At 48.1% G+C, this 57,671-nt stretch carries 52 protein-coding genes (1 of these 52 running past the window's edge); 29 read left to right on the top strand and 23 right to left on the bottom strand.

The genetic code is table 11. The annotated features are described in order from the left end of the window. Positions 1-484, bottom strand: the beginning of a protein-coding gene (locus Q1B47_RS18275) for a CDP-glycerol glycerophosphotransferase family protein (protein WP_299796910.1). The gene continues 593 nt to the left of window position 1, outside the view; 484 of the gene's 1,077 nt are visible here — the first part of the coding sequence; its start codon is at positions 482-484; the stop codon falls past the left edge of the window. A gap of 187 nt (positions 485-671) precedes the next feature. On the opposite strand from Q1B47_RS18275, the gene Q1B47_RS18270 reads away from it, so the two are divergent. After that, complete coding sequence (locus tag Q1B47_RS18270; protein ID WP_299796907.1) at positions 672-1,433, top strand: glycosyltransferase family 25 protein; 762 nt, start codon at positions 672-674, stop codon at positions 1,431-1,433. A 118-nt stretch (positions 1,434-1,551) separates the two neighbouring features. On the opposite strand, the gene Q1B47_RS18265 is transcribed toward Q1B47_RS18270, so the two are convergent. Next, on the bottom strand, positions 1,552-2,397 hold the full coding sequence (locus Q1B47_RS18265) for a glycosyltransferase (protein ID WP_299796903.1): 846 nt from the start codon (positions 2,395-2,397) through the stop codon (positions 1,552-1,554). 104 nt (positions 2,398-2,501) lie between these two features. Further along, positions 2,502-3,629, bottom strand: a complete 1,128-nt coding sequence (locus Q1B47_RS18260) for a glycosyltransferase family 9 protein (protein ID WP_299796900.1) — start codon at positions 3,627-3,629, stop codon at positions 2,502-2,504. A 354-nt stretch (positions 3,630-3,983) separates the two neighbouring features. Between Q1B47_RS18260 and coaD the strand changes: the two genes are divergently transcribed. Further along, a complete protein-coding gene (gene coaD / locus Q1B47_RS18255) occupies positions 3,984-4,460 on the top strand; it encodes a pantetheine-phosphate adenylyltransferase (protein ID WP_299796897.1) in 477 nt (158 codons plus the stop codon). Positions 4,461-4,474: 14 nt separating this feature from the next. Then, positions 4,475-5,968, top strand: coding sequence for a capsule assembly Wzi family protein (locus Q1B47_RS18250; protein ID WP_299796894.1), 1,494 nt, complete (start codon positions 4,475-4,477; stop codon positions 5,966-5,968). 81 nt (positions 5,969-6,049) lie between these two features. Here Q1B47_RS18250 and mutM read toward each other — a convergent pair whose 3' ends face one another. The 8 genes from mutM to Q1B47_RS18210 form a co-directional block, all read right to left on the bottom strand. Then, complete coding sequence (mutM, locus tag Q1B47_RS18245) at positions 6,050-6,865, bottom strand: bifunctional DNA-formamidopyrimidine glycosylase/DNA-(apurinic or apyrimidinic site) lyase (RefSeq protein ID WP_299796891.1); 816 nt, start codon at positions 6,863-6,865, stop codon at positions 6,050-6,052. 37 nt (positions 6,866-6,902) lie between these two features. After that, entirely contained in the window at positions 6,903-7,385 is a 483-nt protein-coding gene (locus Q1B47_RS18240) for a hypothetical protein (protein WP_299796888.1), read from the bottom strand. Positions 7,386-7,551: 166 nt separating this feature from the next. Continuing rightward, positions 7,552-8,538, bottom strand: a complete 987-nt coding sequence (moaA, locus tag Q1B47_RS18235; protein ID WP_299796885.1) for a GTP 3',8-cyclase MoaA — start codon at positions 8,536-8,538, stop codon at positions 7,552-7,554. A gap of 77 nt (positions 8,539-8,615) precedes the next feature. Further along, a complete protein-coding gene (locus Q1B47_RS18230) occupies positions 8,616-10,421 on the bottom strand; it encodes a bifunctional molybdopterin-guanine dinucleotide biosynthesis adaptor protein MobB/molybdopterin molybdotransferase MoeA (protein WP_299796882.1) in 1,806 nt (601 codons plus the stop codon). A 14-nt stretch (positions 10,422-10,435) separates the two neighbouring features. After that, positions 10,436-11,026 carry a molybdenum cofactor guanylyltransferase MobA gene (gene mobA, locus Q1B47_RS18225; protein ID WP_299796879.1) on the bottom strand — a complete coding sequence of 197 codons (591 nt, stop codon included), beginning with the start codon at positions 11,024-11,026 and terminating at the stop codon, positions 10,436-10,438. Continuing rightward, entirely contained in the window at positions 11,010-11,729 is a 720-nt protein-coding gene (locus Q1B47_RS18220; RefSeq protein WP_299796876.1) for an energy-coupling factor ABC transporter ATP-binding protein, read from the bottom strand. Before Q1B47_RS18220 ends, mobA begins: the two co-directional genes overlap by 17 nt. A 3-nt stretch (positions 11,730-11,732) precedes the next feature. Then, positions 11,733-12,440, bottom strand: a complete 708-nt coding sequence (locus tag Q1B47_RS18215) for an ABC transporter permease (RefSeq protein WP_299796873.1) — start codon at positions 12,438-12,440, stop codon at positions 11,733-11,735. A 94-nt stretch (positions 12,441-12,534) separates the two neighbouring features. After that, positions 12,535-13,347: a substrate-binding domain-containing protein gene (locus Q1B47_RS18210; RefSeq protein WP_299796870.1), complete on the bottom strand. Its 813-nt coding sequence runs from the start codon at positions 13,345-13,347 to the stop codon at positions 12,535-12,537. A 226-nt stretch (positions 13,348-13,573) separates the two neighbouring features. Between Q1B47_RS18210 and Q1B47_RS18205 the strand changes: the two genes are divergently transcribed. Beyond that, a complete protein-coding gene (locus Q1B47_RS18205) occupies positions 13,574-15,004 on the top strand; it encodes a sigma-54 dependent transcriptional regulator (protein WP_299796867.1) in 1,431 nt (476 codons plus the stop codon). A 1-nt stretch (position 15,005) separates the two neighbouring features. Next, a complete protein-coding gene (locus Q1B47_RS18200) occupies positions 15,006-17,123 on the top strand; it encodes an ATP-binding protein (protein WP_299796864.1) in 2,118 nt (705 codons plus the stop codon). Between the two features lie 671 nt (positions 17,124-17,794). Here the strand turns inward: Q1B47_RS18200 and Q1B47_RS18195 are convergent. Continuing rightward, complete coding sequence (locus tag Q1B47_RS18195; protein ID WP_299796861.1) at positions 17,795-18,262, bottom strand: GNAT family N-acetyltransferase; 468 nt, start codon at positions 18,260-18,262, stop codon at positions 17,795-17,797. 125 nt (positions 18,263-18,387) lie between these two features. After that, on the bottom strand, positions 18,388-19,062 hold the full coding sequence (locus tag Q1B47_RS18190) for a 7-cyano-7-deazaguanine/7-aminomethyl-7-deazaguanine transporter (RefSeq protein ID WP_299796858.1): 675 nt from the start codon (positions 19,060-19,062) through the stop codon (positions 18,388-18,390). Positions 19,063-19,355: 293 nt separating this feature from the next. Here Q1B47_RS18190 and Q1B47_RS18185 point away from each other — a divergent pair, with 293 nt between their 5' ends. Then, on the top strand, positions 19,356-20,129 hold the full coding sequence (locus tag Q1B47_RS18185; RefSeq protein WP_299796855.1) for a transporter substrate-binding domain-containing protein: 774 nt from the start codon (positions 19,356-19,358) through the stop codon (positions 20,127-20,129). Positions 20,130-20,216: 87 nt separating this feature from the next. Here Q1B47_RS18185 and Q1B47_RS18180 read toward each other — a convergent pair whose 3' ends face one another. After that, positions 20,217-21,575, bottom strand: coding sequence for an isochorismate synthase (locus Q1B47_RS18180; protein WP_299796852.1), 1,359 nt, complete (start codon positions 21,573-21,575; stop codon positions 20,217-20,219). A 418-nt stretch (positions 21,576-21,993) separates the two neighbouring features. On the opposite strand from Q1B47_RS18180, the gene Q1B47_RS18175 reads away from it, so the two are divergent. The 10 genes from Q1B47_RS18175 (at position 21,994) to Q1B47_RS18130 (ending at position 31,463) form a co-directional block, all read left to right on the top strand. Next, positions 21,994-24,060, top strand: a complete 2,067-nt coding sequence (locus Q1B47_RS18175; RefSeq protein WP_299796849.1) for a TonB-dependent receptor — start codon at positions 21,994-21,996, stop codon at positions 24,058-24,060. A gap of 175 nt (positions 24,061-24,235) precedes the next feature. Beyond that, entirely contained in the window at positions 24,236-25,603 is a 1,368-nt protein-coding gene (locus Q1B47_RS18170; RefSeq protein ID WP_299796845.1) for an ATP-binding cassette domain-containing protein, read from the top strand. Between the two features lie 56 nt (positions 25,604-25,659). Beyond that, on the top strand, positions 25,660-26,334 hold the full coding sequence (locus tag Q1B47_RS18165; RefSeq protein ID WP_299796842.1) for an energy-coupling factor transporter transmembrane component T: 675 nt from the start codon (positions 25,660-25,662) through the stop codon (positions 26,332-26,334). 69 nt (positions 26,335-26,403) lie between these two features. Beyond that, positions 26,404-26,949, top strand: a complete 546-nt coding sequence (locus tag Q1B47_RS18160; RefSeq protein WP_299796840.1) for a core component of ECF transporter — start codon at positions 26,404-26,406, stop codon at positions 26,947-26,949. 89 nt (positions 26,950-27,038) lie between these two features. Next, entirely contained in the window at positions 27,039-27,779 is a 741-nt protein-coding gene (locus Q1B47_RS18155) for a DNA-binding protein (protein ID WP_299796999.1), read from the top strand. 2 nt (positions 27,780-27,781) lie between these two features. Then, positions 27,782-28,003 (top strand): hypothetical protein, encoded by a 222-nt coding sequence (locus tag Q1B47_RS18150; RefSeq protein WP_299796837.1) that lies wholly within the window; start codon positions 27,782-27,784, stop codon positions 28,001-28,003. A 261-nt stretch (positions 28,004-28,264) separates the two neighbouring features. Then, entirely contained in the window at positions 28,265-29,443 is a 1,179-nt protein-coding gene (locus tag Q1B47_RS18145) for an HD-GYP domain-containing protein (protein ID WP_299796835.1), read from the top strand. Positions 29,444-29,608: 165 nt separating this feature from the next. Further along, the gene (locus tag Q1B47_RS18140; RefSeq protein ID WP_299796832.1) at positions 29,609-30,277 is read left to right on the top strand and encodes a paraquat-inducible protein A; all 669 of its coding nucleotides are present in this window, start codon (positions 29,609-29,611) and stop codon (positions 30,275-30,277) included. Positions 30,278-30,524: 247 nt separating this feature from the next. Then, a complete protein-coding gene (locus tag Q1B47_RS18135) occupies positions 30,525-31,205 on the top strand; it encodes a DJ-1/PfpI family protein (protein WP_299796828.1) in 681 nt (226 codons plus the stop codon). A gap of 105 nt (positions 31,206-31,310) precedes the next feature. Beyond that, the gene (locus Q1B47_RS18130) at positions 31,311-31,463 is read left to right on the top strand and encodes a hypothetical protein (RefSeq protein ID WP_299796824.1); all 153 of its coding nucleotides are present in this window, start codon (positions 31,311-31,313) and stop codon (positions 31,461-31,463) included. Between the two features lie 17 nt (positions 31,464-31,480). On the opposite strand, the gene Q1B47_RS18125 is transcribed toward Q1B47_RS18130, so the two are convergent. From Q1B47_RS18125 to Q1B47_RS18110, 4 genes are all read right to left on the bottom strand, one after another. After that, positions 31,481-32,425, bottom strand: coding sequence for a putative sulfate exporter family transporter (locus Q1B47_RS18125; protein ID WP_299796821.1), 945 nt, complete (start codon positions 32,423-32,425; stop codon positions 31,481-31,483). Between the two features lie 171 nt (positions 32,426-32,596). Next, complete coding sequence (gene gorA / locus Q1B47_RS18120) at positions 32,597-33,952, bottom strand: glutathione-disulfide reductase (protein WP_299796818.1); 1,356 nt, start codon at positions 33,950-33,952, stop codon at positions 32,597-32,599. A 121-nt stretch (positions 33,953-34,073) separates the two neighbouring features. Then, the gene (locus tag Q1B47_RS18115) at positions 34,074-34,577 is read right to left on the bottom strand and encodes a hypothetical protein (protein WP_299796815.1); all 504 of its coding nucleotides are present in this window, start codon (positions 34,575-34,577) and stop codon (positions 34,074-34,076) included. Between the two features lie 141 nt (positions 34,578-34,718). Beyond that, a complete protein-coding gene (locus Q1B47_RS18110; RefSeq protein WP_299796812.1) occupies positions 34,719-35,495 on the bottom strand; it encodes a hypothetical protein in 777 nt (258 codons plus the stop codon). A gap of 303 nt (positions 35,496-35,798) precedes the next feature. On the opposite strand from Q1B47_RS18110, the gene prlC reads away from it, so the two are divergent. Further along, positions 35,799-37,838, top strand: coding sequence for an oligopeptidase A (gene prlC / locus Q1B47_RS18105; RefSeq protein WP_299796809.1), 2,040 nt, complete (start codon positions 35,799-35,801; stop codon positions 37,836-37,838). Positions 37,839-37,899: 61 nt separating this feature from the next. Here the strand turns inward: prlC and Q1B47_RS18100 are convergent, their stop codons facing one another. Beyond that, the gene (locus Q1B47_RS18100; RefSeq protein WP_299796806.1) at positions 37,900-38,334 is read right to left on the bottom strand and encodes a hypothetical protein; all 435 of its coding nucleotides are present in this window, start codon (positions 38,332-38,334) and stop codon (positions 37,900-37,902) included. Positions 38,335-38,577: 243 nt separating this feature from the next. Here Q1B47_RS18100 and Q1B47_RS18095 point away from each other — a divergent pair, with 243 nt between their 5' ends. The 6 genes from Q1B47_RS18095 to Q1B47_RS18070 all read left to right on the top strand — a co-directional run bounded on the left by Q1B47_RS18095 (position 38,578) and on the right by Q1B47_RS18070 (position 44,020). Further along, positions 38,578-39,108 carry a thioesterase family protein gene (locus Q1B47_RS18095; RefSeq protein WP_299796997.1) on the top strand — a complete coding sequence of 177 codons (531 nt, stop codon included), beginning with the start codon at positions 38,578-38,580 and terminating at the stop codon, positions 39,106-39,108. Between the two features lie 245 nt (positions 39,109-39,353). Continuing rightward, on the top strand, positions 39,354-40,397 hold the full coding sequence (locus Q1B47_RS18090; RefSeq protein ID WP_299796804.1) for a LysR family transcriptional regulator: 1,044 nt from the start codon (positions 39,354-39,356) through the stop codon (positions 40,395-40,397). A 61-nt stretch (positions 40,398-40,458) separates the two neighbouring features. Further along, positions 40,459-41,874: a reductive dehalogenase gene (locus tag Q1B47_RS18085; RefSeq protein ID WP_299796801.1), complete on the top strand. Its 1,416-nt coding sequence runs from the start codon at positions 40,459-40,461 to the stop codon at positions 41,872-41,874. Then, a complete protein-coding gene (locus Q1B47_RS18080; RefSeq protein ID WP_299796798.1) occupies positions 41,871-42,155 on the top strand; it encodes a tetrachloroethene dehalogenase in 285 nt (94 codons plus the stop codon). The genes Q1B47_RS18085 and Q1B47_RS18080 overlap by 4 nt, the downstream gene beginning before the upstream one ends. Positions 42,156-42,330: 175 nt before the next feature. Continuing rightward, positions 42,331-43,038, top strand: coding sequence for a LuxR C-terminal-related transcriptional regulator (locus tag Q1B47_RS18075; protein ID WP_299796795.1), 708 nt, complete (start codon positions 42,331-42,333; stop codon positions 43,036-43,038). 196 nt (positions 43,039-43,234) lie between these two features. Next, entirely contained in the window at positions 43,235-44,020 is a 786-nt protein-coding gene (locus tag Q1B47_RS18070) for an outer membrane protein OmpK (protein ID WP_299796792.1), read from the top strand. Positions 44,021-44,112: 92 nt separating this feature from the next. Here the strand turns inward: Q1B47_RS18070 and Q1B47_RS18065 are convergent, their stop codons facing one another. Then, entirely contained in the window at positions 44,113-44,763 is a 651-nt protein-coding gene (locus Q1B47_RS18065; RefSeq protein WP_299796789.1) for a glutathione S-transferase family protein, read from the bottom strand. A gap of 126 nt (positions 44,764-44,889) precedes the next feature. Beyond that, positions 44,890-45,798 carry a LysR family transcriptional regulator gene (locus Q1B47_RS18060; RefSeq protein WP_299796785.1) on the bottom strand — a complete coding sequence of 303 codons (909 nt, stop codon included), beginning with the start codon at positions 45,796-45,798 and terminating at the stop codon, positions 44,890-44,892. Between the two features lie 215 nt (positions 45,799-46,013). Between Q1B47_RS18060 and Q1B47_RS18055 the strand changes: the two genes are divergently transcribed. Continuing rightward, positions 46,014-46,703 carry a DNA-3-methyladenine glycosylase I gene (locus Q1B47_RS18055; protein ID WP_299796782.1) on the top strand — a complete coding sequence of 230 codons (690 nt, stop codon included), beginning with the start codon at positions 46,014-46,016 and terminating at the stop codon, positions 46,701-46,703. A gap of 150 nt (positions 46,704-46,853) precedes the next feature. On the opposite strand, the gene Q1B47_RS18050 is transcribed toward Q1B47_RS18055, so the two are convergent. Continuing rightward, positions 46,854-47,591: a TorF family putative porin gene (locus Q1B47_RS18050; RefSeq protein WP_299796779.1), complete on the bottom strand. Its 738-nt coding sequence runs from the start codon at positions 47,589-47,591 to the stop codon at positions 46,854-46,856. A 457-nt stretch (positions 47,592-48,048) separates the two neighbouring features. On the opposite strand from Q1B47_RS18050, the gene Q1B47_RS18045 reads away from it, so the two are divergent. Continuing rightward, positions 48,049-49,203, top strand: a complete 1,155-nt coding sequence (locus Q1B47_RS18045) for an efflux RND transporter periplasmic adaptor subunit (RefSeq protein ID WP_299796776.1) — start codon at positions 48,049-48,051, stop codon at positions 49,201-49,203. Between the two features lie 9 nt (positions 49,204-49,212). Continuing rightward, positions 49,213-52,362 carry an efflux RND transporter permease subunit gene (locus tag Q1B47_RS18040; protein ID WP_299796773.1) on the top strand — a complete coding sequence of 1,050 codons (3,150 nt, stop codon included), beginning with the start codon at positions 49,213-49,215 and terminating at the stop codon, positions 52,360-52,362. 109 nt (positions 52,363-52,471) lie between these two features. Here the strand turns inward: Q1B47_RS18040 and Q1B47_RS18035 are convergent, their stop codons facing one another. Further along, on the bottom strand, positions 52,472-54,088 hold the full coding sequence (locus Q1B47_RS18035; protein WP_299796770.1) for an AbgT family transporter: 1,617 nt from the start codon (positions 54,086-54,088) through the stop codon (positions 52,472-52,474). 1,047 nt (positions 54,089-55,135) lie between these two features. Here Q1B47_RS18035 and Q1B47_RS18030 point away from each other — a divergent pair. From Q1B47_RS18030 to Q1B47_RS18020, 3 genes are read left to right on the top strand one after another with little or no spacing between them, the layout of a single operon-like run. Beyond that, positions 55,136-55,705, top strand: coding sequence for a LemA family protein (locus Q1B47_RS18030; protein WP_299796995.1), 570 nt, complete (start codon positions 55,136-55,138; stop codon positions 55,703-55,705). Positions 55,706-55,760: 55 nt separating this feature from the next. After that, positions 55,761-56,771: a DUF3137 domain-containing protein gene (locus Q1B47_RS18025; RefSeq protein ID WP_299796767.1), complete on the top strand. Its 1,011-nt coding sequence runs from the start codon at positions 55,761-55,763 to the stop codon at positions 56,769-56,771. Next, on the top strand, positions 56,771-57,523 hold the full coding sequence (locus tag Q1B47_RS18020) for a lytic transglycosylase domain-containing protein (RefSeq protein WP_299796993.1): 753 nt from the start codon (positions 56,771-56,773) through the stop codon (positions 57,521-57,523). The genes Q1B47_RS18025 and Q1B47_RS18020 overlap by 1 nt, the downstream gene beginning before the upstream one ends. Positions 57,524-57,671 lie beyond the last annotated feature (148 nt).

Here is a 57,671-nt window from a genome sequence, read left to right as displayed (position 1 = left end):
GGGCGGAGCTCTGCTCCTGTTTCCCCTTGGCCACAGGATCTAACTTGGTGAAACCGACACATTTTATCTTATCCCGATGCTGCGGAAGTTCGGCTTCCAGCATCGCCTGACGATAGCTGCCCTCGATAAGGACATAATCAAACTGTTCACAGGCGAGGGGATAGTTACAATACTTTGTGCCGACACCATGATCGAGAAATACAGTTTTGCCTTTTATCCCATCTAATGGTGACTCTTCATTGGCAAAGAAGAACACCTTCGCACAAACCTGGCTCAGAACCTGGCTGCCAATCTGGTAATTCAGTGAGTTATCTCTGGCGATGGTTTCCATTAACTCCGGATTCTGTTTTTCCGACAGAACAAACAGCGTCTGCTTGCCTTGTGAAACCCAGTAATCGTGGATGGGGAGGAAGTGAGGAAAATAATAAGGGTACGCAACGTAGAATACAGCATCGTATTGCCTATCCTTAACATTGTTCGTCATATGTCGTTTCCGAAGAGTTTACTTTATGATGGGTATTCTAATCGAAAACGTATTGCTAACATAGCGCTCTTAGCCAGAAAGGGGGCTGCCTAAGTTCTGCATGCGTACATTTGTGTCTTGGGCTGGATAAAAGTAAAATGCCCCCCCTTAACTTTATGTTTTCCGGTCGGGCTCCAAGGTCTCAGTAATGAAGTTCAAAGTTTTTATTATCAATCTAGACACAAGTACCGAACGATGGCAGCAGGTGTCGACTCAATGTGATCGGCTCGGCATAGCATATGAGCGGGTCTCGGCCGTGAGAGGCAGTGAGCTGATACCGGAAGAGAGAGCCAAGGTCTATGACCTGCCAACTAACCTGAAAAAGTATGATAAGCGACTCAACGATGGTGAAATTGGTTGCTACCTGAGCCATGTTCACTGCTGGAATAAGATTATTGACCAGGAGTTGGATTTTGCACTTATCCTTGAAGATGATGTTCAACTCGAGGAGCAGATCCGCGATTGCATCTCTCTATTTGAGAAAATGGATACCTGTGACTGGGACTATATCAAGCTGTTTAGCAGTAAGCGATTGAAATTGAATATGGAAACCATGGAGCTGGGAAAGGGCATGCAGTTGCATAGGGTGTCAAAACTATCTGCGGGGACCTGTTCACAGTTTGTATCTGCATCGGGGGCCAGAAAACTGCTCAAGCATGCTTTTCCCATCGCCCGTCCGGTCGATGCCGATATTCAGCACTGGTATGAAAGAGATCTGCGTTGTTTCGTTGTCACTCCCTCGGTAGGTGCCCCGGCAGGCTTTGAGAGTGAGATCGATATGCTCGATGGCCAGCACAGGGATTATGTAAAACGCAGGCCACTGAAGCGAATCATATTGCTGGTTATATACGAGTTTAATTTGCTGGTTAATTCGTTTAAGCTGGCGCCGTTTCCAAAAGTGAAAGGCTGAGCCTTAATTCAACATGGATTACAGACACCTTAACTGCTGAGCCTGGGTGTCTGAGGTACCATTCACTGTTATCGATTTAAATATCCTGTCATCCTTTACTATCGAACAGTATTAATCTCTAAGGTTTCGAGGAAAAGTTAGAAAAGTACCAATTAAGCAGTGGCTTAGGTAATTTATACTTTTTCTTAAGTTTATCAAGATATAGTTCCCAAACCGAGCTCTTCAGTGACTCCAGCTCATTCGAGTCGACGATGTCGGCAAATATTTGGCAGTAATCGGCGATATACTTAATTTCACGTTGCCTGGATTTTGGACTGAAACCTCGTCCTGCATAGTGGATAAAATCAGCCTTCTGATAATCTTCGCTGCCGAGTAGGTCCATGCGATTAAAGCAGGGATCGGCTTCAACATATTTGATTTTATGCTTTTGAATTATGTAGTTGGTATAAGTCTGTTCATAAAACTTTATTGAGTTACAAAGAGATTGAAGATCGCTGAGTTTCATTAAATTGAACAGGGGGGACTGCTTAGATACCAAGAGCATTCCCATGTTGAAATAGGTCAGCTTGCCTTCGCTTTGCTGCCAATCCTCAACAGCCTCTAGTTGCTGGCATATCTCGTTTATCACTGGGGTACGGTCACGGTATAGTCCTTCGTTGAACATGTAAACCGTGTCCGGATCCGGGCAGACCTCAAAGATATCTCTTGCCGACGGAGTGATAATAAAGTCGGCATCCAGATAGAGAACTCGATCATACTCTTTCAGGAGCTCTCCAATATACAGTTTTTCTGACCAAGCCGGATTCGCATCATATTTGGGTTTGCAGATATCGATCTTGTAGTGAAGGTGGTCAGAAACGATTAAGTCTGCACCGACTCTATCTGCATATAGTTTAAAGCTATTCAGTGCGGCCTTATACATAGGGTTGTCACCTATGGCGAGCGTGAATATGGCTTTTTTCATTGCGGAACCTTTGTTAAAAACGCGATTGAGGTAAAAAGTACTGGTGAATATCGGCGGGCTATTTGGCGCCAATAACTATTGCTGCCGAATATTCGCCAGTACAGTTAAATACTGTTTTTCATCTGAGCGTAGCATTTCAGGACATCCTCTACATCGATGTCGCTGACATGTCCTCTGCCTTTCTCTGCATATAAAACCTGCGCCGTAGGAGTCACAGGTGGTGCCCAGTATGGCTTTTTCTGTCTCATCATCGCAATGAGAGGGCGCTTCATGGCCGTTGCAAAATGCATGATCGCCGTTTCTACCGTTATAACGATATCCGATGCAGCAATTAATGCGGGAAGTTCGAAGAAATGGTCACCAACGGTAAACACGGCTATATTCATGGCGGCAAGTTTAGGGTCGTCGGCTATCTTTGAGCGTATGCTGTCTACATGATCGGGGGTGACGTTGATGACAAAGCGACTCTCTGATGCCTGAGCGTGTAGCTGTTCGATGAGGCCGAAAAGTTGTTCCAGCCGCCAGTCTCTCTTGCTGTTAGTCGATAGGTGGTTGAGGAAAATCAGCTTTCCCTGGCTATCATTGGCTTTGAAATTGTTTGCTATCCAGCTGGCGGTTGCTTGATTGAATGCCTGTGGGATCGTCATATCCGGCATAAACTGAGCCTTGTCTATGTCGATGCCGAACAGGCTGTCTATGAGCAGGTGATAGCGATCGGTAATATGATGCTGGGCTTTCAGCTTACCGACATCGAGTGAGTATGTTTTATCTGCACCACGATAGAACCAGTTATTGAGCAGGCCTGCAAACCTCTTCTTCTCCACACCACAAACCAGATAGCCATCCGAGTTAATCTGACGTGCGATAGAGGCAAACCTTTCACTCTTTGAGGTGGGTTCGGTGACTATGATGTCATAGTTACGTTCTTTTGCACTCGCTATCAGTTTCTCCTGCTCCTCCTTTGAGGAACAGCAGCCATAAGTATGATTGAAAGCCGGCTCACTCTCGATCCACTGCTTCATGATCTTGCTGCGGGAGAGTCTCCAACTATCCTGATTGTTGCGATTATCGTCCAGCCACAGGTCGATCTCCAGGCCTGGCTGTTTAGCTTTAAGGGCTATGAGAAAGGTCTTTATGTAGAGAAAGTCCCCTAATGCCAGCGGAGATATAAACAGAAGACGCTTAGCTTGCTGAAGTATTGGCTGAGGGATTATCGGTATAGTCGTTGACATGAGTGGCTATCAGAGATTTCTTTGATTGCAATATAATTCATTTGGCATTGAGAATAAACAGTATAGTGTGTGGGGCAGTGGCTATATGTGACCTTTAATGGTGGCTGATGTTGCGCTTAAGTTGAGTTGTGGCTGATTATTTGATCTGAACCGCTGGCCTGCTTCGGAACAACAAACTTCCAAATATGAGTGTGATACAATTCTGCTGAGATTGAAGAATGTCAGTTCGGCTGGTTTATTCCTGTGATCTCGATGAAAAAATAGCTAAAATGTTCGCCGCTGTACATATCGAAATAATTTCAATACCGGATAAATTCTGAGCTTAGACTCTGATTATCTTAGGATTAAATACAAATGCACACTAGAGCCATCTATCCCGGAACTTTCGACCCTGTCACCAATGGTCACGCCGATCTCATCGAGCGGGCGGCCAAGCTATTTAAGCATGTGGTGATTGGAATTGCTGCCAACCCCTCCAAGCAGCCCAGATTCACTTTGGAGGAGCGTGTCAAGTTGCTTCAAATTGTTACATCTCACTTAGATAACGTCGAAGTCGTGGGATTCAGTGGTTTGCTGGTGGATTTTGCAAAGGAGCAGAATGCCAGTGTGCTGGTTCGCGGCCTGAGAGCCGTTTCTGATTTTGAGTATGAGTTTCAACTGGCGAATATGAATCGCCGTTTAAGCTCAGAGCTTGAGAGCGTGTTTTTGACACCGGCAGAAGAGAACTCCTTTATCTCATCGACTCTGGTGAAAGAGGTCGCACATCACGGTGGTGATGTCAGCCAGTTTGTTCACCCGGAAGTCGCGAAAGCACTGATGGCAAACGTTTGAGAGTGATAGACATAATGATGGAAAAGGGAAAGTCATCTGTGCGGGCTTTTGCAATACTCTGCTTATTTACCTCCTTTATCTCTGTATCCGCCCCCTGGGTGGATACCTCGGATATCTACTTGAGGGCCGATATTCAGGCTCTGGCCGATGAAGGTGTGATCACGGTTCCCGTCAATACCTATCCGCTGATGTGGTCAGGCATCGGTGCGGACTTGAGCAGGGTCGAGCCTTCGGTTTTAACCCCCTCCATAGCGCAAGCTTTTGCCCGGGTGAACTACTATTACCGAAATGCGGTCGAGAATCGCGGCAATACCAGAATAAAAGCGGCGGCGGCAACCGATGCGGCTCGCTTTCAGCATTTTGGTTCCGACTACAGCGAGCAGGGGGAGCTGCAAGCGTCCTATGAGTATATGGGGGATCGCTTTGCCTTTAGGGCCTCGGCCTCCGCTAATTATGATCCCAGTGATGATAAAGAGTTCAGACTCGATGACTCCTATATAGCAGCCATCTTAGGTAACTGGATCTTCAGCGCTGGCGCAATAGAGCAGTGGTGGGGACCCGGGTTTGACTCGTCACTGCACCGTTCAAACAATGCACGGCCGCTGCCCTCGGTGATGGTCAGCCGCAATAATGCGGCGGCATTTGAAACCCCCTGGTTATCCTGGCTCGGGCCATGGACCCTGACTGCGGGGATCAGTCGGTTAGAGGAGGAGCGTGCGGTCGCCAATCCGCTGCTGTGGAATTTCCGTAGTTCGCTGCGCCCCTTCAGACAGCTCGAGATTGGCTTCTCCTGGAGTACCCAGTTCTGCGGTGAAGGTGAGGAGTGCTCCTGGGAGAGCGCACTTAAGTCTATAACCGGCCAGCGTGATTGTCGCGGCGCGGGCGAGGCTGGCTGTACCAACTATGGCAATCAGATGGCGGGTTACGATATCCGTTTCAGCGATACCTGGTTTAATGTGCCGTTCGGTGTCTATTACGAGAGAACCTGTGAGGATGCCAAGGGCTCCTCTCCCCTGGATATCGTAGATTGTGCCAGTATGGGGGGAATCGACACCCGTTTCAATTTCGACAATCAGCAATATAAACTGTTCTTTGAGATGACAGATACCATGGTATTCTGTGGTGAGGACCCTACCGTGTTCAACTGCATGTATGAGCACCAAACGACCTACAGGAGTGGTTCGCGTTACTACGGTAAGACATATGGCAGCACCTATGAGAGCGATGCTAAAGTCTATGTACTTGGTTTGATTGGCCAGTTTGCAGATAGTCGCGGCATCACTTCGTTGTTACGGTACGCACAGCTGAACAAAGATGGTTCCAGTCCGGCCCATGGCTGGGCTCCGCAGCCCGCCAAAGAGGACCTGCTGATGCTGGAGCTGAGCTACCGTATGCCCATCTGGAAAGGGATGATGAGTGTCGGTGGCACTGTATCTCAGTCTGAATTTGAGGTCGAAGAGAAACAAACCGATGCGACCCTGTTCGGTACTTACGAGTATCGTTTTTAAAGAGGAACCTGGAATCCAGGAGCTGGGTTCCAGGCACGGCTCGCTGCACGCTCGTAGTGAGCCTGTGAACGTCCTTCTTTGTCATTTAGTCTGACATAGGCCACAAAATACCGTGGCCCTCTGCCCCAGTTTGATCTCGCTGAGCAGATTACCGCACTGAGTACAGGCTTCTCCACCGCGGCCATAGACATGAAGCTTCTGGGCAAAGTATCCCGGCTTGCCCTCGGCATTGGTGAAATCCTTCAATGTGGTTCCCCCCTGCCTGATGGCGTTTGCCAGGATCTGTTTCACCTCGGTAACCAGCACGGTCAACCTCTCGATATCGACCTTATCTGCCTCCGTTTCGGGGTGGATACCTGCCGCAAACAGAGCTTCGTTGGCATAGATGTTACCTACTCCCACGACAATATTATTATCCATCAGGCAGAGCTTTATGGCTCTCCTCTTACTCTTTAACACCTGCTCCAGATAGGCCGGATTAAATTCATCTTTAAGGGGTTCCGGTCCGAGCTTTGACAGCAGGGGGTGAGCCTCTTCAGGCAGCTCGCACCATAGCCAGGCACCGAATCGGCGGGGGTCGTTAAACCTCAACACCTTGCCGTTGGCAAGCGCCAAGTCGATATGGTCATGCTTCTCGACGGGGGTACTGCCACACACGACCCTGAGACTCCCCGACATGCCCAGATGTACGATTGTCGTGCCGGCATCGGTGTCGATAAGCAGATACTTGGCCCTTCGGCGGATATTGCGTATGGTCTGTCCGACTATCTGCTGTGCGATATCGGGCACCGGCCACCGAAGGCTGGCGTTACGCACAGTCAAGGCCGTCACCTGTTGATCGATTAGGTGAGGGGTGACTCCCTGACGGGTAACTTCTACTTCGGGCAGTTCAGGCATATCTGTTCTCGGGTAATTGGGTTAAGGCTTTGACCAGTTAAGAGCCGCTGTTTTTTGTGGTACCGATTTTGATGACCGGTGACAGCGCCTCCCTCTGGCTGGGGGGGATAAGATACCAGTTATTTGCCGGGGATTTCAGTAACCCCAGTTTTTCATACCAGCTCCATGGCTGTGCCTGTTCATTGCTGGCGATCACTATGAGCAGCTCTTTGGGGCGCGAGGCAGTGTCACTTTCAATCAACCCCTGCTGATCGGGTAGCGGCGACAGCTGTATCTTGCTCCAGGCCTCGCCCCATGCCTGACAGTTAAGAACCTTTGGGTGACACTGCCAGTTGCTGCTGCCCCTGTTGAGCCAGAGTTCGTTCATCTGTAGTTGGGCCAGAGATGAAACGTCATCGAAGAGCGGATGAGCATCATCGGGCAGCTGGGATGTTTTGTCATCCAGTAGGGTGAGTATGGTGATCATCAGTACTGACGCGATAATGATTACATTGTTCCACTTTCTTCGTGATAGAGCCATGGTATCGGGTTTCAGCGTATTTGAGTGCAGTCTATCATGCAGTATAAGGTAAGAGGAATAAAGCAGCGAGTGGCAGAGGCGTTACTGGAAAGTGAGGCGTTGTAGGGAGTAAAGGTTGAAAACAATATGCTTTCAACCCTTGTGTCTGACAGGAACTTGTTTGAGGCTATCCGCCTGTCGCATTCATGAAGCGCAGGATCTGCACATCGCCCTGGGGCCCGAACTCATGCTCTTTAGGTTTAAGCTTGATGGCCTCCAGAATGGCCGTTTTAAGCTTCTCAATATCGCCGGGAAACTCTCTGACGATGGCCTTGAGATCCACCGAGTGCTCGTTGCCCAGGCAGAGTAGCAAGCGGCCTTCGACGGTAACCCGCACCCGGTTGCACTCATGACAGAAGTTGTTGCTGTGGGGGGAGATGAAGCCTACATGGATAGGGCTACCCGGCATGGTGTAGTAACGTGCCGGCCCGCCGGTACGCTTGCTCGAAACACTAAGCTCATAACGCTCAGAGATAATAGCCTTGACCTCATCGCTGCTGCAGTGGCGACTCTTCTTACGTTCATCGATAACCCCGAGTGGCATCTCTTCGATGAAGGCGATATCCAGCTCTCTGTCACGGCAAAATTCTATCAGATCCAGCACCTCATCATCATTTTGTCCCCTGAGGATCACCGCATTGATCTTGATGCGCTTAAATCCTGCGGCTTTAGCGGCATCGATCCCTTCGATGACACGCTCCAGCTTGCCGTTACGGGTAAGCTCGGTGAAGAGCTCAGGCTTTAGGGTATCCAGGCTGATGTTTAGTCTTGCCAGGCCTGAGGCACGCATCGTTTGGGCAAACTTGGTGAGGCGGGAGCCATTTGTGGTCATGGATAGCTCAGATAAACCGGGCAGATCACCAAGCAGTTTCACCAGCTGGTCGCAGTCAGTACGTACCAAAGGTTCACCGCCTGTGAGGCGTATCTTCTTTACACCCAGCTCGGTGAATGCCTGACCGACCCAGGCCAGCTCCTCTAAGCTGAGTACTTGTTCACGATTTAGAAAGCAGGGATCTTCGCTCATGCAGTAGACACAACGAAAATCACATCTGTCGGTAACGGAAAGGCGTAGATATTCAACCTTACGTCCGAAGGTATCGACGATCAAACTCATACAAGGTACCTATAAAAACACCGTAACGACTCAGCTGTCTGAGCCGTTACAGAAAACAGTTAAACAGAGATTACCAATTACAGTAGATCGGCAAATGGTTGAATATAAACGGTATCACCAGGGCTTAGCTGATCGTCTTTCTCGCTGATGACGATGAGGCAGTTGCCCTTAACCATAGAACTCAACATCCCTGAACCTTGTGCGCCGGTCGATGTGACATGAAGCTTGCCATCGGCGCCTAAGTGATAGATGCCACGGGTAAACTCTGTACGTCCAACGCGGCTACGCAGGTGTGTATCTGTGATAGCAGGTACCATGGTCGGTGCCCACTCGTTTTCTCCGGCAAGTTTTCTCAGTGCCGGCTGTACAAACTGCATAAAGGAGACCATAACGGCAACCGGATTACCGGGTAAGCCGAAGAAGAGGCTATCGCCAATCTGACCGAAGGCCAGCGGTCGTCCCGGTCGCATATTGATGCGCCAGAAGTTAATCTGACCCACTCGTTCCAGTGCCAGCTTGATAAAGTCGGCGTCGCCGACGGATACGCCGCCGGAGCTTATTACGACATCTGCATCGACCGCGGCCTGGCTCAGCGCCTCGGCGAGTGCATCCTCTGAGTCGTGAATGATCCCCAGATCTATCACTTCACAACCCAGCTTTCTGACCATAGATTTTATGGTGAAGCGGTTTGAGTCGTAGATGCAGTTTGGTTGTAGCGGCTCTCCCGGTTGACATACCTCATCACCGGTTGAGAACACGGCGACCCTGGGGCGTTTGAATACCGGTAGTTTGCCAAAACCGAGTGAAGCCAACAGCCCCTGCTCCGGTGCCTGAAGTCGTGTTTTGGCTGCCAGCGCCGTATGGCCTTGTGCGATGTCTTCGCCTGCCAGCCTGATATGTTGCCCAAGAGTGATATCGCCCTGAAAGCTGACCCGGCCCTCCTGCTCCTTGGCCAACTCCTTCATCTGAACTGTGTCGGCACCTGCCGGTACCGTCGCCCCGGTCATGATACGTACCGCTTCGCCCTCCTGTAGCAGTTCCGAGTATTGATGACCCGCCATGACGTCGGCGACGATCTTATAGTCTGATAACATAGGGCTCGAATACTTGAATGCGTATCCGTCCATGGCCGAGTTGGTCTGTTGAGGCACATTGACCGGAGATATCGCATCTTCGGCGAGTACCCGGCTATTGAGCTCATCGAGAGGGAGGGCCTCACTGTCGGTGATTGGGGTCACGTAGGATAAGATCTTATCTATGCCCTGCCTTACCGACAGCGTCTTACTGGTATCGACTTCGCAGCCACACTCGGGGGCAGGTGCGAGCGGCAGGTTAACACTCGAAGGCCGCCAGTTTTCAGCGTATTCAACAACAAAGTCGGCAATTTGCGCGACATCATTGATATCCAGGCGTCTTAAATCGCCCGGAAGTTGGGTATCATCACAGCAGGCGATTGCCTGTATGTTGTCGTCGTGGGTATGGATGAAAGGTTTGTCATGGGCGGCCCGATGAAGTTCAATTTTCGGCAGCTCAAGTTTTTTGAAGCCCTCTACCAATACGATATCGACCTTGTCCTGTTCAATCTGCTGCAGCAGATGAGGCAGCTTAGGATCATCATCAAGGGGATCTTCCGTCATCAATGCCCATCTGACATGCGAGGCTACCAGCATCTGACGAGCACCCGCCTTACGCATTTCGTAACTGTCTTTACCGGGAATATCCACATCGAAGTTATGATGAGCATGCTTTATGACTGCCAGTTTCACCCCCCTGCTATTTAATTCGGGGATCAGCTTCTTTAACAGCGTGGTCTTTCCTGTGCCGCTATAGGCACAAAATCCGAGAACAGGGATAGTTAACGGATTGGTAAAAGGGATGCTCATTTAAACCTCGATTTTTATTTGGCAATTGCCTCAGAAAGTTGTTGTTTTTGTTCTGGTGTATTCACATTAACAAAGGCGTTTGGTTGATCTGAAAAATCAGCCACCGCGCAGTTATGCTTCGCATACCAAAAGTCGATTTTACGTTCTCCGGCATCTAAGAAAGCCTTCATCGAGTCTCTTAGTTCCGGTTTCAAAAGTAGTACTACAGGTTGTTCGCGCACGCCGTCACTTGCCACCGCAAGATCGGCACCTTCTTTCTCTATCTGGGAGAGCATGCGCTCGACAAGGTCTGTCGGTAAAAGTGGACAATCACAGGGAACCACCAGGAGGTAGTTGGCCTGTGTTTGGCCCATCGCTGTTATCATTCCGGCCAATGGCCCCAGATAACCTGAGTCTTCGTCACTGATAACTTTATAACCGAACTCAGCATAACTGGTTTGGTTACGGTTTGCGTTGATCAGGATCTCTCTAACTTGTGGCTTAATGCGATCTATGGCGTGCTTTATCATAGGCTGCGCCTGGAGTTCGACTAAACCTTTGTCATTTCCCCCCATGCGCCTGGCCATGCCTCCGGCTAAAATTACCGCATCAATTTGCAATGACATATCTTGGTTCCTGTAGATTTATTGGGGCAGAGTCGGGAATATTGTCCGCCGTGTAAGATGACATTATATGTTGATTTTCGATCATCCAGGTTTGATTGCACAAGCTTGTGAGTACGCAGGACTGGTGACTGCTGATTAACATCCCCGTTCCGAGCCGCTGCAGATCGGAGATCATGGCCAGCACTAAGTCTTGAGAAAACCTGTCCATATTGGATGTTGGTTCATCTAACATCAATAGCTTTGGCTGCATTATCCAGGCTCTGGCGATAGCGAGTCGTTGTTTCTCTCCCCCGGATAGGCTTGATGCGGCCTGAGTCTTGAGGTGCGTTAATTCTGCCATCTCGATAGCGGCCTGAGTTCGCTCACTCAGTTGCTGTTTTGTCAGATCACAAAACGGGTGTGGATAGCTCAGGTTATATTCGACGCTGCCATCGAACAGATAGGGGTGTTGGTGCAGATAGACGGCTTTGCCCAGCAGTGCATTGGAGCGCCACCAGGGCAGTGGCTCGAAGCCTTCTGTGGTAATCGAACCTCTGGTGGGAGACAAAAGACCGGCAAGCAGTTTCATCAGGGTGGTTTTGCCGCAACCGTTGTCACCCTGAAGGTGTATCGTTTGCCCCTGAGACAGCTGCAGCCTGTCGACGCTGAAAATATGCCTCTCACCAAACTTCATCTCGAGGTTGTTCGCGATTAATTTTACCATCTCTTAATGGCTCCTCGGCTCAGCTCTGCCTCTGAGCGTTCCTAGAGTAAAGTTAAGAACGAGAGATAATATGAGCAGAACAAGACCCAGTGCTATTGCCTGAGCAAAATCACCCTTGCTGGTCTCGAGTGCTATTGCGGTTGGTATGTTTCGGGTCACATCTGCAATGTTTCCACCGACCATCATAGAGCAACCCACCTCAGTAAGAATGCGGCTGAATCCGGCCACGATCGCCATGAGTAGCGGGACTTTCAATTCTCTGCAAACTGTCCAGATGGCCCTGAACCAGGAGGCACCGAGCGTTCGCGATGTCTCCCATGCTCTGCGGTCGACGCTGGTAAAGGCTGCCTGACTCATTGCGATCAACACTGGAGCACAGATCATCATCTGGCCTAAGATCATACCTTTTTGGGTAAATAGCCACCTCAGATCACCCAGCGGGCCCATGCGGGTCAACATCAGATAGACCAGAAGTCCAATGACGACGGTGGGTATCGACTGGAGGGTTTGAATCAGGTTGGTGACAAACCAGCGACCCGGAAAGCGGCCAAAAGCCAGCAGAAATCCCAATACCATAGATGGCAGCAAGGTGATTCCCAGTGCCGCAAAGGATACAGAAAAAGAGACAGACACGATGGACCATACGTCCGGGTCCAAGGAAAACAGCAGGCCTAAGGCCTGCTGTAAAAGGGCTAACCAGCCTTCATTCATCTGTGATAGCCCGATTCAGAAAACAGCATACCCAGACCATTAGATCTGTACGCTGTATAGCATGATAAAAAACTGCCTAACCAGAATCTTAGAGTCATTCGCTATAGGTTGCCTTAAATAGTTGCTCACCCTGAACTTTATAACTATTGATCATGCCCTGAGCCTCGGCACCAATCAACCAGTCACTAAGGGCACGGGCACCCTTGTGGTTAAGTTCCGGGTATTTTGCAGGGTTAATCAGCATGATCTGGTATGGGTTAGCTAATGCCTTGCCACCATCAAAGTCGATAGCCATGTCCAGCTTCGCCTTGTACGCCACGAAGGTACCACGATCAGAAAGCGTGTAAGCTTGAAGTTCGTTTGCCATCAACAGGGTTTTACCCATTCCCTGGCCAACAGACTTATAACCAGCAAAAGAGGTGTCGATCTTAGCCTTGTTCCAGATGATCATCTCTTTCATGTTAGTGCCGGAGTTGTCTCCACGAGAGACAAAGGTGGCACCAGATTCGGCTATTTTAGCAAATGCCTCTTCGACTGTCTTACTGCTACGGATCTTAGCCGGGTCATTTTTAGGGCCTAAGATCACAAAATCGTTTTCCATTATGCCACGAGGTAGCAGGCCATAGCCCTCATCGACAAACTTAGCCTCTGCTGCCGGAGCGTGTGTCATGATGACATCAACATCGCCTTGTCGTGCAAGTTTAAGCGCCTTGCCGGTACCGGTTGCAATGACCTGAACCTTGTAACCGCTTTGGGCTTCAAATTTTGGTAGTAAGTTTTTCAACAGACCCGAGTTTTCAGTGCTCGTTGTTGTGGCTAACTTAATAATCTCTTCGGCTTGTGCCGGCATACCTGTGACTAGAGTCGCGGCTAATGCAAAGCTGAGGATAGATTTAAGGTTTAACATTCTTGCTCCTTGGCGATTAAATTATGAAGATTCTTTGCCAAAACCAATCTTCTACATGTTCTGCCAGTCTATTTAGCAAGTTTGATGCCAAAACCTGTCCGCCTGTGCCGAGGTCTCAAATCACTCCGGAGTGTGATCCTTGTCGCAAGGTTTGATTCCTGCATACAGACATTTTGTCCCATAGCACGCATTCTTTGGCTCACAGTGACCTATTTTCTAGACTATGATGCTAGAATCACCATTAAATGAGTCAAAATGTCCTAAAGAAGACAATATGAGCCAAAATAAAAAAGAGTTAAAGCCCCTTCCTTCCGCCGTTTCAGTGCTTATTGTAGATGATGAGCCCGGTATGCGTAGTTTCCTGAAAAAGGCGCTGTCGAAGAAGTTTGCATTAGTCGAGACCGCCTCAAGTGTTGAAGATGCGGAGCAGCTGCGAAGCCGATGTCATTTCGATCTGCTGGTTGTGGATATTCGTCTGCCCGGTCGCTCAGGTATCGAGTGGCATGAAGCGTTAAATGATCAGGAGAGACGCTCAGACATCATCTTCATGACAGGCTATGCCGATATGGACGTTGCCATTAAGGCCCTGAGAGCCGGCGCTTCAGACTTTATTATGAAGCCTTTTCATCTTGAGCAGATGATGAAGGCGGTGGATCGCTGCATAGAGCGTCGTTTGCTCAAGCGTGAAAACCTGATGCTGCGTCGTGAAGTTTCGATCGGTCAGTCCTCTACCATCATAGGCAGCAGCGATGCGATGCAAGAGGTGAAACATGTCATCGAACGTGTTGCACCTACGAATGCGGTGATCTTAATTGAGGGTGAGTCGGGAACCGGCAAGGAGCTGGTTGCGAGGCAGCTTCACCTGCTCAGCGGTCGGCAGGGGCCCTTTGTTCCGGTCAATTGTGGTGCCATCGCTCCGGAACTGCTCGAGAGTGAACTCTTCGGTCATGCAGCCGGCGCCTTTACCGGTGCTAAGGGGAACCGTGAAGGCCTGTTTAGTTTCGCTTCCGGCGGTACTATCTTCCTCGATGAGATAGGCGAGATGCCCCTTAAGATGCAGACCGCGCTGCTTAGGGTACTCGAACAGAGAACGATTCGTCCTGTAGGTAGTGAGAAGGAGACGAATATTGATGTCCGGGTTTTGGCCGCTACGAACCGAAAACTTGCCGAAGAGGTGGAAGAGGGCAACTTCAGGCGGGATCTCTATTATCGCTTAAATGTATTGGATATCGTCATCCCTCCGCTGAGAGAACGTCCAGAGGATGTCGTTGAATTAACGCACCATTTTACCAGACAGCTGGCTTCAGAACTCGGAGTTAAAGAGGTGGTTTGGAGTCATGAAGATATGTTGAAATTACAGCAGCATGAGTGGCCGGGTAATATTCGTGAACTTAGAAATATGATCGAGCGTTGCATCTTATTGGGTAAGCCTCCAGCCGAATATTGGAAGATGCAACCAAAAACAGAGATGCCTAACGAGTCGGGTTATCCGTTAGACTGGGGGCTGAAAGAAGTTGAAAAACATCATGTTACCCAGGTTGTCGATCTGCATAATGGTAACAAGTCTGCTGCTGCCAGAGATCTGGGGGTTTCGCGGAAAACCTTGGACAGGAAGTATAAAGAGTGGTTCGATACCGATAAACAAGAGGAGAGTTAAGGTGTCTTTTTTTCCTCGGATATTTGGTATCAATTGGCAGCAGATGCAGGCTAAGGTTCGCTATCGAATCTTAATCTTAACCCTGCTGCCGATCCTGCTTACCTTAGTCAGTTTAGTGTTTATTACCATCTATTGGAATATCAGCTATACGGGCAAGCAGTTGTTTATGAAGGTTAAGGCTGACCTTACTGTTGCAAACAATACGCTTATCTCGGTGCAGAAAAGCCAGGAGAAGCAGCTGGAACTCGTGATGGAATCGTGGGAGTTTCAGAATGATTTTCGCCTGTTTGACAGTGCCCAGAATAGCTACAGAAAACAGATCGATCATCTGCTGGACTCTAAGAAGGAGGAGCTTAATTTAGACTTCCTGCGACTTGTGAGTGTTTCCGAGGCTGCCGCCGATCCCGATCTTCGGGTTATGCTTCAGAAAGTTAAAGGTAATTCTGCATACTCGGGGTTGATGGTATTAGAACCGAATCGCTTGGCTCTAATCGATCCGGAGATGGTTAAAACCGCAAGCATTCCTCTGGTAGAAACACCCAGATCCCAAAAGCCTACCAAGACAGTAGAGGATAGAGGTCTACTCAGCCGAAGTCTCTTGCCTGTGCCCGATGCTCAGGGGAAGATCGCCTGGTACTTAGATGGCGGCATATTGTTTAACCGGGATATTCGCATCGTCGATCACATCAGAGATCTGGTCTATGACAAAGGGACGCTGCCGGAACGCTCAATTGGTACGGTAACTATCTTTCTCGACAATACGAGGATCAGCACCAACGTTCCCCTGAACTTTTTCCCTAAGGGGGGAGAAGCCGAGGGACGTGCGCTGGGAAGCCTGGTGTCTGAAGAGGTAAAGCAGAAAGTCTTTTCCCAGGGCCTGCTATGGGTCGATAGGGCATTTGTGTTTAATGATTGGTTTATTTCAGCTTATGCGCCCCTGGAAGATGTTAAGGGGAAGCGAATAGGCATGATCTACACAGGCTTCTCTGAATCTCCTTTTATTCATAACTACCTGCTGAATATTATCGAGTTAGGAACCATTCTTATGTTGGTTCTGCTCGTGTCTGGTTTGTTGGTTTATCGCGGAGCTTATAGCCTGCTTCAGCCTATCGAACGTATTCACCATGTGGTTAAGGCGGTTCAATCGGGACGCAATCTGCGTATCGGCTCTCTGGGCCTGGAGCGTGACAATGAGCTATCTAACTTAGCGGAGCAATTCGACCGTATGTTGGATCTGTTACAGCGACGAAATACGCAGATCCAGGCCGCAGCAGAACAGCTTGAGGTGAAGGTTGAAGAGCGTACGCGAAGTCTGCAGGAGAAAACGGTGGAGCTTCAAAATAACGTTGCTCTGCTTAATGAAACCAGACAGCAGTTGGTGACTAACGAAAAGCTTACCGCACTTGGTGAGCTCACGGCTGGTATCGCTCATGAGATCAATAATCCGACAGCGGTTATCCTGGGCAATATGGAGCTGATGAAGTTTGAGCTGGGTGAACAAGCAGGGGTCGTTGAAGAGGAGATAGATCTCGTTATCAAGCAGGTGGGAAGGATCAGTACCATCATTCGAAGCCTGTTACAGTATAGTCGCCCCGGTGAGTTCAATGCGCCGCTGGAGATGCATCAGTTAACACCGATTATCGAAGAGATGTTGGTACTGGTGCGCCACTCGATTCAGGAGCAAGAGGTTGTCTTGCATCAGGAGTTGAATGCCAGTTATCCGATAGAGGTAAATCGTCCCCAGCTATTGCAGGTCTTGATCAATCTGGTGGTTAACGCGGCTCACGCCATGGATGAAGAGGGGAGGATCTGGATCCGTACCTATGACTGGGTGCAAAGAGGTGAACCCATAGGGGTTAAAATTGAAATTGAAGATGAAGGTAAGGGTATACCACAGGAGCAATTGAGTCGTATCTTCGATCCTTTCTATACTACCAGAGCAGATGGTACCGGCTTAGGCTTGTCTCTGAGCTACGGAATTATCAAGCGTATTGGCGGAACCATAGAGGTCAGCTCAACCGTTGGAAAGGGCACACTGTTTACCATAGGCTTGTATCATAAGGCGAAGGAAGATCAAGTTGATACACCATATGAGGGGCTACACTTTAACGGTCACTGAGCCAGTGAGCTCTCCATTGGTGACGAAACCTTGGCTGTGAATAGCGGATATCTGCCAGCTTGATGGAAAAGGTGAAAATCGGGTAAAAAAATGCCGGGAGATAATCCCGGCAAAAAAAGTGTGTGTGAGCAATGTCGTGCTTTGCAAACCCATTCTACTTTACTCTTAAAGTCAGAGAGTGGGTTAAGCAGAGATGAAGTGCTTAACCCGAAATAGAGTAAGTTCCTTGGAACGCACATAAATAGTAATCATTATCATTTGGGTGCGCAAGCCTTTTTCGTTACTTTCGCAAAACTTTTTTCACCATGCTGATTAAGCATTAATAATCAGCTCGTTACGTTGGTAGCTACACCAGTTATCATAAGCTTTGATCATTTATCCAGAGCTCTCTGCCTTGTAACCATGGGCCAAGTTTGACGTGAATGGGAGGCGCCAGGGGGGAGTGTCCACTGAAAACAGATAAAAAAATGCCGGGAATTAATCCCGGCTAAAAAGTGTGTGTGAGCAATGTCGTGCTTTGCAAACCCATACTGCTTTCCTCTTAAAGACGGAGTGAATTAAACAGAGATGAAGTGTTTAACTCTTGAAGAGTGAGTTTCTTGGAACGCATGCAAATAGTAATCATTATCATTTGGGTGTGCAAGTGATTTTTACACTTTTATTTGGACTTTTCACACCGATAAGATCGATTTTTGTAGCCTTATCTTATTATCTTCAACTTTATCAGTCTTTTGGGTCATGTCGATGATCTGATACCTGCTCGCCGTCAGCATGGCTAACATAGATGAGAAGCGGTTGAGAGTCTTGACTTCGATATATTGATAGTTGTTTTCTCTGGCCCAGGATTCCTGTGCCTGCAACAGGCTTTGAGCTAAGCCTAAATTTCTGTACTCAGGAATTACGCCACCCAGCCAGCTATAGAAGGTGGAGCCATCCAACTCATAGCCCAATTTAAAACCAGCCAACTCCCCCTCTACCCTGATGAACATGATGAGTATGGGTTTATGACTGAGTCTTAATCGATACTCCTCTGCGGGGTATGGTTTATCAAACTCAGGGATCTGTTGATTGAGTTCGAGTAAGCAGTTAAGAAGCTCAGGAGTGAGTTTAGTGGCCGTTTCTATCTCTACACTGTACATGGGGCATCGATCTCTCAGTAAAAAGGCAGCAAATGATTTGCTGCCTTCATTGGAATGGGTTTACCTGTCTGGATTATAAGCCGCCTATATTAATATAGAAGATCTGGTCTGGCCAGTTATGTTGGCTAAGTTGTGGGCTCTGAGGCGAAATCAGGCTGATTCGGTAGCTTGACGATTCTTCGCTCCAGCACTTTCAATAAGACGCCATATGCAGGCAGAAACAGACCTAAGCTCACTATCAGTTTAAAGCCGTAGTCGACGCTGGCAATTTCGGGCCAGTGTGTCGCCATGAAGCTGTCATCAGAGGCATAGAAAGCCAGTGAGAAGAAGACCAGAGTATCCACCAGGTTGCCAATGAGTGTCGACGCTGCAGGGGCGACCCACCAGGATTGTGTGTTTCTCAGTTTGGCAAATACGGTGATATCCATCAGCTGACCTATCAGATAGGCAGCGAAGCTGGCGAAGGCGATACGGAAAACAAAGCTATTAAATTCCGAGAGTGCCGAGGCTCCCTGAAAGCTCCCCTGATGGAATAGCACCCCCATCAGGTAAGAGATCAGCAGCGCGGGGATCATGGCCTTCAGGATGATACGTCTGGCAGAGCTCTGCCCGAAGATCCTGACGGTGAGATCGGTGGCGAGGTAGACGAACGGAAAGCTGAAGGCTCCCCAGGTAGTATGAAAACCAAATATCTGAAAAGGTAATTGAACCAAATAGTTGCTTGCGCAAATAATCAGTATATGAAAGCTGACCAGCAGCAGTAGTGCGCGACGAATCTGCGCATTTGTAAGCATTAACATCTTGTAGCCTTTTTAGTTGATTATCCGTTTACACGGTAACGGGGTGAGGGAACCCGTTAAGAAAAGTGGTATTGGCACTATATGAAACACTTAATTTGCCAGTGTCATTCTCGCCTGTTATTGCCCCAGTAGGGGCGGCACATTATAAAGAGGTTTTCGGTCGGAGCAAGGGTAATTGGAGCCTTTCAGTTCAAAAAACAGCAAATAGTTCTAAACTTTGATTAGGTAGACTTAACTTACTGAAGCTGCAAAGACGTGCCCTCGGCCTCGTTAATCAGATAATGGTTACCTCAATGAAGATAATTACGCTCATGGCGTCACTTATTTACCTGTTCCTGATGCCGTTTAGTTTACCGGCAACTCCCGCTCAGCCGAACGAGGGGGGGGAAGTGGTGACTGTTGCAACGGATAGTTGGCTGGGTTATACCAACAGAGACGGAAGCGGCTATTATTTTGATATTCTGAAACGGGTATTTCCTGAGATAGAGTGGCAACTTAAAATCGATATCGTTCCCTTTTCCCGGGTGAGGTATTTAGTCGATAACAACAGGAGCGATATGGCTTTAGGCTTCTATAGCGGAGATACGGCAAAGGCCTTGTATAGTAGTTACCCGGTAGAGGTCGACACCGTAGATGCCGCAATCACTCCTGAGATGGCTGTCCTATGGAAGGGGACCGAGAGTTTGTTTCATAAGAAGGTTCAGGCATTGCTGGCTTATCGCTATGATGAGTTTATCTCTGTTCCTATGTACTACGAGGAGAGCAGTAATCTACTCGAGATGCTTAACAGGGTAAATCGGGGCCAGGTCGATGCGGTGCTGGACTATAAACCTGTGATGCTGACTCTGGTGCCAAAGCTGAGCCAACCCAGGCAGTTCGTGATCGTGGAGAATGTGTTCCGGACGGAGATCTTCTTTGTCTTCTCTGACAATGATAGAGGCGAAAGGCTAAAGCGGCACTTCGATAGTGAGTTAAAAAAACTAATCGACAGTGGTGAGCTCGACAAGCTGTTTCGTCATTACGTGGGGCCCGATGCTAAGAGGCTGGATTCAACCTCAGAGCGGTGATACCTCAACATTGAACATTGGCAGGCATCCCAGGCCCTGTTACGCGAAACGTTAGGAGTGTTCAATATCCCGATCGTCGAAACGCACTTAAAGTTCAGTAAGAATGGAAAGTATCGTTGTTAGCTTGTTTTCCAGCTCAACCCATTCAGCTTCTGGTTCCGAGCCGGAAACAATTCCCGCCCCGGCAAATAAATTAATCCTGCCCGGTTCAATGAGAGCACTGCGAATCGCAACCGCAAACTCGCTCTCATACTTGTTGAAATATCCACATGCACCCGCATACCAGCCTCTGGCATATCCTTCACGCTGACGAATAAAGTTCATTGCAGGCTCTTTGGGTAGGCCACCCACGGCAGGTGTGGGATGGAGTGCCTGTAGTAACTGAAAATCATCGATACCAGGTTTCAGTTCGGCTCTAATTGAACGATGAAGGTGCTGAATATGGCTGAGTTTAAATACACGAGGGGTCTCCTCGGCGCCAACGTAGTTGCTCAAAGGAGTCAGTGCATCAACGATATGCTCTTTTACTAACTGATTTTCATGGCTATTTTTACTATCTTCTAACAGCTGTTGAGCGAGCGCCTTATCCTCTTCCTGGTTGAGTCCGCGGGTCGTCGTACCGGCAAGGGCTTCTGTGAATAGTTCTCGTTGACGGCGTCGGTATAAGCGCTCCGGAGTGCATGAAATAAAGGCACTATCCGGGCTGAACTGGAAGCCGAACTGGAAACTATTTTGATTACGTCCCTGCCAGCAGGCAAGAAGCATCCAGGGATCGACCTCTTCGTCAACCTCAAGTTGGGTCAGACGTGACAGGACCACTTTAGGTGTGTCCTGAATAAATTTATCATGGGTGACCTTATTGACCAGTTCTGTCCAGTGGTACCGATCGGGTCTGTCGCTCCTGCTCAATAAGTTGATCTTGTTTGGAGGAGGCAGTGGCCTGGGAGAGGCTAGTTTAGCCAAGGCTGCTATCGCTTCGGCTCTTTCAGCTTCGGGTTCATTACTTTCGCAATTGAGGTTGACCAGTAACTTATACTCTTCACCGCTACGTCTCAGCTCAATTCTGGGGAGAACAAAGTGGGCGCGGCCAAATTCCGGCCAGCATTCTGTCGTTCTGTCGAAAGCGACACCACCGTAATAGCGAATATCCTGGTTATTGGAGAGGGCTCTCTGTTTCTGATACTCCACAGATAACTGCTGATCATCGACAGCGTCTTCATAGGCAAAGTCTTTGCAGCTCCCGATGGCTGCCACTTCCTCTTCGGTGTCTCTTCCTTTCCAGTAAACTCTTGGGTAGAGCGGTTGAGCGGCTAGCCAGGCGATCGCAGGCATCGCGCAGATAGGTACAGAAACTTGAATGATAGGATCACTGTGTGACTGAAATTTCAGTTGTTTTAGTTTGTCAGTAAGGGATGAGATAGCCTGTGACAGCAGGAAAGCAGTCAATTGAAACTCCAAACAAATATCAGTGAAAATTGAACAGTGGAAACTACCGCAGAGATCCTTGGATATAAGACGCTGTCCAGTTCCTTTATATAATTGGTAATAAGAATCTTTACCACAAAGTAATGTCCAAGCCAAAAACTGTCAAGTTGTTGCGATTCAAGCTGTGAACTTGACCATGAATACGGCAACTCAGTATTAAATTTCCCTCCGCTTATCATCACGTTGGCCGCTACCACCCTGAGTAATTTTGTCCTTTCCACCTGGTGTGATGGACAATTTGTCTACGTTGTGGTGCGGAGGGCTGAGACATAGTCTGAATTTGTCGATCTGCGTTTGTTTTTGACTTTTTATTTCTTGAGGAGAGGGAAAACGATACTGACAATAGCGGCGAATTAGCTCTGGTCAGGATTTGTGAAAAATGAAAGTACAAAAAAAAATAATAAGAATGTCGGCAATTGCACTTGCCATAGGTAGTAGCGGGGCGGCAACGGCTGACGACATAGATAGAGACCCCATCCTTAATGTAAACGAAATTATAGTGGTTCATGGCGAGGGCCCAACCGCAACTCAGGCGTCTACCACTCACTGGAGTATCGACGAGGATGAGATAAAGGCACTTGGCGCTCAAAGTTTAGATCAAGTACTTAAGAGTGTGCCAGGTGTCTATGTTCGAACCGGTGGCCAGGGCACTCCGAGAGTCGATATTCGTGGCTTTAAGACACGGCACGTTACCCTGCTTATCAACGGGGTACCGGCAAACGGTGCCGAGGATGGTCAGTTTGATCCCAGCGTTATCCCAACCAGCCAGATTGCGTCTGTCGAAGTGTCGGTGGGGCCGACATCGGTACTCTATGGTCCCGGCGGTGCGGGTGGCGTGATCAATATTATCACTAAGCAGGGAGAGGGAGCCTCTGGCCTATCCGGCAGATTAGAAGCATCCGCAGAGAACACCTTCAATGGCGATATCAGTGCTGCCAGCTCGGGGGAAAATTGGCAGAGTCTGGTCAGCATCAGTCATCAACAGACCGATGGATTCCCGCTTTCCGATGATTATCCATTTAATGAGATCCAGAGTGATAGTGTCAGGGCTAATTCAGATAAAGAGATCGATAACATCTATGCTCAGGGGAGCTATTGGCTGTCTCAGAGCACTCAGATAACGGCCAATATGAGCCTTCGCTCCGGTGAGTGGGGCAAGCCTTCGCGGGATGGGAGTGGCAGCGGTAGCATAAAGTTTGAGCGGGCAGACGATTATGATGCAAGAACCTTTCAGCTTGGAATGGCGCATAAATTCAATGAGATGTTTACTCTGAGAGGCTTCGGTTACCACAACCAGAGTGATGTGGTTGAGACTCAATATATCGATGATAGTTACACTAAGGTGAAGCAGAGTCAAGATGGACGCTCAAGGGTGCAGGGAGGCAACCTGCAATTCATTACAAACTATGGCCCAGCGGGGATATTGACCGGCTCTTTAATCGCGGAGAATCAGAGTTGGGAGTCCACAACATCTAAGCCTGAGAAAGAAGAGAAATCGGGGCAGAAGAGTCGGGGCATCGATGGCAGCAGTAGTAAAAGCGGCGGTGGAAATGGTAGTGGAAACGGCGGTGGCAATGGAGGCGGTAACGGTGGTGGAACTAGCAGCTTCGATGATTCCGGATGGCTCTACACCTTAGCTGCCGAGTATCAATTCCAGGATGACGGCTACTATGGTTTCACCCTGGGAGGCGCTTTTCATGATCAGGAGCGTGTCAAAGAGTCAGAAAGTGACTACTCGGGCCAGCTTTCCGGTTTCTGGCAGGCGTTTGAGCACACCCGGTTCAATGCCGGTATAGCAAGAAAAGTTCGTTTCCCTTCGATGAAGAATTTGTATTCACAATCTTCCGGTAATGCAGATTTAGTCGCTGAAACCTCGAAGCATTTCGAGCTCGGTGTAGCACAGGAGTTGGGGGCATCGACCGCACTCTCGCTTGCAGGTTATTACACTGATGCCGAGAACTATATTGCTAAGGATATTGCCGGAATCTACCAAAACATGGGGCGCTATCAGTTTAAAGGTGTCGACCTCTCTTTGACTAACCAATCATTCGATGATCTGTCACTGACATTCGCCTATAGCTTTCTGGACACCGAAGACAAAGATGCTTTCGATGGTATGGGGGCTTTAGAGTACCGTCCAAGACATCAACTGCGCCTTCAGGCCGAGTATGAACTGGCATTTGCCATGCGAATCAACATGAACCTCGAGCGGATAATGGGGCAGGTTTACTACGAACAGCAGAAGGTAAATGGCAATAAGGTGTGGACCGATCAGTCATTGGCGGACTATACCCTGCTGGATGTGAACTTAGTTCAACCTGTTCTGGATGACAAGCTTGAGCTTTACATCAGAGCGACAAACCTGCTGGATGAGAACTATTACCAAAGTGATGCCATCCCTCAAGCCGGAAGACAGGTGTTTGTCGGCATCAACTGGCAGCTGTAGTCAGGTGGTTGCAAGCCCGGTGAAACATGGAGTTCACCGGACTTAATGATCTTTTTAAAGAGTGATGCTTTGCTCTTTGTGGCGGGCGGATTTGTAAAGTTTGACTATCCGGCGTTGTTGCTGTGGATGTCGATCTTAGTAATCGTGACAGATAATTTATTTGATAGATGAAGATATGAATTTACTGGAATTAGATGGAGTTAGCTTTCGGTACCATTGCGATTCAGACTTAGTGCTGAATGAGGTGAGCCTGTCGATTCAAGAGGGGGAGTGTCACTGTATCAGTGGCCCTACAGGTTCCGGTAAATCGAGTATTCTCAATCTTATTATGGGTTGCCTCTCCAGACCTTTCGAGGGAGAGCTTCATGTCGCCGAGGATGTGGTTCTCGGCCTGGTGATGCAAGACCCAAATGTACAGTTTATTCGTCAGAGTGTCGGAGCGGAGATCGCCTTCGCATTGGAAAATCTGGCTGTCCCCTACGATCTTATGGTTGGCAGGGTCCAAGGGGCGCTGAGAAGAGTTGGGCTATACGTCAGTTTAGATACACCTATCGAACAGCTGTCTCTCGGCCAGAAATATCGGCTGATGATCGCGGCTCAACTGGTCTATGAGCCGAATGTTATTCTGCTGGACGAACCTTGGGCTCAACTCGATGATACCGGGGTCGAAGAACTCATGTCAGTATTGAGACGACTGAAGGCCGATAATGTCTCCATCGTTTTAGTTGAGCATAACCCCGGGGTTTTCGATGATGTAGTGGACCACTTCTGGCAGTTACAAAATGGCAAGTTATCTCCGGGATGCTTCCAGTGTGCCTCCATTCCCTTTACTCAGGCGGTTTGTGCCCCCATAGGGAGGAGTCTGCTGTCTCTCCAGCCATTTGATTTCTGTTTCGAAGATCAAAGCCCGCTGTTTGTCTGCCATGAACACCTGCAACTGTTTGAGGGCGAGATCGTGACTCTGATAGGTGATAATGGTGCAGGAAAAAGCAGCCTGTTAAAGAGCATCGCCGGGATACAGTCCAAGGTAAAAGGCTTGCCGTTGAAAGTGTTGGGCAAGCAACCCAAACTAGGTGTCTTCGGCGCCGAACTTGGCTTGCTGCTTCAGCGTCCCAACCGTCAGCTGTTTGAAAATACTGTGTTGGAGGAGATGCAATTCAGCCTTAAACGCTTCGGCTTACCCTTGGAAAACGCCGATAGAGTATTAGCTGAGATGGAGATGGAAGATCTCCGCTCTCATTCACCTCATACCTTGTCATACGGTCAACAGCATCTGGTTGCTCTGGCCTCCCTTGCATCGATGAAGCCTAAGATAATGCTTCTCGATGATCCGCTTGCCGGTCTGGATCAGGCATTTTACTGCAGAGTATGGCAGCTTTTGCTGCGGCTCAGTCGTCAAGGTACGGCAATACTGCTGAGTAGCCACAGGTTGATGAGTCATATGCCGGTCACACGCTCATGGCACTTATCCGGCGGTCTCCTGCATGGAGAGCATCTGTCCGGGGCTTGTATAACCGGCATGGATAGTGCCCATGTCGGTTAAGGCTGACTGCGTCGCTTACTTTATCTCCTGGTCGAAGGGGGCTAGGGAGAGTATGGATGCGGGTTAAGGGCAGGAATAGGGCTGGAACAACAGGCAGTGAACGCCTGCAGAGCCATGCAACGCACAAGAGCAGTTATGTTACGGCGGCCTCATTGGTGCTTGTTTTGCTGCTGTCGAGTGCCGCTTTTTTCATTCCGGATAGGCACCTTCCCGGTTTGATCTTGTGTGAAACCCTCTTACTCATCCATGGTCTCTATCGCCGTGGAAAGATAGGCGTACTGGTGCGGGTGTTTTTTGTACAGCTACTTATCACTATGGGGCTCTACTACCTGATCCATGGTCAGGGGCAGCTCGCCCAGGGGGCCATGGCTGTGTTGAGGATCCTGTTGGCATTCATTCCCGGCTGGTGGCTGTCAGTCTGTTGTAGTCCTGAACGAATTGGAGAGGTATTGACCTGGGTTTTACCGGTTAAGTGGGCCTTCGTTATTGCTGCATCGATAAGCTTATTGCCGTTTATGACGCTCGAGCTGCGTGAAATATATCAGATACAGTGTATGCGTGGTGCCCGGATCACTCCCAAGGCACTGAGGGACCCGAGAAATTGGTCTGAATTGATAGGTTGTGTGATTTTTCCTCTTTTAATTCAACTCATTAAGCTTTCAAAGCAGATCGCTGTAGCCGCTCAATTACGATATTTTGGTCGGAGTCGGCGGCCTACTCACTGGAGGTGATTTTCAATTTGAGGATCTCGCTTTATTTAAACCGGTTAAATAACAAGACTATATGAAGAAGAGGGTGTTATGAATAAGGGTTTTAACTTCAGTTTACAAGATGCACTCTTTATCGGCTTCTGTGCCACCCTGCTGGTGGCGTTGAAAAGCATGATGCGACTTAAGTTGGGCATTTCGGGTCACTCGATGTTTCTGATGACATTTTTTTATCTCATCTGCTACGGCGTGGTAGGGCGGGTAGGCTGTATCTCTGCATGTGGAGTGTTGTCCGGCTTCGTTGCGATGATCTTGAGTGTAGGCAAAGGGGGGCCATTAATTCTTATAAAGTTTGCATTGCCGGCTATAGCCATGGATCTGAGTCTGCTGGTTTTGGTTGGTTTGTTTACCCTAAGGATGCGCTGCGTAATCGTCGGTTTGATAGGTTGTTTAGCGTGGGCGGGTAAGGGATGGATAGAAGATCTGTTAGTGGGGATGACAATGCAGGTAGCCCTGGTTCAGTTTGCATTAAGTGTATTAAAGGGCGGGGGATTTACAGTGCTTGCCGCATTGATGGTTCCGCCCGTACTCGAGCGACTAAGAGCGCATGATCTATTGTACAAAGGCAGCACTAAATAGCTGAGTAACTCTTTGCTCTATTGAGTCCGGTCGCTTTGGAAAAGATGTTTATGGTATTGAGAGGCAGTAGGTAAATGAATGATAAACAGCTGAAAACCTGGTTGATCTGTATCGACGATACAGATGATATAGGTACAAAAGGTACGGGAGAGATCGCGCAGGAGATTGCGGAGCTTCTCTGTGAAGGTGAGGGGGAGAGTTGTTCCTTCATCACCCGGCATCAGCTCTATGTTCATCCGGATATCCCATACACCTCCCATAATAGTGCCATGTGTTTTCGTCTGCGGAGTAATAAGCCTCTCGAGTTGATTAAGCGGCTGGCTGTCACACATCTCTCCGGGCAGAGCGCTGCGGCATCGGATCCGGGTCTGGCTATATTGGATTGCGATTCGCAGTTTAGCAGAGCGGCACTCATCCGCTTCGGTTTGGAGGCTAAAGAGCAAGTAAAAACAAAGAGCGAGGCATATGAGCTGGCTCTTTTGCAGGGGATAAGTTTGAGTGAGCATGGTGGCACCGGACAGGGGGTGATTGGAGCGTTAGCCGGCATAGGTTTGAGGCTTTATGGTCAGGATGGTCGAGTGAAGGGCCAGGTAGATCTGGGTCAGGAAGGACATGAGGGCGGTATAGCGCTTACAGTCAAAGAAGCATTAAGGCTTAGTGGGTTGGATTGTGTGGTTAGCCTCGATGGACGTAAGCTGAGGAGTGATGAGGTGCTGCATCTGAGTAATAAGGCTAAGGCCGTATATTGTCAGCACCAGTTTGCACTTCTGGTTTATTGGAATAAGGACCGCTGGTGTAATGCGTTGAAGCGGCACCTGAAGGAGTACTGATAGTGAATGTGAAATTACTGCCCTGGTATGAGTTTGACGGTAAGGCCTTTCGTTTCAGGTTTGGTATTGAAAATTGTGTCGCCTCCAGAGAAGCGGCTCAGGCCTGTGAACGGTTTAGTCCGGATGATGAAGATGAGCAGATCGATGATACGCTTGTCTCCTGTTACAACTGCATGAAGCGTCGCTGGCTTATCGATGGCGTCGAATGTATCCAATTTAAGTAAAGAGATGTTATGAGTTTTAAGTTTTTACTACCTGATAAAAAAGCGTTAACTTAAACCCGGCATGTGCGCTTGCTCAATATTTAGAGCTATTGAATATGAGAAGTGCGTCTTTGCTGTGGTTATTTAATAACTCAAGGCATAGAATACCCTCCCACAACGCCTTTGATTTAAAGCAGAAAATTGTAGTAAGCATGAGGCGTACTAGAATATTTAAGTAGATATGTCCATTTGCTGTTGGTCATCCTGGGGGGGCTTGGATTCATGGCAGATTCGGTAGAATCTAAGGCACTTGTTAAACTTCCGGTTTCCAAGTTGACTGTTGGTATGTTTGTTACCGCCATCGATAGAGAAGGCTTGGTTAAAGTTGCCAATGCCGGACAGATCCGTCATCGCGATGCGATAGATAAGCTGACTAAGAATGGTATTAAGCATGTTTGGATCGATGTTGAGCGTTCGGCAGAACATTGTGGCTTAAAACCTGTTCAACCTCCTAAACCCGTCGTTAAGAAGGCTCAGCCTTCCCGTGAAAAGTCGCAACAAAAGGCTAAGAAGTTGATTGTCGAGGCGAAAGATCTCGTCAAGAAGGTGCTGTCTGAAACCTTCGAAGGCAAGGCTATCGAGGTTGCCCCCTTCGAGGCGCTGGCGGATAACATGATCGAGACGGCCCTGCTCGACGCCGACGCGATGAAGTGTGTGTCGGCATTGAGAACGAAAGACGCCTATCTGCTTGAACACTCGATTAATGTTGCTTTTCTGCTGGTTACCTTTGGTAAATATCTCAAGTTGGAGAAAGATACCCTCCGGCAGCTGGCGGTTGGCGGCATGTTGCATGATATCGGTAAAATTAAGATCGATAATAAGGTACTGCACAAGCCGGGAAGACTCACGCCTGAAGAGTTCGAGCATATCAAGCTGCATCAGGTTTTTGCTATCGATATCATGAGAGAGACCAAAGGTCTTTCGAATATCAGTAAAGATGTGTGCCTGATGCACCATGAGAAACTGGATGGTAATGGTTACCCTGGCGGCTTGAAAGGTGATGAGCTGCCACTTCATGGGCGCATGAGTTGTATTGTCGATATCTTTGATGCGCTCACAGCTACACGTTGCTACAAAGAGGCCATGAGTCCGGCCGCGGCTTTTAAAGTGCTCTTAAGTCTGACCCCTTTTCACCTGGATCAGGCTTTGGTCTATGAGTTTATCCGGTGTGTCGGTGTGTACCCGGTTGGCTCCTTAGTCGAGCTCTCAGATGGCCGGATTGGCATCGTGTGGCAAGCGACGAACAGAGACGCCCTTCATCCTGTTTTGAAGTGTTTCTACTCCATAAAACATAAGCACTACACTGAGGTCGCTATGGTCGATCTGCTAAAATCTGATCTGCATATCGAGCGAGGTGTATCACCCAGCAGTCTGGATGTCGACCCATCTCCCTTCTATTGACCCAGTTGAGCCGGTAACTTCCCCCCTTTACTCTTAAGTTCGGCCTCTTATAGCTGAATATCTCTGCTCATTGAATGAGCTCGCTAAATGGGCTCAGAGTCGATCACTTTGTTATACCGACTGGTATAATAGCGCTTTCGATAATAGTGATGAGCAAGCATCCCAATGAATAGAGTTCTCCCCGTTACGATTATTTTGGTCTCCCTGTTACTGTTGATCCCCGGCGTGAGCCAGCCAATTCTGAGCATCAGCGGCATGATAGAAAAGTCTGAATTGACTCTGGCGGGAGTCGATCACCTGGCCGATAGCTTCAGTGATAACTCTGCCGGTAGCGGAGGGGCCAGAGGGATGATCGCCATGATATCGGATATGCTGGGGTTTAATGAAATAGAAGGTGAAGTCGAAGTTTTTCAGAAGACCCGCAGTATTTGGGGGACGATAGAGGAGCTTTATCTTTCCGGTAATGTAGCGGTTTCAGCTTTGGTTATGCTGTTTAGTATCGTCATTCCCGCCCTGAAGTTATGTTTGATGTTGACTCTGCAGTTTTCGCTGCCTGAAAAGATGGGGGCAGGCGTAGCGCGTGTCATAGAGTTAATCGGGAAGTGGTCGATGGCCGATGTGTTTCTGGTGGCACTCATGGTCAGCTTCATGGCCGGAAATGCGTCGGCGGGTATGGGGCAATTATTGAGAACATCGGCGACCTTAGAAGTTGGCTTCTACTATTTTACGGCTTATTGCATCTTCTCAATACTCAGTAGCTATCTGGTCATGCGCTCTGGTCGTGCGAAAGACCTTACTACAGAGCGGCGCCGCTCTGCAGTGTCTGCTCGATAGTGGTTATTTGAAATACTCTCGGTGACGCAGGTCTGCATATGCCTGCTGATTCGGTTGTTACTAGAGCCCCGTTTTTTCAGGAAGATGATTAAGTCAAATCCGGATCTAAGTTTCTCTATTAATATCCGGTTTTTTTGGCAACCTCCCCTTTGCTCACATTTCCCGGCTGTTCAGCAGAAGTAAAATGAATCTTTATCATGACTGATGGACTAATCAGGTATATCCCTACCATTACATTGAGTGAATGATGAAACGTCGTGATTTTTTAGCCGCCGGAACAGCGGTCATGGCCAGTGCTATGGCGCCTGTGCAACTTTTTGCCGCAACTAAAGAGAAACCTTTTCAGATATTGGCCTTAGTCTTCGATGATTATGAGACCCTGGATCTACATGGCCCGGTTGAGATGTTGGGGCATATGAAAAATGTTCAAATTAAACTTGTTGGGGATAAGAGTATTATCCGGAGTTACCAGGGACCGAAGGTGGTCACCGATATCTCGACGTTGAAGGTGACTCCATGCGACCTCTTTATCGTTCCCGGAGGACTGGGTACCCGTAAGCTAGTCGAAGATGAGGAGTTGATGCTCTGGCTTAGAAAGCAGGCTGAGGTGTCGGGTAAGGTGTTCTCAATCTGCACCGGCTCTGCCTTGTTGGCTAAAGCGGGCATATTGAATGGTGTCAGTGCCACAACCAATAAGATGGCCTACCAGTGGGTAACAGGGCTGGCCGAGCAGGTAAATTGGCAACCGAGCGCTCGTTGGGTTGATGATGGCAAGTATCTGACATCCTCCGGCGTATCGGCGGGGACGGATGCGGCGCTCTTCTATATCAAACAGCTCAGGGGTGAGAGTGAGGCCAGAAGAATCGAGACATTGACCGAATATCATTGGAACAGTGATGCTAAAAATGACCCCTTTGCCGTGGCTTAGTTGATCTAGCTATTTGTTAGTAAAAACGAATATTTGGGTTAACTTTATTTATCGATAAATAATAACCACTTCTTTGAACCTATCTCTGATAAACAAGGAGGCAGAATGAAGCAGTGGTTAATCATCATATGTTGTGCAGTTTTTGTGGCTGCCTCCCTGCTTACCGACGGACTCGTTCGTGCCTTGATCGATCTTGCAGCCTTTGCTTGTCTGCTCTGGATTGTACTGGGAGTTAAGTCTGAGCCGTTGAAGCCATAGTCTCTGCTCAGATCATGTTATAGATAGAGAATGTAAAGCAGCGAGCTGGTTCCTATCGATAACCATAACAGCACGCCCAAGAGCAGGGGCTTAGCGCCTGCTGTACGCATCTTTCTCACCGTGATCCCCGCGCCAATCAGGAACAGGCAGAGCACGAGTACGCGCTTGGAGATCTCAAACAGCACCTCATAGGCAGGCTGACCCAGGGGGAAGTAGTGGGCGATGGCAATTGCCAGGCAGTAGAAGCCGATAAAGTAGGGAATGGTAATGCGCTTCCTGTCGCCGCCAAAGAGTATGGCACTGAGCAGGGCTATGGGAATGATCCACAACGCCCGAGCCAACTTAATGGTCGTTGCCGTAGTCAGAGCTTCTTCACCGTAGGCTGATGCAGCGCCAACCACTGAGGAGGTATCATGAATCGCGATGGCGCTCCAGACACCGAACTCATATTGGCTCATCGAAAACAGGTGCCCCAGGGCCGGGAACAGGAAGAGTGCCAAAGAGTTGAGGATAAAAACGGTTGCGAGCGCGATGGCCGACTGTTCACTCCTGGCATTGATTGCCGGTGCGACGGCGGCGATAGCGCTTCCACCGCAGATAGCTGTACCCGCAGAGATAAGATGCCCTGTCTTGGTGTCGAACCTGAGTGCTTTTGTCAGCATAAAGCCTAAGAGCAGGGTGAAGATGATTGAGCCAAGGATCAATGGCAGGTTCTGCAGGCTTGCCGATATGGCGGTTTGCAGTTGAATTCCGAAACCCAGACCGATAATTGAGTAGGAGAGCAGGCGTTTAGTTATCTTGCCCAGATCGAGTTCATTGGGGATCAGGCCCAGGCTTGCCAGGGTAAAACCTAATACCAGGGCTATGGGGGATGAGATCACCGGAAGCAGACACAGGACGGCAATGAGAAAAAAGGGAAGGTGGCGCTTTACGGTCTGAAGAGATATGTTGCCGGGTTTCATCGAAAATAATAGCTTGGGAGTTAGCTGGAAATTATAGCCAGACAGGCGTTTTCAATAAATTCAATTTATTTTAGTTATAGATTAAATAAAATTTATTCTTCGAGTAGCCTGATCATTCAAACCAGTCCTCTGATTCCGAATCAGCAGCGAAATCAGAGGACGTATTCCTCATTACCTCATAGTAACGAACTCTTCGGCGCCCGTCGGATGGATAGCGACGACGGCGTCGAACTGAGCTTTGGTGGCGCCCATCTTCATTGCGACACCGAAGCCCTGCAGGATCTCATCCATGCCGAAACCTATTCCGTGTATACCCACCACCTTCTCATCGGGGCCGGCGCAGACCAGTTTCATCTTGCACGCCTGACGATGAGCGGTGACGGCCGTATACATAGAGGTGAAGCCCGAGTTGTAACACTTAACCTGATCTGCGCCATATTGGGCGATGGCCTCAGGTTCAGTGAGCCCCATGGTGCCTATGGCCGGGTGGCTGAAGACAACGGTAGGGATCAGGCTGTAATCCATTTTTGCATCTGCCATGCCGTTGAACAGGCGTTCGGAGAGTAGTCGACCCGCCTTGACGGCTACCGGAGTCAGCTCTACGCCGCCCTCGATGATATCTCCCACACAGTAGATGCCCGGGTTGGTGGTGTTCTGCTGCTCATCGACAACCACGTAACCTTTGTCATTTAACTTAACTCGGGTATTTTCCAGGCCGATATTTCCGGTAGAGGGTTTGCGGCCTATTGCCCAGATAAGGGTATCAACCTCAAAACTCTCGCCGTTTTCAAGCTTCAGGGTAAGTGTGCCGTCGCTATTTTTGATGACCGATTCTGGAATACTGTTGGTGTGCAGCGTAGGCCCGTCTGTCGCCATAGACTCCATCAGTGCTTCACTCAGCATAGGATCGAAACTACGCAGCGGTGCATGCTTACGCACAAACAGATGGGTCTCACTGCCCAGAGAGTGCAGCACGCCGGCGAGCTCGACTGCGATATAACCGGCGCCAATGACAGCTACACGTTTAGGCTGTTCGCGTAAATCGAAGAAGCCATCTGAATCGATGCCATGTTCGGCACCGGGAATATTCGGGATACTCGGCGAGCCTCCTGTGGCGATCAGGATATGGTCGGCGGTGTACTCCTCTCCGTTGACCTCTATGGTGCGCTCGTTGACGAAGCGGCCGTAACCGCGTACTAAGGTGACCTTGTTGTTTTCAAGGCCTCGGTCGTATGAGCCATGAATTCGCTCGATATAGGCATCGCGGCTCGCAACTAAAGTGTTCCAGTCAAACTTGTTGACCGTGACATCGAAGCCATAATCTTTAGCGTATAGATGTAAGGCTTCTGCAACCTGGGCGCCATACCACATCACCTTCTTTGGTACGCAGCCTACGTTGACACAGGTGCCGCCGAGCGCCTTAGCTTCGATGAGTAGTACCTTAGCGCCACGCATGGCTGCGCGGTTTGCCGATGCGATACCACCACTACCTGCGCCAAGACAGATATAGTCAAAATGTTGGGCCATCTATTATCTCCAAAGAGTATGTGCAAAAAGTTGCTATGTAAGGCAAGCAGCCATTGTAGGGGGAAATCATGCCTCAGTACAGAAGGCCAGTATCATATTTCAAGCTCACTCCTGTCTATTATCAGCGGCGATGTTGGCATCTGTCATAGTCTTTCTGTTTCGGACCTTCGGCGCCACATTTCATGCAGTTCCACTCTTTGTTCCTGATCGCTAACTCCTTTTTATGGTAACTGTTAGATGACTTATTTCCGGTAGATGTGAGACTCTTCTCCAGCTTGTTCATTCTGTTGTTGAGCCAGCGGCAGCTGGGATCGTTGGCTATATGTGCTCTGCCGGCAAGTTGCTGCTTGTGGGGGAGTTTCTTTGTATGGGGTTTTCTTTTTTTGGGCTGAGCCGGAGAAGAGGCTCGATTGGTTTCTTTGACTACTGGGGAGCTGAACTCCAAGGCACTTCGGTTATCTGTTGGGAAAGATATGGGGTTACCTTTGTTATCTAAAACAACCCCTAAGGGGAGGGGGGCTTTGTTGTCTGCTCGGCTACAGGGAGTTGGCACGAACAGAAGGATTGCCAGGGCGAAGGTAGTGGCGGGTTTAATGAGCCGGGCATATTCTGTTAAGAGTGACATTCCCTGTTCCTCTTGAAGGTGTGAGTTACAAAAGTTTTTGCCAAAGACACTCCCTGTCTTTGGTTTAGATAAATCTAGTCCAGGTTCTTACTTTTTACAAAGTGCTCAGCCTCCATAGCCTGAGCACTCACTCTTTTAACTTTAGAAATTCCAGGTCAGGTGGATGCCGGCATAGGTCTGATCTAAGCTGCCTTCGATGCCATCGGCCTTAGCTTCAGCCTTGATATCCTCCTGGGCTATGGTGTGGCTGACGTGGCCAGATAGCGTGATCTGCTCATTCACCAGATATTCAGCTTCTACACCGAACTGGAAATGGTTCGGCCCATCATGATCTTCGGTTGCGTATTGAAAATCGAATGCTTGAGTGACATAGGGGGTCACGGTGAAGTTTTCCAGTAGCTCCCAGCTGCTGTGCAGGCTGGCTTCGACAAAGTAACCACCGGCTTCTGTCGCATAGGTATAGGCGATAGATGGTGTCAGCCATTCGATGCCGCTGTAAGTAAGGGAGCTGAAGAACTCATTGTCATGGGCACGTTCATCACCGTAAAACTCGAGTCTTTGATAGCCAACCGTTGCTTCCACAGTGTCGGAGAGAGGAATAGCGTATTCGAGACCAAAGTTCCACTCGGTATAATCCTGATCATCTGCGCGACCAAGTGTGGCATAGAGGTTTAAGTTGCCATGTTGTACCGCAGCAGTCCCCCAGAATATTCCGCCTTTATCCAGGTTATTACGTCCTTCAGAGACATACTTAGAGTCCCAACCCAGATCGAGCAGGTATCCGGTCTCTACCGTTTCATTCGCCGGCAGAACATTTCTGCTATGTGAGTCATCAATATTCGTACTGGTCTCCGCATAGGCAGAAGAGGAGGCAATGATCAGGCTGGTCAGAAGTGATAACTTAGTTTTATTGTTCATATACGGCTCGGATTCAGGCGAAATGGTGATAATGTGATTAACTACTTAGGAATAGTAATGCTATTGTCAAGAATGTAAATGAGAACGCTTCCCATTTGGGATGAGGCTCTCAAGAGTTGGAATGTAAATGATTCCCATAGGTTTTTCTTGTTCTAGATCAATTTATTCTAAGTTATGCCTTGATAGGCGTAATGAGACGAAATGTCTGGCTACAGATAGTTCTTGAATATTCCCCGATTAGCCCATATCTAATCTTTAGACCATTATCTAGAGCATAGATTATCTCTATGCTGAGGAATCAATATGAGCAACCCTTTGCTTACCAGCGCAGTGTTACCCCCTTTTTCCAAGATCAAGCCAGAACATATTCAAGAAGCCGTTGAGCAGGGTATTGCCAATTGCCGCAGTCAGATAGAGAAGGTGCTTGCCCAGCCAGCCCCCTTCACCTGGGATAATCTTATCGCTCCCCTCGAAGAGGCCGATGATCGGCTGAGTAAGATCTGGTCCCCTATCTCCCATATGAACTCAGTGGTCAGCAGTGAAGAGTGGCGTCAGGCGCACGATGCCTGCCTGCCTCTGCTTTCAGAGTACGGTACTTTCGTTGGGCAGCATCAGCCGCTCTATCAAGCTTATAAATCCATAAAGGCATCTGCAGAGTTTGAGCATCTGACTCAAGCGCAGAAGATGGTGATCGACCATAGTTTACGTGACTTCGAGCTTTCAGGAATCGGACTCAATGATACTGACAAGCAGCGTTACGGTGAGTTGGTTAAACGCATGTCAGAGTTGACCAGCGGTTTCTCGAATCAACTTCTGGATGCGACGCAGGCGTGGACTAAGTTGCTTACAGAGGAGAAGGATCTCGCAGGTTTACCCGAGTCTGCAGTTGCTGCGGCTAAAGCCATGGCAGAAGCTAAAGATCAACAGGGCTGGCTATTCACCTTGGACTTCCCTTCATACCTGCCGGTGATGACCTATAGTGAAAATCGTGAGTTGAGAGAGGAGTGCTATCGTGCATTTGTGACGCGGGCTTCCGACCAAGGACCATTTGCCGGTGAGTTTGATAACGGGCCCCTGATGGATGAGATTGTGGCACTGCGCCATGAGTTGGCGCAGCTGTTAGGGTTCGATAGCTATGCCCACAAGTCTTTGGCGACCAAGATGGCAGAGACTCCCGAGCAGGTATTAGAGTTTCTCAATGAGCTGGCCTCCCGCTCTAAAAAGCAGGGAGAAACAGAGCTGGCCGAACTGACCGAGTTTGCAGAGCAGGAGTTTGGGGCGACAGATCTGCAGCCCTGGGATCTCAGCTTCTATGCTGAGAAGCTAAAGCATCACAGATATGAGATCTCCCAAGAGCTGCTTCGTCCCTATTTTCCTGAAGATAAGGTGCTGTCCGGGCTTTTCTATACGGTGAATCGCCTGTTTGGCTTGAAGATCACCGAGCAGAAGGAGTTCGACTCCTGGCATAAAGATGTTCGCTTCTTCAGCATAGAAGACAGCGAAGGCAAGCACAGAGGTAGCTTCTACTTCGACCTGTATGCCCGTGAGGGTAAGCGCGGTGGTGCCTGGATGGATGATTGCCGCGTGCGCAGGCAAACAGCTGCGGGGATGCAAGATCCGGTGGCTTACCTTACCTGTAATTTCAATGCGCCTGTGGATGGTAAGCCCGCCCTGTTTACCCATGATGAGGTGACAACCCTGTTCCATGAGTTTGGTCATGGCATCCATCATATGTTGACCAAGATCGATGTCGCCGGGGTATCGGGCATTAACGGGGTTCCATGGGATGCGGTAGAGCTGCCGAGCCAGTTCATGGAAAACTGGTGTTTCGAAGAGGAGGCGTTGGCCGAGATCTCCGGACATTTTGAAACCGGTGAGCCATTGCCGAAGGCTATGCTGGATAAGATGTTGGCGGCGAAGAATTTCCAATCGGGCATGGGAATGCTGCGCCAGTTGGAGTTTTCACTATTCGATTTCAGATTGCATCTGGAGTATAGCTCTGAAGAGGGGGCGAATATTCAGGCCAAGCTGGATGAAGTACGTAGCCAGGTGGCTGTGATCAAGGCCGCCGACTTTAACCGTTTCCAGCATAGCTTTGCCCATATCTTTGCCGGTGGGTATGCTGCCGGTTACTACAGCTACAAGTGGGCAGAAGTCTTGTCAGCAGATGCTTTCTCGCGATTCGAGGAGGAGGGGATTTTTAACAGCGAAACAGGCCGTAGCTTCCTCAATAACATCTTAGAGATGGGAGGGAGCGAAGAGCCGATGGAGCTGTTTAAGCGCTTCCGTGGACGTGAGCCTCGCATCGATGCACTGCTTCGTCACTCGGGCATTAACGGATAACTCTATGTCGTAAAAAGATGCCAATTGGTTCTGCCAATTGGCATCTTTGTAATATCCAGACTTACTTTACTATCTCTAAAACATATTGTTTTTGAGAGTGTACCCCGACGGTACGACCATCCTCCCGAACTGACTCCGACCATGAATCCAGGCCGCCGATAGTGATTCTCTCTCCCGGTTCAGCCCTGACCTGGCTCACTATTTGATTACTGGAGACTAACTCCTCTCCTGTCATATTATCGACTCTCACAGAGGTGATCTTCGCGTCAATATGGAACAGGTTATCGCCAAGATTTTGAATATTAATCTCATACTGCTCACTATTAAAGTGTAACTCCTTTTCAGGTAAGGCTCCGTACACCTTTATCGTCGTCAGCGAGTCAGAGTCTTCGATTGTGATCATACCTGGTCGGGGAGCATTGGCACACGCACTCATGGCTACAGATAGCGTGGCGAATGAGATTGAAAACATAAGGGACAAAAAAATAGACTTCACAAAAAATTTCCGGCTTTAGTCGTTCATTCAAGCCAGAGATACTAAAGAATAGGGGAGAGTCAGGGCAAGTCACAGTTTGTCCCGATATGTATATGAGAGTGCTATCGATAGAGCCGTGGTTGCAGTGAGTATGAGTCGGGATTTCAGGATAAAGCTAAGGGGTAACCATCTCATTTGAGAGAAACTTGTCATCTGGTATGACCTCTGTTAGCCTTTCGCGTTCATTCTCAGGGACTAATATTGATGAACCTCTATTTCAGACTGTTTTGGCTATTTTTCTGGCGGATCCGTCACTGTAACTCAATCGATTTTCTGGGTACCAGCCGTATCAGCTATCGTGCAATGCCACTGGACTGTGATATTAACTGCCATGTGACCAACTCTCGCTATCCGGCACTTATGGACTTGGCTCGTACATATATGTTGGCCGAAATGGGGCTCCTTAAGCGCTTTTTGAAACTTAAGTGGTTACCTATCGTCAATGCAGCCGAGTTCACCTATATCAGAGATATCAAGCCGCTTACTAAGTTTGAAATCGAATCCAGGCTGGTTGGTTGGGACGATAAATATTTCTACATAGAACAACGCTTTGTTAGCGAAAACATCCTTCACTGCATAGTACATGTGCGAGGTGTCTTTGTTTGTAAGGGGAAGCAGGTACCGATAGATACCATGGTAAAGGAGGTTAACTTCGAGGGACCCACTCCCGAGTTGCCACCGGAAGTGGTTAAATGGAAGCAGTTCTTGCAGCTAAAGAAAGAGCGTAATATTTAGAAGATTCTAGGTTATGAAATCCAGAGCCTTTTAAAAGTTATGATTATTAATAAGATGGTTAATGATAGCTGTTTAAACTTGCATATGTGAATTTTAACAGGGTTAAATAGCATAGACTCTTTCCTTGTGAACATCACAAAATAACAAACATAGAGAGTTATATCTAAAATTGAGCTACTGCTTCTTTATAAATAGAATAAATTTATGATCATTGAGCCTCATATAATAATTATAGAGAATGTTCGATGCCAACACTCAAACCATCTGTTACGAGCGACTCAAATTTAATAGAAGAAAATGGTCCGCAAAGTTATGGTATTAGTGGCATAAGTTTGGATTCTCTTTCCGAGTTAGCAGAAAAAATAAAAATAGACGAATTAGTATTGTTTCAAACTGTTGTTACTCGCGGCAGTTTTAGTTCTGCTGCCAGACATCTCCGCCTTTCCGCCCCAACTGCCAGTAAAAAAATAAAGAAGATGGAGGAGAGGCTGGGGTATGCATTGTTTGACCGAACGACCCGGTTAATAAAAATGACTGATTTTGGAGAACAATTTCTCCAATATAGCGCGAAAATATTAAATGAGCTCGAAAATACGCACAACTTCCTGTTAAACAGCGAGCAAGAGCCGGCAGGCATACTCACCATAGGAATACCTCAATGGATTCTGTCCGAAATCGGTGGCCAGTTCTTTGTAGAGTTCAGAAAGAAATACCCGAAAATTACATTTGCAATTTATAATGTATTAGCTTCAAGGTTAAATGATGATGTAGAAGTTGATCTTTATATTCATGCGTTTGAGCCAAAATCTCGCAAGTGGGCATCTCAGACTATCCTGGAAATTGAATTAGAATACTTTGCCTCTAAGAGTTATATCGAGCGCTCACCCGAGTTAGTTCATCCGCTGCAATTGGTACAACATGATGTTCTCTCAATCAGAAACCCATTTTGGCCTGTAAGTTCATTACCCTGGCAAGATGAAGGCGTACTTCGGTGGATGCCAATAAAGAGCATTGCGACACTTGATAGTTTTGATGCACTTCTTGATTGGAGCAGTAATGGGTTAGGAGTCATAATTTGTCCTACTAATTTGATCGATGGCACAAATCTGGAGTCAAAGTTATATCGTTTGTTCGAACCAAAATTTAAAATTAGGTACCCATTAAAAGCATTCCAGAGCGCAGGTTCTGTCACTCCACCAAAAACGAAGGTCTTTTTAGAGGAGCTGACTCAATATTTTAAGTCCTATAGTTGCCAAAAAGGCAATAACAGTTTCCATTCCGACACGTAGAATTACCCCTTAATCGTTATTAACCTGAATAAGAAATTTCGTCATTCTTTAGGGTTATAAAATGATTGAACAAATAGATAAACAACACCCGAGTGATACACAATCCCCGAGCGATCCGTCTCGCAGGCGCTTGTTTAAGTACACGGCTGCGGCGGCCGCAGTCGCCATGGCTACTGGTGCTGGCTCTTGGGTAAAGAGCCGGGTGGAAGGGGTGCCGGTTGAAGGAGATTTTCCCGTTCCGGTTGACGATAGTATTCTGAAACCATTCAACCAGCGTAACTGGATCTTCTCTCAAGCGGGCTCTAAAAAGAATTGGGCTGATTTTCCGGAACGAGATGTCGAGTTTGCCAAGTTGATTGGTGAAAACTGGAAGTTCAGAGATGGCATGCACAAGTTGATGATCTCCGGTACTGAGCCTACATGGAAGAATAATAAACCGGGTTATACTCAACTCGATTGGGCCGTGGGAATGGCGGGCCAGCATCCTCTGTCGGTATTGGGTAAGGCTTCAAAGTACGGTATACCGGACTCTCCCGGGATGATGAGTTGGGAGCAGCATAATCTGGCACCCAAACAATGGAAATTTGGCTCTAAGCAGGAAGCGAGTCAGCATATCAAACGTGCTGCGAAACTCTTTGGCGCGACACGGTGCGGTATTACCACCATTGATCCGCGATTCAATTATGATCCCATGTATGACCTGATTAAGAGTCAGGAGATAAGCTGGGATGAGCTAGGCTGGAAGCCTAAGACAGTTATCGTATTGCTACATGAAATGGAATATGAGGCGATACGTACCGCACCGGCGCTACCTTCAATCGGTACCGTGAATAAAGCTTATGTCGATATGGCTGTTCAAGCCGGTCAAATATCAGATTTTATCCGACGTCTCGGCTACAAGGCTGTTGCATCTCACAACGATATGATCAACAAGGTTGCTTATGGTATGAAGGCCGGCTTGGGGGAGGCCGCCCGAAATGGTGCGCTGATCACGCCAAACTTTGGCCCGCGAGTCAGAATATCGGCTATTCTCACAGAGATGGATTTTGTCGAATATGATGTGCCTCGCCGATTCGGAATTCAGGAGTTTTGCGAGCACTGTAAACTGTGTGCCGATGCCTGCCCTGCCGATGCTATCAGTAAAGATGATAAACCCAGCTTTAAACCAACCTATGAGGGGGCTGATAATCCGGCTCTAAACTGGGCTGGCCAACCAGGAGTGTTGAAATACTATAACGATGCTAAGAAGTGCTTCAAGTTCTGGTCAGACAATGGCATTGGCTGTGCCCAGTGTATTAAAACCTGTCCATGGAATAAGCCAGACTTCTGGCACCACAGGATCATCGATGCCTCCAATACCTTCACTGGTGGCGAAATTCATACAGTGATGCGTGAAATGGATAGCCTGTTCGGTTATGGAAACATGGAAATAGAAAAAGCAAACCTGCTGTTCTGGAGTGGAGATGTAAAATCATGATCTGGTTGCAATGGTATTTAATGGGAATGATGACGCTTGCTGCATTTATTGGCTATCGCGAGTTGGAAAAACACTTTCGTTTAGATTGGAAGGCTAATTTGGGCTTGTTGGCAGCTTTTTGCAGCTATTGGTTATGCTTTGGCTGGTCATGGGCCTCCTTCGTAGAGGGAGAAACACAATCAGGTGCCATGGGGCTGATCATGTTTGGTTTGAGTGGGGTGATCTTTACGGCAATTACCTGGCGCAAGTTTATTTCACCTCACCGTTTATTTAATAAGTAATTAAACAAATAAAAACATGGTGTCAATTTATGGGGTGGTCAGATATTAGAGTGAACACATGCTTATATCTGACTGCCGAGTAAAACATTAATTAATATTGTTGTTGCGCTTGTCAATGGATGTTCATGTTGTAATGAAAAGTTTAGGTTGAACGTTAATGTCATGGCGAGGCTTTATGCTGTTTAATATTCAACAAGAGTTAAATCGAATAGTAAAAGAGATTGATATATGTGATCTGGTATTTTGTGTAGATATAAAAGAATACTCTAAAGTACGAGGCATGATTAATTGCGATCAAAAAATTTACAAGGCTATCGTAAACAGGAGACAGTTGTTTTCAACTAACAATAGAGTCAGGTTCTTGCGTAGATATATTAAGTTATCTCTTACCAGTAAGGAATCTCATGAAAAGTTTTTCAAAGGTGGACGGCTTTTTGAACCAGGCTATTTGTCACCAAAGGATAAACGAATATGTGATAGTGAAAATGTATATGGTGCGATAAATGTTTTAATAGACATTCCTGTGTTATCTAATTTTGCTGGCAGGTTTATATTTTTACCAGAAAGCCATGAACAGCTAGGAGAGATAGAGAGTAAGTTGCTTGATATAACTCTATGTTTGAAGCGTTGGCTAGAGAGTATCCCTCTGGCTTGTTATAAACGACTCAATCCATTGATTGATTATCGAATCGTTGGCGGTGTCTCTTGCCAGGTTCTGAATATGCTGGCTAATGGGGCCGATCGTTCAGAGGTTGCCAGCTCTATGAGGCTCACAGAAAGAGGTGTCGATTATCATATCAGCTCTTTGAAACATAGTTTAAATGCTAAGAATCTTGCTCATCTTGTTTTTGTGGGGGCTAACTACCGCCTTATTGCCAGCTGATATTAGAAGTCTTAGTTAATTTTAGAGTCGCTTCTGTTTAATTGAATAATTATAAGAGTAGTCGAAGGATTATGCTGTGAGGCAAGTAATATGTCTCTCAGAATAATAATGCTTGGTTCGTTTTGTTGAAACTTGGCTAAAAAAGTGATGTGTAGCTTTATATTAAAAATAAATTAAAGTTGAAATGGATTTGATGATGAATAAAATAAAAACAGCAATACTGTTTTCTGCAATTAGTATGACACCTTTTGCTCATGCTACGTTAACACCACCAATTAAAAATAAGCAATTAGTTAAGCAAGTTAATACGCTTGTCGCTGGGTACGAGTTACAAACCAGTAATTCAAAAGATAATAACCCGGCTGTTTATGATCAGCCATATCTCTCTTTTCAACATACAACCATGGCATCCTGGGGGAGTGCTACCGGCTGGCTGACTCTGGATAATCCTATGGACAGTGCTGAAAATCAAAAGGGAGTCGATGCTGGGGCTACCGTACGAGCCTGGCTTAAACTGGACTATAACATAGGCGATTCCCCATATAATATCTGGTTTCAGTCGTTTACCATGAGCAACTCTATATGTAGTCAGGAAGACCTATATTTAGGGGTATCTCGTGACATCTTGTTTGGTCAACTGCGTGGTACGTTTGGTGTTGGTGCCCATTATGGCTGGGGGGCATTTAATCCAGCAAGCATCAGTTACAATGGTATGAATGGCTTGGCGACCTCATTGCTCTTGGGGTATCCAATCACTAATAAACTTGTCGGGAAAGTATTCTTTGAAGCGCAATTTGCTCGTTCTGATGAATTGAAGCGTACCTTTGGCTTCGATGATTACGGGCATCTGGCCGCGATTGGCTTAGACTACCACTTCAATAAGAAGCTATGGATCGGTACCTCTTTTCGACATCGTAAAAGCTGGGGGCCAGTCAAAGATAATGGGGGCAATTTTTTCTTTGAAGCGGGTTATAAGTTCTAGTTCTGTTTAAGTGTTTTCCCCGGAGTATTATTCAGTTTCAAATCCCCACTGAATTGTGCTCTGGGTTTCTGATAAAGAGCTACCTAACTCAGTTAAGGAATGGGTCTGCGACCCGAGAGTACATCTCCCATGGCCAGCTCTATCTCCTCTTTGACCTGTATGAACGAGCCTCTGAGTTGTGCCTGGTGCCAGTATCGGTTCAGGTTGTCGTATGAAAACAGCTGAAAATAGTTTTGAGCACAATAGAGGCAGGGAAACAGGGCACAGTCGGCCAGCGTTAAACTCTCTGCACATAGCCAGTGATGTTTCTCTAGTTTATTGTCCAGATAATCAAGAAACTGCCCGATATCTTTCTCAAGTTGCCTGATGAGTATCTGATTTTGCTCGCCATCTTCAGTTTTTTGATGTTCAAGTTCGAACAATACATTACTGAAGTCGTTATCGATTAAGCGATCCTGCAGCCGGGTTTCGAGTGCCAATGCTTTATCGTGTGGTATGAGCCTGGTGCCGGTGGAAAATTCACTGTCGATGAATTCGATAATGATGCTGGATTCAGGAATGAGCTCCCCCGCCTTACTCTTGAGCAGAGGCAGCTTTCCTGGTGGATAAAAGTCACAAAACTCTCGTCTGGATAGTGGATCCGATAACTCAATGACTCGCGGATAGAAGTTGGCCTGCTTTTCATAGAGTGCAATCAGTACTTTCTGTGAATAACGGGAAAGTGGGTGGTAAAACAGTTCCATCAGTAACTTCTCTCGGCAGGTGTAATGAAAAGTCAGAGCCAAGCATCTTTAGCCTGACTCTACTCTCAATTATAGTCGTTAATCTGATAAACCTGTTCGTTCGCCCAGCCGGGAGCCTTGGTATCATTACACTATAGAAGTATCCGGCAGTAGTCGTTTCTCTATGAAATTGAGAAATGCCCTGACGCGGGGGGGAGTAACATCATTAAATGGATGAACGGCGTAGATGACTCCCTCTCCGAGATGATAATCGGGAAGAATGTGAACGAGGCTGCCCTTGTCCAGTTCTTGCTCTATCAGGTAGTTGGGAAGTATTGCTATGCCTAGCCCCTGCTGCACTAATTTGACGATCCCGTGTTTGCTGTTACAACTGACAAATGGGGTTATCTTTATCTTGAATTTGTCTCCGAAACTGTTTTGTAACTGACAACTCTTAGGCAGGTAGTTAGATGCTTGCATTATCCATTGATGCTTAGCGAGCATATCCGGATGCAGTGGTGAACCATGTTGTTCGACATACCCGGGGCTTGCTATGAGGTACTCATCGAACTGACCGAGTCGGACAGAGGTGAACTCCGGCTCGATGGCCGGATCCGCTTGTATCGCGATATCGATATTATTTTCCTGCAGATTTAATCTTCTGTCTTCCAGGAGTAATGTAATACGAATCTTGGGATAACTCTTATTAAACTCTCCTATATGACTAATCAGGTTTTGCTCCCCGAGACAAACGGGGGCTGAAATTTTAATGCTGCCCTGTAACTCTTTATCCTGAGGTTTTGTTGCATTTTCGGCTTGTTTGGCAAGTTGTAACAGTTCGGCGCAGTAGTGGTAAAAGCTTTGGCCGTCTTCGGTTAAGGCCATTTTTCGGGTTGTGCGATAAATTAACTGGGTTGCACACCTTGCCTCTAGCTTTTTCAGGTGTTGACTGACCATAGAGCGGCTGATGCCGAGCTCATCGGCGGCAGCGGTGAGAGAGCCCTGCTCAACAACATTGGCAAAAACAAGCATTCGATAGAGTTGAGCCGCGTCCATAAGAGTCACCCACACAGTTTGAGATTAATTGGTTATCTTTGGTTACCAAAGTTAATCAGTAAATGCTTATTGTGTAACTTTTAGCTGTTAATTAAATTTAGATTGGGGGAGAACTCTTGTCCAGAAAATAGTCTGTACCTGTAGCCGGAGGATTGCTTTATATTGCTATTTTCATACTATGTATCTCTCTACCTCCTTGGAAAGCCAATTTAATTATGAGTCGATTAGAATCATTTTCCTCTATCTATCAAAGAGCCTGCGAGCGCAAGGGTGGAAGCGCCGGGCTGGAGAGCCTCCTATCTGCCAGTTTATCTACGGATGAGATAAGTCAGTATCGAGACGCAGAGCTGCTGTCCGAGATGAGTAAGAAGGTCTTTCAGAGTGGGTTCGTGTGGCGCATCGTCGAAAATAAGTGGCCGGCTTACGAGGCGGCGTTTTTCAATTTTGACCCCCATAAAGTTCTGATGTTGTCACCGGAGCAGTTACAGCAGAGGGCGAGCGATCCTGAGCTCATACGCCATATGAAGAAGACTATGGCCATCTATGATAATGCCTTGATGACTCATGACATCGCCAAAGAGCATGGCAGTCTGGCCGAGTATATTGCTAAGTGGCCTGGCGAGGAGATAACAACACTATGGTCTGTGTTAAAGCGACGAGGCACCCGGCTCGGCGGCAACACAGGCCCCTACTTTCTACGCGCCATAGGTAAAGATACTTTTCTGCTGACCGGCGATGTGCAGGGTTACCTGAAGACCCATAAGCTGATCGATTTTGGCTTCGGCTCCAAGAGTGGGCTAAATCAGGTTCAGGCTGTGTTTAACCATTGGCAGCAGGAGTCGGGTCGCAGCCTGGCCGATATCAGTAAAATATTAGCCTGTAGTGTCGGAGATAACAGAGTTTAGAGCCGGGAGTTGTAACTGCTAACCCTTCAGGCTGCGCGTTCTACAAAAAAAGCGCCAGCCTGGAGTGGGCTGGCGAAAGATTGCCGAAGATAGAGCAATAAATAGAGATAAATGTCGAACTGTTTATTCGATGGAGTAATTTTCTAAAACTTAAAAGCTCTTGCTTATACCGATGACGATCCGGTCATCAAAAATTTCAGTCTGTGTGCCGTAGACCTTATGGGTCTCATCGACCGTACTGCCATGGTATCTAAGGTCGAAATTCAGGCCGTAAAATGCTTTGCTGATACCCAGGTTCCAGTGTCCCCACCCTTCAGCGTTGTCTCCGTCGAGATCCTGGTAGCCTACAGAGCCAGATACTTTCAGACCGTTTTTGAATGCATAGCTTGGATGAATCGAGTAGTTGACACCCTGCCAACCATCGACACCAAACCAGTCATCGATAGTCGGGGTGACTTCCAGTTGTATGTTGGCCTGACCAAACTGCTTACCTACCTTCATCCATAACTCGGTGTAGTTTGAGTAAGAGGCACCCGGATAGAGATATGAGAAGACCATGACGTCATAAGTGATACCACTATCGCCAAACTCACCGGCTTTGCCTATGTAGGGGGCGGTCACTATCTCGAGATTAGGGTCGGCAAACTTGATATTTGACGCGAAAACACCGCCGTACCAACCATCATCATTTCCCCAACCCAGAGTTCCCTGAACTACAGGAACATCGCCATCCATAGTTTCGGACTCGCCACGGAATACATAATCAGACGCGAAGGTCAGGTTGCCACTGATTGTTCCACCGAGAACTTCAGCTTCATTTTCAGCCTGTGCAAATGAAGTCGCAGATAGAAGTAGTCCGCCTAGAAGTAGCTTGTGTTGTAGTTTCATCTGGATAGTCATGGTTCTCATCTCATCTTGAATTATTTGTTAACACGGTTGTTACTATAGGGTTAACTTATGAATGGCGATGGGATGTGGCGTGAATCAATAACGTCATAATATGAACAATTATGAACAAAATGATCTTCGGTTGGCCTCGGGCTCAGCTGTGAAGCTATGTTTAACTTCTTAAGTTGGTAATCAACTTTATAAAACAACTAATCAACAAGGGTGAAGAGATGATATTGCATTTAACGTGGTATTAACATAACGCGCTGATTTAAGGTGAATATTTGCATTCGTTTACAAAATTTTAGAGCTATACGCCTTGTTGAGCATGCTCGGTTATGAGATAAAGAGAAGTTCAAATCTTACACAAAAAATTATGCTGTCAATAAATTAAGCCGCGGAATTTCCTGCTGCTCGGATTGTCATGTTTGACTGATAGCTTTATTAGGAGTTCTCAATGCGGCAAATAGTTAAAATTGCCTCTTTTATAAGTGTGGCGTTATGGATAACGGCTTGTGGACAACAACCCGAACAGGGGCCGCAGCAGCGCGGGCCTATGGAGGTTGGCGTTATAAAAGTAGAGTCAAAGCCCCAATCTATTCTGGTTGAGCTACCTGGTCGTAGTAAGGCTTACCTGGAAGCAGAGGTTCGTCCACAGGTTAGCGGCATCATCATGACACGCGGCTTTGTTGAGGGAAAAGATGTTGAAAAGGGTCAGTCGCTATACCAGATCGACTCTGCGACCTATAAGGCGGCACTTATCAGTGCCAAGGCCGATCTTAAGAGTGCCCAGGCAAATCTAGTATCGGCTAAGGCTAAGGCGTTACGCTTCGAGAAATTGGTCGAGCTTAACTCGATCAGTGAGCAGGACTATGATGAAGCCGATGCGGCTTATAAAGAGGCACTGGCAAGGGTGACCGTTGCAGAGGCGGCGATCAATACCGCAAAGATTAACCTTGAATACACTGAGGTGCGTGCACCTATTTCCGGACGTGTGGGCAAATCTTCCGTGACTGCCGGTGCACTCGTTACCGCCAATCAAACCCAGACGTTAGCGACGATTCAGCAGCTCGATCCTATCAACATCGAGATTGCACAGTCGAGTGCACAGATGTTACGCCTGAAAGCTAAGTTGAAGCAGGGTCAACTCAAGGCCGCCGATAACGCAGGTGTTCAGCTGATCCTGGAAGACGGCACAACATATAAGCATGACGGTGTGTTGCAGTTTGCCGAAGTCAGCGTGAATGAGGACACCGGTTCAGTGATTCTGCGTGCAGAGTTTCCTAACCCGGATGGCGTGTTGATGCCGGGGATGTATGTACGTGCAGTGCTCAATACCGGTACCGACCCTGAAGCGATCTTGGTGCCGCAGCGCGCCATCACACGTAATACCAAGGGGGAAGCTGTAGCCATGATCATCGATGCTGAAGGTAAGGTGGCCTCACGAGTCGTCACGACAGCCGAGGTGATCGATAACCAGTGGCGAATCACAGACGGTTTAGCCGTAGGCGATCAACTGATCGTTGAAGGTCTGCAAAAAATTCGCCCCGGGGCACCTGTGAAAGCGGGTTCACTGGTCGCGGATAAGAAATCACAAGCACAACAGAAGTAGGGTAAAACTATGGCACGTTTCTTTATCGATCGCCCTATTTTTGCTTGGGTGATCGCCATTATTGTGATGCTGGCCGGGGTGCTATCTATCCTGGGACTGCCCGTGTCGCAATATCCGAGTATCGCACCGCCATCGGTTGAGATCAGGGCTGTGTACCCGGGTGCATCGGCTAAGACGATGGAAGATTCGGTAACTCAGGTTATCGAGCAGCGAATGACGGGGATTGACCATCTTCGCTATATCTCATCAACCAGTGATAGTTTCGGTAATGCGACTATTACCATAACCTTCAATGCCGAAGCCGATCCGGATATCGCTCAGGTGCAGGTGCAAAACAAGCTTCAGCTTGCAATGCCTCTGCTACCGCAAGAGGTTCAGGCGCAAGGCGTTAACGTAGCTAAGTCCAGTGCCGGTTTCCTGATGGTTGTGGGCTTCGTATCTCAGGATGGCTCACTGGATAAGAATGATATCGCCGACTATGTGGGGTCGAATGTTCAAGACCCGATGAGTCGCGTGCCTGGTGTAGGTACAATCCAGTTATTCGGTGCTCAGTACGCGATGCGTATCTGGCTCGATCCACTGAAATTGACTCAGTACAACCTGACAAGCCAGGACATTATCGCTTCTATCAGGGAGCAAAATGCGCAGGTTTCGGCGGGACAGTTGGGTGGTGCACCATCGGTCGCCGGTCAGCAGCTCAACGCTACGGTATCGGCGCAGAGCCGTCTGCAGACTCCTGAACAGTTTAAGAAGATCATCGTCAAGGCTGACTCGACCGGTGCCAAAGTGTATCTGGAGGATGTTGCCCGCGTCGAGCTGGGCGCTGAAAACTATGATGTCGAGTCTTACTATAACGGTAAACCGGCAGCGGGTATCGGTATTCAGTTAGCAACCGGTGCCAATGCGTTGGCAACCGCCGAAGGGGTTCGCGCTAAAATTGCCGAACTGCAACCTTTCTTCCCCCAAGGGCTAGAGGTGGTTTACCCCTATGACACGACCCCATTCGTTGAGAAGTCTATCGAAGGGGTTGTACATACCCTGCTTGAAGCCGTGGTGCTGGTTTTCTTGATCATGTACCTGTTCCTGCAGAACTTCCGTGCAACGCTGATCCCGACGATTGCGGTACCGGTTGTACTCTTAGGTACGTTTGCGATCTTGTCGGCTACGGGCTTCTCGATTAATACCCTGACCATGTTCGCCATGGTGCTGGCAATTGGTCTGTTGGTAGATGATGCCATCGTTGTTGTTGAGAACGTCGAGCGCGTGATGTCCGAAGAGGGGCTCAGTCCCGTCGAGGCCACCAAGAAGTCGATGGATCAGATCACCGGCGCACTTGTAGGTATCGGTCTGACGCTTTCGGCGGTATTCGTCCCCATGGCGTTTATGTCGGGGTCGACCGGTGTGATCTACAGGCAGTTCTCGATAACGATCGTATCGGCGATGGCGCTGTCGGTAATGGTGGCAATTATTCTGACACCTGCGCTGTGTGCCACCATGCTTAAACCCATCGCTAAGGGACATCACGCGGTAGATACCGGCTTCTTCGGCTGGTTTAACCGTAAGTTTGATGCCTTGACCTCGCGTTATGAGGCAAGCGTTGCAGCCCTGATCAAGCGTTCGGCTCGTACCATGATGGTCTTTTTAGCGATATCGGTCGCTGTGGGTTGGATCTTCATGCGCATGCCAACCGCCTTCCTGCCTGATGAAGATCAGGGGATCTTGTTTACTCAGGCTATCTTGCCGGTGAACTCGACTCAGGAAGAGACGAAGAAAGTGTTGTCAGATGTGTCAGATTTTTATCTGAATGCCGAAGGCGATAACGTTAAATCTGTGTTCAGCGTATCGGGCTTCAGTTTCGCCGGTAACGGCCAGAACATGGGTATTGCGTTCGTGGGCTTGAAAGACTGGGCCGAGCGCAGTAATCCGGGTCAGGATGTGCAATCAGTCGCCGGGCGTGCCATGGGCATGTTTATGCAGATGAAAGAGGCCTTTGTATTTGCGTTTGTGCCGCCGGCGGTTATCGAGCTGGGTACAGCCAATGGTTTTGATTTCTATCTGCAGGACAGAAATGGCCAGGGCCACGATAAACTGGTCGAGGCGCGCAACATGCTGCTGGGCATGGCCGCGCAGAACCCTAACCTGGTGGGTGTACGTCCAAATGGCCAGGAAGATGCGCCCATGTATCAGATCCATATCGATCACGGTAAGCTCAGGGCCCTGAGTGTCGATATCGACGCGGTAAACAGCGTGCTGGGTACGGCTTGGGGTGGTAACTATGTCAACGACTTTATCGACCGTGGCCGGGTGAAGAAGGTCTACGTTCAGGGTGAAGCGGATTACCGTATGCAGCCTGAAGATATCGACTCCTGGTACGTTAGAAACACCAAAGGCGACATGGTGCCATTCTCCGCATTTGCCACCGGTACGTGGGAATATGGCTCGCCGCGCCTGGAACGTTTCAACGGTCTGCCTGCGATGAATATCCAGGGGGGTGTAGCGCCAGGTTTCAGTACCGGTGAGGCGATGAATATCATCGAGGATATGGTGAAACAACTGCCACCAGGGTTCGGTGTCGAGTGGAACGGTCTCTCCTATGAGGAGCGTCTGTCCGGTAACCAGGCGCCTATGCTATACGCCCTGTCTATCGTGGTGGTATTTCTGGTACTGGCGGCACTCTATGAGAGCTGGTCGGTTCCCTTCTCGGTAATTCTGGTTGTGCCATTGGGAATTATCGGAGCACTGCTTGCGATGAATGCTCGTGGTTTACCTAACGACGTATTCTTCCAGGTAGGTCTGCTGACGACCGTAGGTCTGGCGACCAAGAACGCTATCCTGATCGTGGAGTTTGCGAAGGAGTACTACGAGAAAGGTGCCGGGTTAGTCGAGGCTACTCTGCACGCGGTACGTGTGCGTCTGCGCCCAATCCTGATGACATCGCTGGCCTTCGGTCTGGGTGTTGTCCCTCTGGCTATCAGTAGCGGTGTTGGTTCCGGAAGCCAAAATGCAATCGGTACATCGGTACTGGGGGGCATGATGAGCTCTACCTTTATGGGTATCTTCTTTATCCCGATCTTCTTCGTAATTGTTGAACGTATCTTCAGCAAACGTGAGAGGAAGGCTAAGTTAGAGGCTAAAACGGAAACTCCAACGGCAGAGTAGCATTCAGGTTATTGGATAAAGTAAAAAGCCCGGCAGATGCCGGGCTTTTTGTTGTTTTAAATAAGGTTCGAGGTGGTGCAGACTCACAGCCGGAACCAGGAACCTTCCTTTATGGCGTATAATAGGTTGCTGCACCCGGGCCAACCGGCAAGCCCAGTGCAAATACCCAGATGAAGAAGAAACAGGTCCAACCGATGAAAAACACGATGGAGTAGGGCAGCATGGTCGCTATCAGAGTGCCTATGCCGAGGTTCTTCTTATATTGAGAGGCAACCGCAAGGATCAACCCAAAGTAACTCATCATAGGGGTGATCAGGTTGGTGACCGAGTCTCCGATACGGTAGGCAGCCTGAATAGTTTCAGGGGCATAGCCAACCAGCATCAACATGGGCACGAAGATGGGGGCGGTAACGGCCCACTGCGCCGATGCACTACCCAGCATCAGGTTGATAAAGCCGCATAGCATGATAAACAGCACAAAGACTAACGGGCCGGTTAAACCGATGGCACTCAGGGCGTCTGCCCCGGAGACTGCCAACACTGCACCTAAGTTAGTCCACTTGAAGAAGGCGACAAACTGAGATGCGAAGAATACCAGCACGATATACATGCCCATAGAACTCATGCTGTGGGACATGGCATCGATGACATCCTTATCTTTTTTCATGGTGCCCACGACTTTACCGTAGACCAGGCCTGGAATCGCGAAGCAGATAAAGATGAATGCTACAATCCCTTTAAGAAACGGCGAGCCTGCCACTAAGCCGGTCTCAGGGTCTCTGAGCGGGCCATTTTCCGGCACGACAGTCAGTGCGACCAGTGTTGAGAGGATTAATATCGCGATACCCGCAGCCTTCAGGCCCCGTTTCTCATCACTGCTTACCCCATCCATCTTTTGGTCTGCGAGATCGACAGCCGCCTCATCAGGGTCATACTTTCCCAGTTTGGGCTCGACAATTTTCTCGGTGACCAAGGCGCCAAGAATGGTAATAAGGAAGGTGGAGACGAACATGAAATACCAGTTTACCTCGGGCCCCACCATATATTCAGGATCGATCATCTGCGCCGCGGCTTCGGTGATCCCGGACAGAAGTGGGTCCACCGTACCCAGTAACAGGTTGGCGCTGTAACCGCCCGATACACCGGCAAAGGCGGCGGCAAGTCCCGCCAGGGGATGACGACCCAGAGAGTGAAATATCATCGCGGCCATAGGCACAAGGACGACATAGCCCAGCTCAGATGCAGTATTAGAAACAATACCGGCAAATACAATGGTCAGGGTTACCAGACGCTTTGAGGCCCCGATGACCAGCAAACGCATCGCAGCCGAAAGCATGCCGGAACGCTCGGCAATACCGACACCCAGCAGGGCAACCAGTACAGTTCCCAGTGGAGTGAAGCCGGTGAAGTTAGTCACCAGGTTTGAGACTATCATTCTTAAACCTTCGCCGTTCATCAGGCTCACCACATGGATCAGACCATCTTCACTTCGTCCCGCTGCGCCTGCCGGGCGGGGATCGGCGACGGTCAGTTCAAAATAGCCGGCGATACCGCTGATGACGATAACGGCCAGACAGAACATGGCGAAAAGCGAGATAGGGTGTGGCAGTAAGTTTCCCAGTCGTTCGACAATATTAAGAAAGCGAACAAAGGCACCACTGTGTGGCCCTGATGCTCCCGGTGAATTGAGAGGCAGCTCTATGCTCTCATCTTTATTTAAACCCATACCCTTTCCTTCAATGTTTGGCCTCTGTGGACCTTTTAAATGCCGGCTTCGATTGCGGCTTTATCAGTTTTCAGACTCGGAATTTACGAGTAGACCTGCCATAGTCTCGCAACTGCTTTAAATAAAGCTTAAATTGGCTTAAAAACTGTTCGTTGAAGTGAGGGGCCGCTGCCGGGATGGGAGTAGAGCTGAGCGATAAACATCCGGGGGGTGAGCTTGAGTTTCTTTGCTTTGCGGGCAAAAAAATGACCCCATAAAATTGGGGCCAAAAGGGATAGGGTTGCGCCAGCAATAACAATCAAGTCAATCATTTGGGGTTGGTTGATATCATGTTTGCTTGTGATCAATATAGCTCACATTGACTGTATGGAAACTGAATGGGAACAGTGTATTTTCATCAACTTACGGGCAAAAAAATAGGCTCAAACTAGAGCCTAAAAGGATGTATAACTATGACTTAATGAGATGAAATAACAGGACTTCATGTAACCTATTATGCCCACGATTGTCTGTATGGAAGCTGAATGGTTTACTGCAAGTTTGTACATAGATATTACCGTTGTAAGAACCAGATAGTGCATGCCGTTTATCATGAATGTTGGCGTTAAAATCAGGTAATTGAAAGCAACTCACTTAATGCTTTCCTTAATGGTAATTTTTTCAGGTTAACTTAGTGGTTGAACCGGGAATGTGAATAGTCTTTCTGAATGGGAGTTTATTTTTTATAACCTAATCTTCTTGATTGTTGCTGTTGATTAATAAGAGGTTTTTCTACTGATAAAAAATATCATTTTATTTTTGTGACGGTTTTTCGGATTCCCATCATTTTTAATCATAAACAGGTTGTTAGCGTATGTTTAGTTTTGAATATAGGTCATAAACAGGCTGACCATTCTGAAAAAAGCACAATTTGTACCCTCTGTCAGATGGGCTTGTGCAGTGATAAATATCTGGAAATATTATAAAAAATAGGTGAAGGTAGGGAGTTATGGCTTTAGAGATTAAGCTGAGAATATCCAAATTAAATCAGAATAATAAGGACATATGATGGAAGGGTTGCTGTTGGGGTTAGGGCTAGTGGTCATTATTGCCTACCTTTGGTACGTCAGTCTGGTTAAAAAGCGCAACTCCGTTCGCGAGGCTCTATCCGGAATAGATGTGCAGTTGAAAAAAAGATCTAATCTGGTCCCTAATATTTTAAAAATTGCTCAGAAATTCATGGATCATGAGAAGTCTCTGTTAACCGAGATCACCGAGCTGCGTGCCCAGGTGGAAAAATCTTATGATACCGGCGACGCATCAGCGGTTCAGAACCATCTGCTTAAGGCTGAGCTATTGAACGGTAAGATGGGTCAGCTGATGGTCAGCGTCGAAAACTATCCTGAGCTGAAGTCCGACAATACAATGTTGCAGGCGATGCAGACCTATAATGAGGTTGAAGCCCATATCTCTGCCGCCCGCCGCTTCTATAATGCATCGGTAACCGAGCTCAACAATGCTGTGGAGATCTTCCCCGGTTCAATTATCGCTTCGATGGCGAGTATCAAGGTGATGCCTTTTTATGAGGCCGATGAAGTGTCGAAGGCCCCGGTCGATGCCTCCGATTATCTGAAATAACATTATACGGCACACGAGTGCCGTATTCTCTCGATGGTTATTTAGTTTTATTTCCATGAATATACTTAGTTTTCTTTTTGGTGCACGCATTAAGCCTAAGCGTCAATCCAACTCTCTGAGCGCCGTGGGTGATGAGCTCGAATCACTGCAGGCGCACTACGATGAACATATCGAACCATTGACGCGCAAGTTTGAAAACCGTCGAGTGGCCTGCTTAAAAAATTTACGGCAACGTATCTATATGAGCGTCGTGATTTTTACGATATTTCTGTTTATTGTTTTTATTTTTGTATCCCGCCAGAGTGTCGATCTTCCCTGGTTTCTCTCTTTGCTGCCCCTTATTCCCTTAGTCTGGTGGTCATACCGCCCCGTTATGCGCTACAGGAGTGATGTGAAGGAGCAGGTCTTCCCCAGGATATTTCGATACTTTGGCGATGACTTTATCTTTAGCTCGACTCATCGCATGAGTATCTCGGAGCTTAAGCGTTCCAAGCTTTTACCCGGCTATGAAGATGCGCATTTTGAAGATTATGTGCAGGGGACTTACAAGGGGGTCGGGATAGCGATCAACGAGTTGAAGCTGACTAAAGAGGTCAGGCGGGATAAGCGTAACGAGACCAAGACGGTTTTCAGTGGTGTGATGGTGCAACTGGGCTGCCATAAGAGCTTCAGTGGTCACACTGTGGTAGTACGTAATCGAGGTAGCCTGATCAACTTTCTCTCCGACTCCTTCAAACGCTTGTCCAGAGTCAAACTTGAAGACCCCCGTTTTGAGAAGCTATTCGATGTGTTTTCATCGGATCAGGTTGAGGCCCGTTATCTGTTGACCGTTGCTTTTATGGAGCGTTTACAGGAGCTGGCCAACTGCTTTTCCGGGCAGTTTCAGTGTGCCTTCTATGAAGATAAACTGCTTATCATGCTCGCCAGCAGAGAGAATCGGTTCGAGCTTGGCTCCATTTTTAATGGTGCCACCTTCGAATATGAGTTCAGCCAAATTAACAGAGAGATGAGACAACTCTTTGCTATGATTGAAGTACTGAAACTCGATGAGTACACCGGCCTGTGATGAAAAATATCTGTGTCATCTGTTGTGGTGGCATTGTCTGCTCTCTGCTTTGGCTTGCGGTCATAACCCACAGCTATGCTCAGGCCACTGTAGAGGCGGATGCTAAGCCTCGTTATAAAGCGAGTCACTCTAAAGAGGGGATATTGGGCCGAGCCTCTTCTGAGCGACCCAGCTCCCACCCTTCGCCAACTTCCAAAGGGGCTGATAACCAGCTGAAAGTATACCAATACAGGCAGGAGAGTGGCGTAATGGCATTTTCCGATCATGCTCCCGGTTCTGCTCACTACGAAGTGTTGCTATATGATTGTTATGCGTGCCAACCCGACTCGAACCTCGACTGGAAAAGAATGCCGCTTTTTTCCAAAGAGTACGATGAGTTGATCGAGCTCGCCGCCAAGACCCATAGCCTAGAGCCGGCACTCATTCGGGCGGTTATTCACGCAGAGTCGGCATTTAATGTATTTGCTCTCTCCAGAACCGGAGCCATGGGGCTTATGCAGCTCATGCCGGACACGGCGAAAGAGTTGGGGGTGAAAAATGCCTATAAGCCGGAGCAGAATATCGATGGCGGCGCCAGATACTTATCTCAAATGCTCCGGCGTTTCGGTGGCGATATAGAACTGGCCTGTGCCGCCTACAATGCGGGCCCCACAAACGTCACCCATTATAAGGGGATCCCTCCCTATCCGGAGACGCAAGCCTACGTCAAACGAGTGAAAATATTACTGGAGAGATATCGTAACCGGGGCTGAACGGGAGAAGGGGTATAGCCTCCCTCTCTTTACCTTCAGAGACGCAAGCCTACGTCAAACGAGTGAAAATCTTACTGGAGAGATATCGTAACCGGGGCTGAACGGGAGAAGGGGTATAGCCTCCCTCTCTTTACCTTCAGAGACGCAA

It is taken from the genome of uncultured Shewanella sp. (assembly GCF_947501225.1).
Lineage (GTDB): Bacteria > Pseudomonadota > Gammaproteobacteria > Enterobacterales > Shewanellaceae > Shewanella.
This window is presented reverse-complemented; position numbering and strand designations above follow the sequence as displayed.

Excerpts from the sequence above, each read along its gene's own strand:
- Q1B47_RS18130 (WP_299796824.1), top strand. The coding sequence starts at position 31,311 with ATGAAGCAGTGGTTAATCATCATATGTTGTGCAGTTTTTGTGGCTGCC.
- Q1B47_RS18135 (WP_299796828.1), top strand. The coding sequence starts at position 30,525 with ATGAAACGTCGTGATTTTTTAGCCGCCGGAACAGCGGTCATGGCCAGT.
- Q1B47_RS18070 (WP_299796792.1), top strand. The coding sequence starts at position 43,235 with ATGAATAAAATAAAAACAGCAATACTGTTTTCTGCAATTAGTATGACA.
- Q1B47_RS18060 (WP_299796785.1), bottom strand. The coding sequence starts at position 45,798 with ATGGACGCGGCTCAACTCTATCGAATGCTTGTTTTTGCCAATGTTGTT.
- Q1B47_RS18160 (WP_299796840.1), top strand. The coding sequence starts at position 26,404 with ATGAATAAGGGTTTTAACTTCAGTTTACAAGATGCACTCTTTATCGGC.
- Q1B47_RS18125 (WP_299796821.1), bottom strand. The coding sequence starts at position 32,425 with ATGAAACCCGGCAACATATCTCTTCAGACCGTAAAGCGCCACCTTCCC.
- Q1B47_RS18260 (WP_299796900.1), bottom strand. The coding sequence starts at position 3,629 with ATGTCAACGACTATACCGATAATCCCTCAGCCAATACTTCAGCAAGCT.
- Q1B47_RS18115 (WP_299796815.1), bottom strand. The coding sequence starts at position 34,577 with ATGTCACTCTTAACAGAATATGCCCGGCTCATTAAACCCGCCACTACC.
- prlC (WP_299796809.1), top strand. The coding sequence starts at position 35,799 with ATGAGCAACCCTTTGCTTACCAGCGCAGTGTTACCCCCTTTTTCCAAG.
- Q1B47_RS18020 (WP_299796993.1), top strand. The coding sequence starts at position 56,771 with ATGAAAAATATCTGTGTCATCTGTTGTGGTGGCATTGTCTGCTCTCTG.
- Q1B47_RS18265 (WP_299796903.1), bottom strand. The coding sequence starts at position 2,397 with ATGAAAAAAGCCATATTCACGCTCGCCATAGGTGACAACCCTATGTAT.
- Q1B47_RS18250 (WP_299796894.1), top strand. The coding sequence starts at position 4,475 with ATGATGGAAAAGGGAAAGTCATCTGTGCGGGCTTTTGCAATACTCTGC.
- Q1B47_RS18035 (WP_299796770.1), bottom strand. The coding sequence starts at position 54,088 with ATGGGTTTAAATAAAGATGAGAGCATAGAGCTGCCTCTCAATTCACCG.
- Q1B47_RS18095 (WP_299796997.1), top strand. The coding sequence starts at position 38,578 with ATGAACCTCTATTTCAGACTGTTTTGGCTATTTTTCTGGCGGATCCGT.
- Q1B47_RS18025 (WP_299796767.1), top strand. The coding sequence starts at position 55,761 with ATGAATATACTTAGTTTTCTTTTTGGTGCACGCATTAAGCCTAAGCGT.
- Q1B47_RS18205 (WP_299796867.1), top strand. The coding sequence starts at position 13,574 with ATGCTAGAATCACCATTAAATGAGTCAAAATGTCCTAAAGAAGACAAT.
- Q1B47_RS18145 (WP_299796835.1), top strand. The coding sequence starts at position 28,265 with ATGGCAGATTCGGTAGAATCTAAGGCACTTGTTAAACTTCCGGTTTCC.
- Q1B47_RS18110 (WP_299796812.1), bottom strand. The coding sequence starts at position 35,495 with ATGAACAATAAAACTAAGTTATCACTTCTGACCAGCCTGATCATTGCC.
- mobA (WP_299796879.1), bottom strand. The coding sequence starts at position 11,026 with ATGTCATTGCAAATTGATGCGGTAATTTTAGCCGGAGGCATGGCCAGG.
- Q1B47_RS18090 (WP_299796804.1), top strand. The coding sequence starts at position 39,354 with ATGCCAACACTCAAACCATCTGTTACGAGCGACTCAAATTTAATAGAA.
- Q1B47_RS18270 (WP_299796907.1), top strand. The coding sequence starts at position 672 with ATGAAGTTCAAAGTTTTTATTATCAATCTAGACACAAGTACCGAACGA.
- Q1B47_RS18045 (WP_299796776.1), top strand. The coding sequence starts at position 48,049 with ATGCGGCAAATAGTTAAAATTGCCTCTTTTATAAGTGTGGCGTTATGG.
- Q1B47_RS18215 (WP_299796873.1), bottom strand. The coding sequence starts at position 12,440 with ATGAATGAAGGCTGGTTAGCCCTTTTACAGCAGGCCTTAGGCCTGCTG.
- Q1B47_RS18055 (WP_299796782.1), top strand. The coding sequence starts at position 46,014 with ATGAGTCGATTAGAATCATTTTCCTCTATCTATCAAAGAGCCTGCGAG.
- moaA (WP_299796885.1), bottom strand. The coding sequence starts at position 8,538 with ATGAGTTTGATCGTCGATACCTTCGGACGTAAGGTTGAATATCTACGC.
- Q1B47_RS18220 (WP_299796876.1), bottom strand. The coding sequence starts at position 11,729 with ATGGTAAAATTAATCGCGAACAACCTCGAGATGAAGTTTGGTGAGAGG.
- Q1B47_RS18165 (WP_299796842.1), top strand. The coding sequence starts at position 25,660 with ATGCGGGTTAAGGGCAGGAATAGGGCTGGAACAACAGGCAGTGAACGC.
- Q1B47_RS18190 (WP_299796858.1), bottom strand. The coding sequence starts at position 19,062 with ATGTTAATGCTTACAAATGCGCAGATTCGTCGCGCACTACTGCTGCTG.
- coaD (WP_299796897.1), top strand. The coding sequence starts at position 3,984 with ATGCACACTAGAGCCATCTATCCCGGAACTTTCGACCCTGTCACCAAT.
- Q1B47_RS18210 (WP_299796870.1), bottom strand. The coding sequence starts at position 13,347 with ATGTTAAACCTTAAATCTATCCTCAGCTTTGCATTAGCCGCGACTCTA.
- Q1B47_RS18030 (WP_299796995.1), top strand. The coding sequence starts at position 55,136 with ATGGAAGGGTTGCTGTTGGGGTTAGGGCTAGTGGTCATTATTGCCTAC.
- Q1B47_RS18230 (WP_299796882.1), bottom strand. The coding sequence starts at position 10,421 with ATGAGCATCCCTTTTACCAATCCGTTAACTATCCCTGTTCTCGGATTT.
- Q1B47_RS18140 (WP_299796832.1), top strand. The coding sequence starts at position 29,609 with ATGAATAGAGTTCTCCCCGTTACGATTATTTTGGTCTCCCTGTTACTG.
- Q1B47_RS18175 (WP_299796849.1), top strand. The coding sequence starts at position 21,994 with ATGAAAGTACAAAAAAAAATAATAAGAATGTCGGCAATTGCACTTGCC.
- Q1B47_RS18185 (WP_299796855.1), top strand. The coding sequence starts at position 19,356 with ATGAAGATAATTACGCTCATGGCGTCACTTATTTACCTGTTCCTGATG.
- Q1B47_RS18195 (WP_299796861.1), bottom strand. The coding sequence starts at position 18,262 with ATGTACAGTGTAGAGATAGAAACGGCCACTAAACTCACTCCTGAGCTT.
- Q1B47_RS18065 (WP_299796789.1), bottom strand. The coding sequence starts at position 44,763 with ATGGAACTGTTTTACCACCCACTTTCCCGTTATTCACAGAAAGTACTG.
- Q1B47_RS18240 (WP_299796888.1), bottom strand. The coding sequence starts at position 7,385 with ATGGCTCTATCACGAAGAAAGTGGAACAATGTAATCATTATCGCGTCA.
- Q1B47_RS18075 (WP_299796795.1), top strand. The coding sequence starts at position 42,331 with ATGCTGTTTAATATTCAACAAGAGTTAAATCGAATAGTAAAAGAGATT.
- Q1B47_RS18085 (WP_299796801.1), top strand. The coding sequence starts at position 40,459 with ATGATTGAACAAATAGATAAACAACACCCGAGTGATACACAATCCCCG.
- Q1B47_RS18170 (WP_299796845.1), top strand. The coding sequence starts at position 24,236 with ATGAATTTACTGGAATTAGATGGAGTTAGCTTTCGGTACCATTGCGAT.
- gorA (WP_299796818.1), bottom strand. The coding sequence starts at position 33,952 with ATGGCCCAACATTTTGACTATATCTGTCTTGGCGCAGGTAGTGGTGGT.
- Q1B47_RS18050 (WP_299796779.1), bottom strand. The coding sequence starts at position 47,591 with ATGAAACTACAACACAAGCTACTTCTAGGCGGACTACTTCTATCTGCG.
- Q1B47_RS18040 (WP_299796773.1), top strand. The coding sequence starts at position 49,213 with ATGGCACGTTTCTTTATCGATCGCCCTATTTTTGCTTGGGTGATCGCC.
- Q1B47_RS18080 (WP_299796798.1), top strand. The coding sequence starts at position 41,871 with ATGATCTGGTTGCAATGGTATTTAATGGGAATGATGACGCTTGCTGCA.
- mutM (WP_299796891.1), bottom strand. The coding sequence starts at position 6,865 with ATGCCTGAACTGCCCGAAGTAGAAGTTACCCGTCAGGGAGTCACCCCT.